The sequence below is a fragment of the Arthrobacter sp. FW306-06-A genome (genome assembly GCF_021870055.1).
In the GTDB taxonomy this organism is placed as follows: domain Bacteria; phylum Actinomycetota; class Actinomycetes; order Actinomycetales; family Micrococcaceae; genus Arthrobacter.
On the sequence record NZ_CP084554.1, the window covers coordinates 55966 to 112468 of the forward strand.

The window sequence follows — 56503 nt, forward strand, 5'->3', positions numbered from 1 at the left end:
GCGGATACCCAATACCTCCAGCGGGTCGACCTTCGTCTCCTCGACCACGCACCGGTGCATCCAAGCGTCACCAAGGTCAAACATGAACTGAAACTCAGATCCCGGCCCCAGCGTCCGGGCGACCTTGGCGGTCGCGATGTCGATAGCTGTGATGATCGGCCCACCGCCGGATCCGGCCATCTCAGCTCCCGTCTCTTGGTCCGTGATTACCCGGCCGTCGTTCAGGGTGAACATGGACAGGTGCGAGCGGTCCCAACGGGCGAAGGCATCGTTGATGGCGTTGGCGAGATCCAAGAAGGTGTGCGACTGTCCAACCGCGAAGACTCGCCCCGGCCAGGGCCACAGCTCCTCACCACGACCACCGAGCAGTTCCACCGTCACCGATAACCAGGTTCGCGCCATACCCTCAGGATGGCACGAACCGCGGCCGCGCCCTTCGTCGCGTTACTGCACGCCGGCGGGCGCCAGCATCCCGAATGAGGGCGGGCGGCTCCGCGAGGAAGAGGGCGCGGAAAGTGATTTTAGGCGAGCAGTGTAGAAGCACTGCTTCCAAGCGTGCAGTGGAGGGCAGTCCTTGCTAGTCGAAGATTCCTGCTTCGGGGGTTTTGTGGGGAAGGGCGGTTTTGCCCGGGGCGGGGGTTTTGTGTCCGTCGTAGGCGCATTTTTTGAAGGGGCCCTCCTTATCCATGAGGGTGCGCATGTGTGGGTCGGCGTGGTTCAGCCACCAGGTGCTGATGCCGAGGGCGGGTTCGAGGCGTAGGTGTTCCCAGGCGCGCCAGATGGCTTCCATCCGGATGAGGGCTTCGGGGTGTTTGTACCATTCCGGGCACCACGCGTAGGCTGCGCCCTCGTTGACTTCCCGGACGTAGGACTGGGCCAGGAGGTCAGCGAAGAATTCCACGGCGCTGGAGTACACCAGTTCCGGTTCGGGCTCAGCGTGGCTGTGCCCGCCGGTCGGGGGCTGATCCTCTTCGTCCCCGAAGGCGTCCGCGAAATCTTCACTCACGCCTTGTCTCCGTCCGTCCATGGATTGTGGGCGGCAACAGCCACAGGGGCACGGTCAGTTGTTTCCTTGGCTGCGAGGGAGTCTTTGACCTTTTGGGCGTGCGGTCCGTTCATCCAGGGGATCGTTTCGATCATGGTGGCCGGGGCACCGGAGGCGAGCAGGATGGCCCTGAATCGTGGCAGTGCTGTCAGGTCGGCAACGGATAGGATTTCGTCCTTGCTTTCTTGGCGGGAGGATGAGGATCCGTTTCTGCTGTGGCTGCGGGAGACGTTGATGTAGCTGTATTGGCCGATGAGGCGGGAGAGTTCGTCGAGGTAGCCGACTTCGGAGACGCCGCCGCCGTAGATTTTGACGTTGGATGCTGACCAGAGTTTCCGCATTCCTTCGAGGTTCCAGACTTCCACGCCCTGGGACCAGGACTGCAGGATGGTCATGAGGATGATGCCGCGTGAGCCGTAGTGGCTGTACTGGTCCGGCAGGGCTTTCCACCGGCAGACGTTCGCGGCTTCATCGAGGATACCCAGCAGCGGGGTTGCGAGGCGGCCGCCGGGTTGGGAGGTGGCGTACTTTTCGGCAGCTTCGACGACGGCGACGGTCAGGGCCGTGACGAGGGGGCCTGCGGTGCCGACGCCTTCGCGGGAGAGGCTGTAGAGCGTGCCTTTGCCGCGGACGAAGTCTTCGGGTACGAACTGCGGCCGGGGGTCGGTGTCGACGGTTGTGCCCGGTGTTGGGGTGACCCATTGGCTGACGTCCCGGTCAGTGAGGCAGGAAACCATTTGCCGGGCGGTGCCGTAGACCCCGGCCCGCTGCTTTTCCGGTTCCCTGATGTGGCCGATGACCATGTCAGCCAGCAGGTCAAAGCCGGCGGTACGGAGGATGTCAGCCGGTGCTTCGTCGTGCGGGCGGGTCAGCCAGGTGTACACCTGCGTGATCGGCGCGGCGCTGAGCGAGGCGGCGAGCAGGAGGGCCTTGAGCAGGTTTTGCCCGGCCGGGTCAAAGTAGGCATCCGGTTTTGTTCCGGGTTCCCGGGAACCGGCGGCGAAGTGGGAGGCCATGTTCCCTGCCGTGGCTTCGTTCTTCACATAGGACAGCGGGTTCCACCACCACGATGGTTCTTCCTCGGCAACGGCCTGCGGGTCAAAGACCCACACCTGCCCGGCCTCAGAGCGGATGGGGCGGGTGACATCGACGATGTCACGTTTGTTCGACGTGGCGATCACCGCGCCGGGCGCGTCCAGGATGGCGGGGACGGCATAGGAGGTGGTCTTCATCGTGCGGGGCCCGGCGATGAGGATCAGCATGTCCTCCCACGATGCCCAGAGCGGGCGCTTCCCGGCAACGCTGCGGCCAAGGCGGACACCGGTCGAATTTTCCACGCCAAGGCGCACGGCCGTGGCCGTGGCGCCCTTGGTCGAGAGGTGGTTCAGGTCCTTGCCCCGGCCCATGTACACCGCTGCCTTGTCCACCCTGGTGCGCTTGCTCGCGGTCCGGGACCGGACCACCAGCACCGTCACCACCAGTGCGATCAGGACACCGGCCAGCACGCACGCCACCACCGTGGACTGGTCCGGCCAGGGCACCCGGCCCTTGGCCAGCCCGGCGACCAGGTCAATCGGGTGCGCCGGCGGGGCGGCGAGGCCAGCCATCCACGACCCGAGGTGGGCGGCAACCCAGGTGCCGCCGCCGAAGATGGTAGCGGCCCCGATGGCGAGCCAAATCCCCAGGGCGTCACCGAAGCCTGTTCCCTTGCGGTTCGGGGCACTCACGCCGCACCTTCTTCCCGGAGTGGAGCTGCCGCATCCAGCAGGGTTTCTGCCGGTGTCTCTAGTCGCTTAGGTTCGATTTGCTGTTGTATGGCCGGAATTGGCGTTGAGGCTGGTGACATCGGTTGGAGGCTCTTGTGGGCCCGATTAGACGAACCGTCGACGAGAGTGACGGTTTGGGCGTAATGTCGACACATGCTCGCTCCTTCTAAAGTTGGTAGCTGATGGAACTGGTGGCGTTGCCGGGTGGTGGCGCCGCGGATCCGATGATTTGGAGTGCGCAGGCCTTCGAGGGCTTCGAGCAGGAGATCGTGGATCAGTACGCGCTGGCGATGGCAGCGGCTGGCTTGAGTGACTCGCATATCCGCAGTACCCGGGCGACGATCATTGAGTTCGCCCGGTCGGTAACCGGCCCGGTGTGGGCGGTGACTTGTCAGGATGCCGACCGGTTCCTTGCTGAGCAACGTCAGTTGGGTCGCAGTGTGAGCACCAGGGCCGGTAAAGCCGGGACTCTGGCGCTGTTCTACGAGTTCATGATCAGCCGGTACCAGGGCCGGATCCAGCGGGCGACTGGGGTGCTGGTCGAGCAGCCCATTGATGAGTTCAACCGCCAGTCGGGTGCGTCCTTGGGTAAGGTCCGGGTGCCGCCCTCGGATGCTGAGATCGAAAAGTTCTTCGCCGGGTGGCGGCATGCGATCCCCGAGTCCCGCAAGTACCTTCCCGCTGCGCGGGACTACTTCGCTGCCTCGTTGTGGCGTCGCTTGGGGTTGAGGATCAACGAGACGGTGATGCTGGACATCCGTGATTGGCGTCCGGACCTGGGCGGGTTCGGTAAGCTCCACGTCCGATTCGGTAAGGGCGCAAAGGGCCGTGGCCCCAGGCCGCGGCTGGTACCGGCGATCAACGGTGCAGCTGAACTGATCGACTGGTGGCTCAGAGATGTCCGGCACCAGTACGGGGAGGACTGGGCTGATCCGGACGCGCCCTTGCTCCCCTCGGAGCGGTTCGACCGGGAGCTGGGACGATGCGGCCGCGTAGGTGGCAATGCGCTGCGCCGCACCTTGGCGTTGCAGGTCGAGCAGCGGTTGCCAGCGTGGTCTGGACGGATGACACCCCACGTTTTGCGGCATTACTGTGCGTCCTCGCTGTACGGGGCTGGGATGGATATCAAAGCTCTTCAAGAGTTGCTCGGGCATCAATGGCTTGCCACTACCTCGCGGTATATTCACGTGCGCGGCGAGCATGTCGAGCTGGCTTGGAAGAACGCAAACGCGCGGGTCGAGTCCCGCTTCGCGATCACACAGAAGGAAGGATGAAGCCGTGCAGTGGAACCTGCGGATGAGAGCCGCTGAACGCGGGATCTGGAAGTCAGCGCAGATGCGTCGGATGCTCGCCGAGGCCGGGCTGGAGATCAGTGCCGGGAAGATGTCCTCGTGGTGGGCCGGGACGCCGGCGACGATGAAACTTGAAGACCTCGACGTGCTCTGCTCGGTACTCGAGTGCACACCCACTGACCTGATGAGCCCGGAGCCAGATAAGGTCGCCGCCCGCCGTCCACGGGGCACCGAGACCATCAACGGCGATGACACCGGCCACGGTGCAGTTGATGGCAATCTGTCGCCGGTTTCTTCGCCGAGTTTCGGCCGGGCAGCACCGGTCGTGTCGCCCAGATTCGGCAGGCCGCGGTCCGAGCCGCCGCTATAGGCGGCGCTGTTGTGAGTCCCGCCCCGGGCCCGGCGGCGCCGTTGCGACCGCCCCCGATGTGCCCTCTCTGCCAGATCAACCGGGCCGCCTGGGCGTATCCGCAGGTGGCATTCTGCTACAACTGCCTTCCCGGCGGCCCGTTCACCCCGCCGCCGTGCTCCAAGTGCGGCACCACAACGGGCTACTTCAGCCAGGGCCTGTGCGCCAGCTGCCATCCCGGCAGCCCGCAACACCCAAGCTCGTGCAAAGGCTGCCTGGCCTGGGGCGTCTACCGCCGCTATAACTGGACATGCTGGCCCTGCCGTTGGTGGCGCTCCCACTACCCAGAAGGAGTCTGCGACTTTTGCGGCCGCACCGCCCGAATCGGAGAGCGGCGGGCCTGTCGGCTGTGTCTGGAGCAGGCCCGAATGGTCCAGATACCCGGACAGGCCCTGGATCTGGCCGGCGCGAATAGGGACGGCCACCAGCTCTTCTTCGCGAACATGAGCTTCCACCGCCATGGAGCACCACCGTTGAGCCCGAAGCAACGCGCTCCATGGAAACTGCGGGACCAACAGAACCTGACAGGCACCGAACCCATCGCCGACTTCGGGGTGCAAATGGCGTTGTTCGATATGGCGCCCGACCGGCAGGTCCTCGCAGCGCGTGTCCGCCGCGAAGACAACGACCTGACGCGCTACTGCGCCGCCCTCGTCCGTGAACACGCCGCAAGGGCCGGCTGGAGCAAGCGGCAACGCAATGATGTGACCCGCTCGCTGCGGATACTGCAGGGCCTGCGGCCAACTCCGACCTCGAAGATCCGCGCCACGGACGTCCTCCAATTGCGCCAATACTCGGGCAACGTCCTCTCCACCATCGACGTGCTGGCTGCGGCCGGGCTCCTGATCGAGGACCGGCCGACCCGAGTGGAACGCTACTTCGTTGCCAAGACCAACACGCTGCCGCCGGTGATGAAGGACCAGCTTGAGGTGTGGCTGGAAGTCCTGACCAATGGCTCCCGTCAGGCGCCACGTCAGAAACCTCGTGACGCCAAAACCATCATCGTGCACATCCTGGGCATCGAACCCATCATCCATGCCTGGGCCGCGGCTGGCCTTCATTCTTTCGCGGAGGTCACCCGCGCCGACATCACAGCCGCGCTGGACGAAACCAAAGCCCGCCGCCACATCGCCGGGAACGGGCTCAAATCGCTTTTCACGACACTCAAAGGCCGACGGCTTATCTTCGCCAACCCGACCCGCGGGATGAAGGCGTCCCCGAAAGCGACCAACATTCCGCTGGCCCTGGATGCCGCGGTGATCCGTGGCGAGCTGAACTCCCCTAATCCGGTGGTCGCCCTCGCGGTTGCCTTGGTCGCCTTCCACGCCCTGACCGGCCAGCAAGTCCGTGAACTCCGACTGACCGACATTAGGGACGGGCACCTCGTAGTGGCTGACCGTCTCATCCCGCTGGCCGGACCCGTGCGCACCCGCCTGGCCGCCTGGCTCGATCACCGCAACCGCACCTGGCCCGGTACTGCCAACCCGCACCTGCTCATCAACCGGCGCACCGCACCCCGGCTCCTCCCCGTTAGCAGCCAGTTCCCCTGGTCCGGCTTGACGCTGCGGCCGCGAGTTCTGCGGGAGGACCGCATCCTGCACGAGATCCACGCTACCGGCGGGGACATCCGCCGCGTCTGTGACCTCTTCGGGCTCAGCGTTGAAGGCGCCGCCCGCTATCTCCACACCCTTGAGCACACCGACCTTACCGTCGAGAGCAAACGGGTTCCCCGAACCTAAGCACGCAGAAGGACTACAGTCTGCGACCATGCTCAAGTTCACCCCAAAAGCGTCAAAATTCACGCGAACTTCTCAGGGTCTGCATGCCAGCGTTTATTTGTGTCATTCAGCGAGGCTTCGATGGAGGTCAACCCGATGGTCACGGGGATACCTGGGCGGCCTCCGACCTTGATCAGGAACTTCCCCCGGCCCGGGGGTTCGACATCACCGCCGCGGGAATCCCACGCGGGCGGGTCCTGCCACGAGATGAGCTTCTGCTGTTCCTGCCGTGACAGCGGAATCGCAGCCGTCAGCAACGGCATCTCCGAAGCCGGAAGGCCTGCGCAAATGACCATGCCGGAACGTTCAACAAAGCCGCGGGCTTTCATCCTGTCTTCCTCGGCCGGGAGGGCCAGCAGGTCGGACATGGTGTGGGAGATCATGACCTGCCCGACCCCAACACTCCTGTTCAGCCGGGTGAGGGCGTCCACCCGGTCAACCATGCCCTTGCCGGAGCGCAGCGCCCGCCACAGCTCATCGAGGACGACGAAGTAGTTCCTGCGTGGTTCCAGTCCGGCGTCGGCGAGGGCGTTGGCGACGTTGACGGTCCCGAAGCCGTAGGACCAGCACGCCAGGAGGACCGCTGCCTGCAGGTCGGTTTCGGTTTCATCGATGCTGGAGACATCGAAGACCACGGCACGGTCCCGCCGCATGGGGTTAGTGGTCTGCCGGGAGAAGATTTCCCCGAGCTTCCCGCCACCGGTCAGGCCCAGCAGGGTCGCTTCCAGCGCGCGGGTTTCCTGCAGGTAGACGGTCATATCGCCGCGGTCCAAAGCGACCTGGCGCAGCTCGGCCGGGGCCGCGGTGATGACGTCGAGCAGGTCTTTCAGGACCGGAATGCCGTCGAACGTGTCATCGAGCACCCGCAGGGCCCGGTCAAGGATGGTCTGTTCCTGATCTGTCGGGGGTGAGTTCCGGCTGATCGTGATGAGGGAGACGACCATATTCAGCCGCCGGCCGTGGGCGTCGGCCCGGACACGGACGGCCGCGTCGTGGTGCCCTTGTTCCTCCAGCAGCTGGGCGACCTCGACGGCCTGGCCGGGATCGAGGATGTTCAGGTAGCCCCGTCCGCGGCCGAGCCGGATGACCTGACCGCCCAACGCCTCGACCGCGTCGACGTGCTCTGCCTTCAGGTCCCCCAGCACGAGGGGGTGCACGCCCTGACCGGAAAGGCCCAGGAGCATCCGTCGCACCAGCGTGGATTTGCCCAGGCCGGGTTTGCCGAGGATGAACGCAGACGGGTTGGAGATCAGGTGGGCGCGCTGGAACCAGCTGATCGGGTCGCAACAGACTGTCGCCTGGGTTTCTTCATGCCGGCCCAGCGGCACACCAATCATCGGCGACGACGTGCCGGAACTGAACGGCCACAATCCGCATACCTGCACCGTCGTGCCCCGGTACTCCCGCACCGCCGGAACCAGGGCAGCTGCTCCCCCACCACGGCCGCCCCAGCCGCGTGAGCCGGGGCCCCGGACACGGCCAGGACGCGAGGTCACCTCCTCGTCACCGGCGGAAGCCTTTTTCGCTGGGTTTACTGTTTTCACTTTTTTCGCTTGCAGGAACGTGAAGCGGGCCATTTAGAGGGCCTCCCTGATCTCGCTGGGCAGCAGGATGTGTCTGGGCAGCACCAGGCCCAGGGGCAAGGACGCGGCGAAAGCGGTGTCCTGCGAGCCGTAGGCGCGGCGAAGCAGGACCCGGGCAGTCCCGGAGGTCTGCTCGATCGCGGCCACCGCATCCGGAAGCCGGGCAACGTCGGTCACCGTGGCCGTGACGACCATGCCGAAGTTCACGAGCCCGGCACCCTGGGCTTCTTCCTGGGCAGTCTGCGCCGCCGACCGGGCATCAACCAGGGCACGGGCACTGGGACGGTTTCCGGAGGTGATCCGGACATTCGCATTGTTCTGGTCCCGCTCCACCACTGCCGCGGCACGGGCCGAATCCATCGGACGGTAGAGCAGGGACACGCGTTTGCGATCAACGTCCCCGTGCGGGGCCAACAGCCGGGACAAGACCGAAGAGTTCACCGAACCCCGCGGCGCACCCGTCATCGTCCAGGAGACAGAGAACGCGGAATCATGCCGGTACTCGTCCCAACCGGCCTGGGTTGCGGTAGGGCCCACCTCGCCCCAGGTCAGGGCGACCGGAGAACCGGCCGCATGGGCCTCATCGATAATCAGCGCCGCGGGCGGGTCATAGGCGATCCGGATGACCTCGCACAGTTCCTGCGCTGACATCGGCCGGGCGATCCCGGCACCGGTGGACTGCAACCGGGCACCCAGCCCAGGAATGCGCGAGGCGATGTCGCGGGCGACGTCCTCCGGCTCCCGCTTCCGGGACCCTGCACGAAGGGAAGCGTTGAAGGTCAACGACACCCAGGCCCGCACGGTCGCAGAACCTTCCGGGTAAGTCCGGATAACCTCCCGGAGGATGGCCTTGGCCGCCTCGGGGGCGTTCTCGTCAATGTTCATCTCGACTTCATTGCGCAACCGGTAGCCGGAGTCCGGGGCTGTCTCCACGGTCACTGCGGCGGCTTCCAGCCCTGCCTCATCGCCCAGTCCGGCGAGCCAACCGCCCCAGTTCGCCACCCAAGCATCGACCTGCTCGGGATCCACGAGCGAGGCGCCGTCGGGTTCGGTGGAGAAGATGACGGTGAAGTGGCTGGTGGTCGGCACGTGGAGCATGGCGAAGGGGCGGTTGTAGGAGTCGCTGAACTCATACAGGCGCGACTTCGCCGCCAACCCCGGAAGCTGATACATGCCCCACTCCGTCACCCCCAGCGGACCCGAGCGGTACAAGTTCGTGCCCGAGGAACGGGCGAGCCGGAAATTCATCCGGGTCGCGAAACGGTCCACCACGGACTGGCCGTGCTTGTCCTTGACGGTCAGCAGCAGGACCAGCACCCCGGCGACGGCCAGGACGCCCAGGCCCGCGAAGAGTCCCCAAATGGCAAAACTGATGATGCCCAGCAGCAGCCCGGCCATGACAATGCCGGTGCCGATAGCACCGAGGTCACCCAGGCCGGCGGACCTCGGGACCCGCCAGTTTCCGTAGGACGGTTCCTTGTATTCGGTGTTAATTGCTGCCACTGGGGCCCTCCCCCGTTGAATCCTGCGCTGTCTGTTGTGCGGCCGAAGAGACCCGTGAAGCTACCTGCGCGCCGACGGCGACAGCGACACCGGCCGGACCTGCAGCCTTCGCCGCCCCCGACCCGGCCCCGGTACCAGCTGTGCCGGCCCCCGCCCCTGCTGTCGCAGCCCCGGAGCTACCTGTGGTGCCCTTACCGGGCACTCCCCCGGCTCCGGACGCTCCGGCGGATCCCGGTGAAGGTTTAGCGTTGCCGCCGTTGGTCCCGCCGGGACCTTGGCTGCCGCCAGGAGACGCACCATTCTTGGACGGCTGGCTGGGCGGGATCGGAGACGCATTCCCGCGGCCGCTTCCGCTGCGGCCCAGCGATACAGCACCAGTGGCCATGGCCCCTGCAGCAGCAGCGGCTCCCCCTCCGGAGCCTGATGCGACCGCACCAACCATCGGGGTGACAAACCGCATCAAAGCCGGCAAGGCCAACAGGGCGACGATCATCAAGGCAAAGCCCGTGATGGAGCCAATCAAAGCGTTCGTGCCGGAAAATGAGCCCATGAGCTGAAATGCCACCGCGTACACGATCGCGGCCGCCGGTTTATAGAGAATGAACGCGATCGTCCAGCCAATAGCTTTCTGGAACCACTGCCTGCCCATCTCCGTATTGGTGAAAGCTGCTGTGGTGGGCAAAATGCCGGCAAGTATGACCAACATGCCGCTGCGGATGACCATAAGGACGATCTGGACCAGCGACGCGAGCAGGCCGACCAGGCCCAGGATGATCAGGATGAAAACCCCAATGCCGGGCTGATTCACCATCACCAAGAGACTCATGGCGTCCGCGAAGCCCTTGCCCTCCGTGGAGCGTTCGATGATGGCTGCTGAAAACTCATCAGCTGCGATCACCAGGATGGAGATCACTCCCAAGCCAAGACCCGCAACCAGAGTAAGGGTTAGGAGAGACCGGAGCAGGTCTTTCAAAGGTGCGCCCCGCTGCTCCCAAATCATCCGAGTACCGCCAAGAATGACGGAAAGAACGGCCAGGGTCAGCGTCCAGTAAGACAGTTGCGAATCAAGGAAGCCCACTACGGGGCTGGCCGTTACACCATCCTCCGTTGTGAGATTTGTGGTCGGCATACTTATCCAAAACGTGGAGAGCGTTGTTACCAATTGGCTCATTCCCTCCAAAATCGCCTTAGCGAGGCTTCCGATGGCGTCGTCTGCTATACCGGCGGCTACGTTTCCGGCTTCGCATCTCCAGTCCCCAAATCCGCACTCGGCCATGTCAGACCCCAGACCAAGGAATGAAACCGCTTAAGTCTCTGACTTGTGAAAAGTCATTGACCATTTCTCCGGAGTCAGCAACGGCCAATTTCCAGTCGCCGTCTATCCACTCCATCGGCAACACCGCATGTCCAAGGACTCCGTTAGAAGCCTCCATGGCCAGGTCAACGTTGGCCTTCTCGGGCGAGTAGCTTTTCAAGACAAAGCCTCGGAATTGAACGGAAGTCGCCGCACGATTGCTGGAACTGGATGCAGTGGCGGCGTCCTTCATAGCGGCGTCTCTGCCGGGGCCGGGAACCAGGAGCTTCTCTGTGACTTTGACTGTCAGTTCGGGGTTACCTGCAGACGTCATGGCTATTAGGTTTGCGGCAGCATAGAGGGCGCCCGTTGGGGACTGGGCATAGCAATAACGGAACCCGTCTTGCTCCTCTACCCCAGGGCCGTAACTCTGAGGCTCGTTTGGTGCAGCGATTTTTCCGACGAGTGCCCATTCCGTTTGAGGGGCGCGTCCCAACGCCGTCTCAGAGCTTGCTTTTAGCCCGCATACGCTTTCGCTTCCAGCCCTAGTGGGGTCGGAAGCAGAGCTGTTCACTGAGGGTGCCGACCCGGAGTGTGCGTCACCGTCCCCTTTCGGAATGAGGAAGAGGACGATGACGGCTGCTATCAGTGCGACCACGAGGGCGGCCGAAATGATGAATCCGGGTTTGGTGAATGGATTCTGTTCGGTGGTGTTCTGTGTGGATTCGCTCATGATGAACCTCCGAGGGTCGGGTTTAGACGAATGCGCGGACAATGCCGGAGGCGCCGGTGATGATGATGCAGCCGGCGAGGACCCAGCCGAGCTTGGCGATGGATTCGCCGCCTTCGCCGCGTCGGAGCTGGATGACCATGCCGATGCCGACGATGATCACGCCCAAAACGCCGAGGACCAGGCCGATGCCGGAGGCCCAGTTCAGTACGGTGAGCAGGCCCTGTGCCTGGGGAGGCACAACAGGGGTGGGGTTCGGGATGACGCTGGCGGGAAGAGCTACGATCAAGTTCATGGTGAGACCTTTCGAGGTATGGCGCTGTAGAGCTGTTGATTAATTAGTTGGTGAGGGCTGTGAGATCGGTGATCAAGCGTTGATACTCCCGGCCGAGTGTCCCGGTGTTGGTGTCCCCAAGCCGCCAGGATGCGACCCAGGGGAGCATCCAGAGCCGGGGGGCTCCCCCGCCGATGAGAGCTGCGAAGTCCCGCAGAGCTTTGGGTAGTTTTCCCGGTGCATCGGCCAGGACCGCGAGGCCCAGCAGGTTGACGTCTGGAGCTGCGCCGGAGGCCCATTGGATGAGAGCTCTTTGCGCTGCTTTCAGTCCGTGCATGTCTGAGCGGCAAACCAGCAGGACCGCCGGTTTGCTGAAGCCGTCTTCAAGGATGGGCCAGGCATGTTCTGTCGGGCGTGCGCCCTCCACGAGGTGGCTGAGCCGGGTTTCGCCCGCTCCTCCATGGACGCCGGTAACCCAGACCGTTGCCGTGCCAGTGACCGTGCGGCGGGCGAGGCGGTCAGCTGCGTCCGGTTCCACCATCCCCAGGACCGGGCCGTTGATGATCGCCGGCGGAGAAACGTATTCATCTGCAGTGGCCACTTCGGGCTCTGCCGTTTCTGGGCTGGTGATCCAGGGGTTCAGTTGCTGGTTCATCTGCATCCTCCTTTCAGGACTGGATTGTGTGGCGGTCAAGGGGGTAGTTAGAAGCCGGTGGCGACGGCGGCCGCGGCAGCCAGCCATGCCCGCTGGGTGGCGGGCTGGAGGGCTTCGTAGCGGATGGGGCCGTTGACCAGTGCCGGATCGTAGGGAATCCGGACGACGGCCCGGACAAATGGCTCGAAGCCGTCGGCGATCCGCTGGGCCTCGTCCTTGGCCCTCTTTAAGGCGTCTCCTGACATGGCGCGCTTGGCGTCTGTGGATTCGGAGACGATGACAACGGCGTTGCGGGCCAGTTCGGCGTCGTGGCCGCCACGGGATTCGAGGGTCTGCAGCGTCAGCCGGGCGGCTTCTGCGCGGTCCTCGATGGCCGTTACAGGCACGACGAGCTGGTTGGTGTGGTGGATCATCCGGCGCCAGTTCGCCGCCCGGGCGGTGTTGCCCGAGTCCATGACTACCAGCCGGTAGTACCTGGTGAGGACCTGGTGGGCGATGTCGACTTCCTCGGCCGTGACTTCGTGGTCGCCTTCTTCGTTCTCGTCCGAGCGCAGGACGTCGAACTTGTCCGCAGTCTGGTGGTGAACGAACTTGGCAATCTCGGCGGCGTTCGTTGACGGGGAGAGCAGTTCGGTCGAGGAATCGATCAGGTCCAGGACGCTGCGGTCATGGGCGCCCTTTTCCGTGCGCCAGCCCAAGGTGCCTTGGGATTCGTTGTTGTCCCACGCGACGGTAGCGGCCCCGCTGTAGCGGGCGAGTATGGCCGAGAGCATGACCACGGTGGGGGTCTTGTTCGCCCCGCCCTTGCGGTTGACCACGGCAATGGTCCGGGGACCGGGCCAGTGCTGGCTGACCGTGCGGATATCCTCGCGCTCGGAGAGTTCTTCGGCGGAGGGGTCCATCCGGAAGCCAAGGCGCGTGAGCGCACCCCGCCAGCCCTGTGTGGCCGGTTCCAGGACCGGGGCGCTGACCAGGAATGAGGTTTCCTTCAGACTGCGCCGGGTCGGTGCCTCCTGCGCTTCCGGGGTGGAGGTGGTTTCGGGTGTCAGGGTCATGGATGTTCCTGTCGCTAATGGGACGGTTCCCGGTACGTCACTGATCGGCTCGTCATTGATGGGCGCTGGGATGGGGGTTTCTGCAGCCGCAGGAGCGGGAGGTGCTGCGGCGGGGTCGGGAGCTTCTGCCACGCGGCGGCGTGAGGCCTTGGCCACGTAGCTGACCGACTCCTTAGTGCCGTCCGGGTTCACGATCAGCTCACCCTGGCCTTCCGGGTCATTGACCTGGACACGGACCGGACGGTTCAGTGTCTTGGCTTCCCTAACGACGAGGGACAAGGCGTTGTCGCGGAGTTGCTGCAGGGACTCCGCTGCTTTCACGTTCCGGGAGTTGCCGGCGACAACGACCTCGGCCGTGCCGTTGGCACGCACGATGGCGTTGATCTTCGGGAAAGCCGGGACATCTGTCTGATTCAGGACCATAGCGTTCTACCTTTCTGAAACGTGGAGGGTGGGGATCAGGAAGCCGGGGGCGTGAGCCAATTGACCTTCCACGGGGCTTCCTGGCCCGTGCGAAGCAGCTGCACCGTATAGGTCCCGGCGTCGGTCGGAACCGCCGCCATGACCCCGTAGCCGTTACCTTCATCGACGCTCAGCCTGGCCGGGCCGGTGACGCGGCTGGCGGGAATGTTAGCCGGGTCCACAGCCGAGTAATCAGCGGTCGCCTGTGGCGTTAACCATCGGGCAAGATCATTGGCCCACTGCTTTTCCTCCACACCAGGGCGGGCAAAATCCGCCATGGCCTTCTCAGCGACATCCACGGCCGCGTCCTTGCTGGCCTGATCCCAAGTAATGCCGATCGTGGCCGGAACCGTGCCCCCGGGAGCCTGCGGGCCGCTGCTGGCGCTCAGCGAAACCGGTGCGGAAGGCGTGGCGGTCGGTTCTGCCGGTGGTGGTGTGGTGTTCGCTGCCGGTGCGCACGCGGCGCAGAGCAGAGCCAGGGCGATGAGGGCCAGGGGCTTGTTCATTTCTTCTCCTCTTGGGTGGGCAGGTACAGGAACGCTGAAGGGATCTCGTTGCTGACGGTCCGGGTGTAGTAGTTGTGATCGTCCGGGGGCGGGTTGCCGTTGTAGCCCTCTTCGACGTAGGTCCCGTCGTCTTTGACTTCCTTGACCACGGCGACGTGACCGAATGTGGGGTCCGCTCCGCCGGTTCCCGGTGCGTACCAGACGACCGCCCCGACCCGAGGTGTGGCGCCGGTGGGCCAGCCTTTGGCGTCCCAGCCGGCCTTCCACGTCAGTGCCGAGCCCAAGGCCTGCCCGTCGGGGCGGAAGGTGCCGTTGAGGAACTTGAATGGTTCGCCGGTGGACCCCATTTGCTGGTTCACGCGCCACAGGGCGAAGTCCACGCATTCGCGGTAGAACATGCCCAGCGGGGATGCGGCGGCTGTGCTGGCTCCGACCTGCATCCAGGTGGGAGAGTCTTTCCAGGGGTAGTCATCCCCGGCACCGGACTGGCCCGGGATGGCGCAGTCGTTGCCTTCCAGGGTGAACTTCCCGTCCGAGAGTGCCTGGACGAGCTTGACGGCCTCGGGCCAGTACTTCTGGTAGTGGTACGGGTCGGCGTTGCGCTGGACCTTGTTGCCGGCGATGGTCGGTTCCAGCAGCTCCCAGCCCTCGACCTTCTGCAGGGCTTTGATGAAGTTCGTGGCGCTGGTGGTTGGGTCCATACGATCTGCATAGGAGCCCCACGCACCGTTGTCGCGCTGCTGGAACAACCCACGGGAGTCAGGGCCCGGTCCGTCGCCGTAGTCCAGAACGCGCAGGCCCGACTCCCCGAGGGACACCATGACGCTGATCATCTGTCCCTTCACGGACAGGTTCAGTGCGTTACCGGCACCCATGATCGCCGCGGCGTTTTTCAACTGCTCTTCGGTGTAACCCTCGACCTTGGTATCGCCGTCGATAGCAACGGAGACGGCCGGACCGCAGGTGGCGGCAGCAGGCTTCGCGGGGGCGAGCAGCAGGAGCATGGTGAAGATCAGGCCAAAGAAGAGACCGGGGATGGCAATGACTGCCACTACGCCAAGCGACTTGCGCTGCATTAGGACAGTCCCCCGTCCCGCTTGCGTACCCAGGACTCTTGGCACCGCAGGGCAACAACCCCGAAATAGAAGGCTTCAAGTTCTTGGGATGCACGCTCACGAAGCTCTCCGTGCATCGGCCACGGTGTGCCGAACGCCAACAAGTCGGTCACTGCCTGCACTCCCCCAAAAAAGACATCGTTTCCACAACTACCAGCCCGCGCGGACATTTCTCCACCGAGTGGACACAGCCCGCCATTCTCCACAAATTCAGAGCAAAACGCTTGTCAAAAGAGCTCTTTGAGACGGAACTAACTCCAAGACATCACTGGGCTCACTAGGTCGCCTGCCCCTTTCCTATTGCCAACGCGCACCTTCTAAAACTCCACTCTAGTGCATTTAATGCATTAGCTGTAGCTGGTAGTGCATTAAATGCACTAGCATGATCGGGAGGGCAGGTAAGACAAAATAGGAGGATGCCGCGCTATGTCAGTCCCAGCTCACCGATGCCAAAGAAGCTCGCGACGTTGACCGAAATCCTTGGCATTCCCCAGCTGCGGGCAGAAATCCTGCGCTTCCTCTCGCAACACCCGGACGGGGCAACGTCCGGTGAAATAGCGGCCGCTATCGGCACCCGCTACCAAACAGTTCAACGACACTTGGAACAGTTGGAAGAGTTGAAGGCGGTAAAAGCCAGTGTGAAACCGCCGCGCCAGGGCCATCATGTGGTCTTTAAGATCAAGCCCAACGTCTTGGCGGAAGCGGTCGAAAAAAACGCTTCCTACATACAAGGCTCATAAACGACACGCCGGGGTAACAGCGTCCCACTTAAGGCAATCGGATTGCTATTGGCTAGTGCTCAGTACCCCGAACTAGGAGGACCCATGGCACGGATGCATAAAGGCGATCGTCAGACCGTCACATCTAAGATTCCGCGGGCGGACGCCGAAAAGCTCAACAGGGTTGTTGAGATCACGTCCGAAAGCCGCTCCGAACTTCTTGCGCGGCTGCTGCATGACCACCTAAAGACCATTGATCTTGATGCCCTAGACGGCCAGGAGGCTTTGCCTATCGCAAAGGCCAGTTAAAAACTGAAGGCCCGCACTAAGGCGGGCCTTCAAAGCGTATGTAGTTCAGATCCGAAATCTTGGCGGACCACGATCTGAACTTTATCCAACACCCACCCAGTGGGTGGATCTTGTCGTACCCCCCGAGGAAGGAACTGGTCCTATCGTACCGCTTTTGGCATCCGCGTCAACGCACCCCAACAGCAGTGTCGACTGCCAAGTCGCGCCTGCTGACGCCTGGGTCCTTGCTCCACTTATCGCAGGCCATGCGTCATACCGTCTTGGCCGGTGGATAGGTGACCGTTTCCAGTACCCCCGACCCAAAGCTGTAGCCAACATCACTGCTGCGCTGCCGGCGCGTCCGGCAGCTGTTATGGTCCACGGGTCAGATGGCAGCGTTGCCACACTCTGCCTTGACCTGGACACGTCGAAAGCCGTCAAAGCAGTCGTTGACGCAGACGCAGAACGCCTGCGCACCATGCTCACCACCTGTGGTGTCGTCTTTGTGGAGGACTTCTCCCCCAGCGGCGGTCGGCACCTGTACATCCCGCTCCGGCAACGCCTAGATGCGGCCGAGGCGCGCGAACTTGTAGAAGCGTTGGCCCTGACAGCAGCGAGCCTGGATCCGAGCCCCCACCAGAACGTCACCGACGGATGTATCCGCGTCCCTGGCTCGGCTCACAAAACCGGTGGCCACCAGGTACTCATCACCCCCCTGTCCCAGGCATACGACGTCCTGCGGCGTAGAAACGCACCTGCAGCTATCGCTGCCCTCCGGACCGCGCTAGGTCCTGAACTGGCCCGCAACCGTGCCCTGAAATCGCATCAGGCCAACACTGCTGCCGCACAGCGCACAGCGGCCCACCATCTGCTGCGGCTGCATAGTGGCAGCGAGAACGCGCTGCGCCGAACCGCTCGCACCGGCAACTACGACACAACTCGCTACAAGAGCCCCTCTGAGGCCCGCATGGCCGTTCTCAACCACTTCAACGCCTGCGGCTGGACCCTCGCCCAGGTAGAGAACGAACTGAACGGCCAGTTCCCCGGCCTCGCCGCGCTCTACGGCACGCCTGCGAAGCAAAATCGACTTATCAAGCAGGAATGGGCCAACGCCGAAGCTTGGACAAAAACTGAACCCCGCAAAGGAAGGGGAAAAGATGCACTTATTAACAACACAAGCCCCACAAAACCCACAGGGGGGGCATCCAACCGCAGCACAGCTTCAATCCACCAACTCGTGAACGACCTGGAAAATGTGCTCTACGCGGTACTCGACCACAGACTCAAAGAACGCGGCCGCGAAGGGCTCAGCCTCCGCTTCCTCATCCGCGCGCTCCTCGCCTACATGAGGACGAAGGAAACCGATCTTCTGGACATTGGATGCCGCACTCTGGCTGCAGCTACGGGAAAGCACCACGTCACGATTGCGAGGCTCCTGCCAGCCTTGGTCCAAGCCTCAGATGGCATTCTCACCAAAGTCGCTGACGCCCGCCACAAAGCAGCAGATGTATACCTCATTCAGCTACCCGAGCAGTATCAACAACTAGCCCGTGAACTCAGCTGGCGAAAAGGTAAGATCCACTCCATTCGGCCCGTGTTCCGCGCCCTCGGCGACGCAGCAGCCCTTGTCTACGAGGCAATCGAACGCGGCCGCCACTCCCCCACTAGCGCAGAACTCATACGAAGCAGCGGAATCAGCCGCACGACCGTTGAGAAGGCCCTCATCGCAATGAAAGGGCTGGGCATGATCCACCGGGACGGCCGGCACTGGAAGATCACCGCTACAGCTAATCTTCGCGCCCTCGCGGAACGGCTGGGCGTAATGGAGGACTACCAAGCCCAGATAAGCCGCAACCGGCGGGAACGTGCTGCCTGGCATGCTTACTTGGATCGATTTTTAGACGGTCGAGTAAACGAAGGTGACCTTTACGATCCCGAGCGTGAAGAACATTGGATGCCACCCGATGACGCGGCGTTGTGGCTGGCGGCGTAGACGATACTCGGTAGATGTTGGGTTCGCCGGTTTCGCAAGTGAAAAAAGCATAGACAGGGAAGCCAGCTTTTCAAGTAAAACCACTGTTGCTGCCTACGTCCTGGGTCACGTTCTGGGCGGGAAATGACTACCCGGTAACAAGTCCCCGGTAGATGTTGGGCTCGCATGTCCACCAGGCGTGGGTTCGTCGGTTTTCCAAGTGAAGAAAGGATAGACAGGGAAGACGGGATGGCAACGAGGCCTGCTGGTTTCACCGGGTTTGCAGGGTTCGCCGGTTTCGCAAGTGAAAAAAGCATAGACAGGGAAGCCAGCTTTTCAAGTAAAACCACTGTTGCTGCCTACGTCCTGGGTCACGTTCTGGGCGGGAAATGACTACCCGGTAACAAGTCCCCGGTAGATGTTGGGCTCGCATGTCCACCAGGCGTGGGTTCGTCGGTTTTCCAAGTGAAGAAAGGATAGACAGGGAAGACGGGATGGCAACGAGGCCTGCTGGTTTCACCGGGTTTGCAGGGTTCGCCGGGTTTGCAGGGTTCACCGGGTTTGCAGGGTTCGCCGGTTTCGCAAGTAAAAAAAGCATAGACAGGGAAGCCAGCTTTTCAAGTAAAACCACTGTTGCTGCCTACGTCCTGGGTCACGTTCTGGGCGGGAAATGACTACCCGGTAACGAGTCCCCGGTAGATGTTGGGCTCGCATGTCCACCAGGCGTGGGTTCGTCGGTTTTCCAAGTGAAGAAAGGATAGACAGGGAAGACGGGATGGCAACGAGGCCTGCTGGTTTCACCGGGTTTGCAGGGTTCGCCGGTTTCACAAGTGAAAAAAGCATAGACATGGAATGCGGGTTGGCAAGTCGATTCCCCCACTGGTTTCACATGGTTCACAAGTGAAAAAAGTAAAGACACGGAAACCAGCTTCCCAAGTAGAGCCACTGTTGCTGGTTACGCTGGAATCACTGTGGAAGGGGAAGATATGAAACTCGATGTGGACCGCGGTGCCCTCAGCCGCGTGATTGCGGTAATAAACGGGAAGGGCGGGGTTTTTAAGACCAGCCTGGTTGCAAACGTTGGGGGACTTCTTGCCGAGGGCGGGTCACGAGTGCTCCTCGTGGACCTTGATCCCCAGGGAAACCTTGCCGAAGACCTTGGCTATGCCGATCAAGGCGATGGAGGTAGAAGCCTGGCAGCCTCGCTGTGCTTTGGGGGAGAACCAGATCTGCTCTTGAGCGTGCGTCCTAATTTGGACGTCATCGCCGGAGGTCCTCAACTTGATGATGCTGCCGCTTTCCTTGGAGCCAAGGCCCAGAAGGACCGTGACGCTGCACAGCTAGCTCTGGCTAAACTACTTGCCAGGGTGGCGGGGGAGTATGACCTTGTTCTGCTCGATTGTCCTCCAGGGAACGAGCCGTTGCAGGCCGCAGCTGTGGCTGCCGCACGGTACGCGTTGGTGCCGCTCAAGACCGACATGTCCAGTCGTAAGGGCGTCGCCGCAGTCGCAGCGCGCATGGACAGCGTTGTTGGACTCAACCCGGCATTGGATCTGTTGGGCGTCGTCCTGGTCGGGACCGGTACGAATTCTAAGCAGGTACACAAGGTCACCCGGGACCACCTCACAGCAGATTTTGGTACTGACGAAGTGCTGTTTCCGATGTCCATTCGGCATGCCGAGGCAACCGCCCAGGCGTGTCGGGAACGCGGATTGCTGGCCCACGAACTGGAACGTGAACTTAGCAAAGGACCGAAATGGTGGGAGGTCCTCCGCGGGGAAGCGAAAGCCGGGAATGCGGGGCCGAAGTCGGCTTCCAGCGTTGCCGAGGACCTTCATGCAGTTGCTATGGAAGTAACGCGGCGCATCGCTGTTGCAGAATCCCAGGAGGTCAACGCGTGAGCGCCGAAGCAACAACACCCGGCCGGCCCGCACTTGGCTTGCCTCCGAAACGCAATGCCGCACCCTCCACAGATGCCCCCCTGGCACGAATGCTCCCCGGACACCGACCCGATGCGCCAAAGAAGGAGGAACCCAAGGATTCCGAAACAGCCAACATGACGGTGAGTATCCCCGCTGCGCTCCGCAACCGGGCGAGGGCCGCGTACAAGGCGACCAGTTACGCCGAAGGAGACAACACCTGGAGCCATTTCGTGACCAAGGCCATCGAAGCAGAAACCGCGCGCCGCGAAGCTGAACACAACCAGGGCGAGATGTATCCATCCTGGGGAGAAAAACTTCCCGGCGGCCGACGTCTCAAAGACAGCTGAACAGCACCGCTAGGTCCGTAGATCGACATTGGGGTATTGCGGGCTGAAGGAAAAGCAGCGGGCAGGTTTATTCGTAGAACCTGGACAGGGGCTGGGGGGCATCAGTGACGCTGCCAGAGGTTCGTCATGGGGTGAACTGGGCGGACGTGTGGCAAAGCCGATCTGCTAGCTGCACCGCGACTTATCAGGCTCGCCCCGCCGGAGTGGAGACCACGCTGTCCTGCGCCAGGAAGCAGCTAGTTCTGGCCGCCGTCGATCACGCGCAGGGCAGGGGCGTCTTTCGGCCACGGATACAAGGTGTCGACCCGCTCAAATCCCAGGACGCCTTCAGGCTTTTCAAGGATGACAGAGTCCTGGTGGGAACCCGCAGCATGGGCAAGTGCCGCCAGCACAAGATCCAGCAACGCCCGGTCGAGCCCCGGTACAACGTCGGAGAGGGCAACCTGCTCATCGCCTCCAAGCGATGCCGCGATCATCAGGAATCGGCGCTCACCACCGGAAAGCCCGTCTATGTTCTCGGGGATGGCCTCGAAATCGACCCAGCTCCGGCCTTGCTCATCGCTGTGCATCCATGGCCAGCCCGCCTGGGCGAAGCGCCCGTTGAAAGCACGGAGAAGAAGTTCTGTGGCGGCTTCGCAGGGGAGGGAGCCTCGTGCCCATTCACGTAGCGCCTGAGGAGTGAACGTCATACGTGCATCATGTCACGGCTGACCCGGCCCGCGGCGTGGGCCGGCAGGTCTCCGAGCTTAGGTCCGGTCAGATCTACTGAATGCCCGCGCGATCGCCTGGATGGGGTAATTCCAGCAAGAATCAGAAGAATCCCCACAGCGGTCAGCTGCCCGATGAACATCAGGAGCGCCACGAGCAGCGTTCCACCATAGGTCAGGACAAAACTAAACGTGTCCGTGTCAAAGGGCATTAGCGGTCAACAAGTCAGGGGAGGGGGAGCGAGGTGGCAGGTGCCGGTACAAGGTGGTGCGTTTCAGCCCAGTCTTGGCGGTGATCTCCTTCATGGAGAAGCCCTTGTCTCGCAGCAGGGCGGCGTGTTCGAGCTTGTCGGCATCGATCACGGAAGGCCGTCCAGTGCGGCGCCCGTTGGCAGATGCCACTGCGCGGGCATGTGAGGCGCGTTCTGCTGCATAGGTTCGTTCCATCTCTGCGAAGAGTGCCAGCATGACAACGGCCAGTTGCGCCATGGGACTGTTCGGGTTCGAAGTGTCGATGGGCAGGGGATCAGCCAGCGTCCGGACACCGACGCCGCGTTCCTTGAGGTCGTGGACCAGGTTTAGGGTGTCCCGCACTGTCCGCCCCAGCCGGTCCAACGTGTGGACCACAAGCACGTCGCCGGCTCTGGCGTGACGTAACGCGTCCTGGAGCCCCGCGCGATCGGTGGTGGCCCCGGACTTCTTGTCCGAGAAGACCGTTTCAATGCCGGCGGCCGCCAAGGCGTCCAGTTGCCGGGCCAGATCTTGTTTCACCGTTGACACACGCGCATACCCAATCAACATGCCTAAAACCGTACCGAAAGTTGCCCCTGTGACGGGCCATTGTGGCGGGGGTTTTGGAACAACAAACGGGACAGTCAGATTAAGCGGCATCTAGACGATCCGGATCCGCGGGAGAGTGTCCCGCCAAGGTGTCCCAGTTCTAAGGAAATGAGACAGTGCCGCTTCTAACGCCGCGCGGAATTGCCGCAGTTCCATGGGCCTGCGGGTACTGCCGTTACCCAAGCCCTCGCGTCTGCCACAATCAGGGCATGATTTTGACGCAGGTGACTGTGGCGCGGCGATTCGAGCCGGACCGGTGTGCGAACTGTTTCGAGCCGCTGCCTGCATCCTACGAGCACAGGCCCTGGCTGTTCTGTTCTGTCCTGTGCAGGGAAACGGCAAACACGGTCCGTTACTGGCGGAAGACCTCCCGGAACGGGCAGTTCGAGGCTGACCCAGAGGTCCGCCAGGCCATTGGTATACGTCTCGCCCATATGCTGGCCGGCGGCTACAATGCCGATACCCGCCGGATCCCCGTCGACGTCCGCGCGCTGGTGATTGAACGTGACCGGGCCTGCGTGAAATGCGGCGGCCCTGGCGAGGAGATTGACCACATCAACGGCGACTCCAGCGATCCGGGAAACCTCCAGCTGCTTTGCAAGAACTGCCATCACGCGAAGACTGCCGAGCATCTGGTGCCTGCCAGTGATGAACAGTCCGACCGTATCTTCGCAATGCTCGTCGAAAGGGTTATCCCGGATATTCCTGCCCAACTTTGCGACGACGAACTTGCCTGGCAGGCCATCGAGCGTCAACTTCGAAGCGAAAGACTCGCGAGGGTCCGTCCAGCCAAAGCTCGGCGGAAGGATGAGCTGAACTCGATGGAGATGCTGCATCCGCGGATGGCACCGTCACCCTCTGCAGACTTCGACGAAGATGACGACGATGACCGCGACGAGCATTACTACGCCGGGTTCGGCGAGAACAGCCATTACGTCAAGGAGTGAACTCCTCGCGTTCAATGAATTTGCAGGTGCTTCGTCTACCATTTGGCTCCGCGCGTCTTGCGTGCGTGATTCACATGGTCACCGTGGCCTAGTATCCGTCAGCGATGGACTCCAGGAGCCACTGGCTGGAGAGCGGGTCACGCGCAGAGTGAAGGTCCGTAAGGCGGAGTTGGAAGTCAGGCCAACCGTCGAAGTAGTGAGTGCAGTGCCGTAGCAGCTGGCGGCGCGCTCCACTGACGTCGCCCGGGGCATGCTGCAAGGTCGGCGACTGTGGAGATTTAGAGGTACTGGGTGCAAGACGCGAGAGGAGGGTCGTCCTCCGGTACGGCGACACCGTCACCGGATGGAAGGCCCTAGTTCAGGTTCATGCCGAACTGCCGGGTCAGGAGCGCCCGCTTGAAATGGGCCTCGGCTGCGTCCACCTGCGCGGACGGAGCGCTCGGGGAGAAGACCTGCAGGATACTGAACTGGAAGTGCTGCCGGTGCCGGGCGTCGGCGGTGGCCAACTCCCGGAGTGCGACGTTACCGCCGTGGCCATTTCTGGCATACTCGCTCCAGCGGCCCAGGAAACGCTCCGCGCCGTCTGCCTTGCCCACATACAACCGGCCGGTGCTGGTGTCGGCAATGAGGTAGATACCCTGCACGGAGCTGAGGGCCGTCCGCCATTGGCCGTATCGGTCGTCGGTGATGACGGCCTGGAGCTCTTCAAAGCTCACAAGCAGTGAATCGAATCCTGGGAACGGCACGTGGGACGGATCGGATATCTCTACCACCGACATGGAGGTTGCCTGGTCGCCTGTCTTGGCCCAGTTCACCGCGTCCTTGGTCCACTCGATCACCAGGCGGTCCGCCAGGGCAGCAAACACCGGGGTGGGCTGCAGGTCAAAGAAGCGGCGATCTTGAGTGCGCTCTGCAAGCACTTCACCATGGTTCTCGTGCGCAATGATGAACCGAGCGCGCCGGCCGGTTGTGGCGAGGAAGTTCAGCCAGAACCGGGGTGGAGTTGCCGGGACCTTACTGTTTTGGATGCCTTGTTCTCGCACGTACGGCAGCAGGTTAGGTCCCATCGCATCTGCCCGGGTTCGCAGACCGTCGGGCTTAAGTGTGTGCCGGATGACCAGCAGCTCCTGCGGTGCCAACCCCGTGGTCTGGAAGAGATCTGCGAGGCTCAAGCCACCCGAGATGTCATTCATGCATTGCCTTCTGTCCTGCCGCCAACGGCCTCAAAATTTGGTCACTTCAAGCACTCAGGGCCTGGTCTTCCAGTTGCTGGAAGGTCCGCCCGTCCGCGGTCTTCCAGGTAATCCGTCCGTTGATGTTGCCGCCGAGGACGATGGCGCCAGCCGTGCTGGGGCTGCTGAACAGGTGGTCTTTGACGAAGACGTAGTCCTCGCCGCGCACCTCGGCAATGCCCTGTTCGACTAGAGCCACGCGGCGGCGCGCCAATGAGGCGGAGAGGGAGGGACGGGCTATTGCTTTACCGACAGAGCCGACAAGGACGAGTAGACCTTCTGTGGTCGGCCTGGCGCGGGCGTCGGTGCCACTTTCCCTGAAGAACAGGGTTTCAGCAGCGCTCCCTCGCCCAAGAGTGCCAGCCAGACTGATTTCGCGGACCGGCTCCAGGGCCGGGTAACCCAAAGTGGTTAGGAGAACGGAAATGGTTTCCAGATACTCCCGGCAGTCGGATTCGAGTGGCGGTGGAGTGTGCGGGTTTGATGCTTCGTTGCCATTGTGCAGCTCGTACCGCCCTGCCTGAGTGGCGTTCTGGATTGCCTGCCACTCCATGTAGCCAGTGTGCGTGTTCGTCCATGCGTTCGTCAGGGAAACGGCAACCAGGGCACGGTCCCAGAAATCCTTCTTGTCCGAGTGCTGCTTGAGCCTGTCACCAACGCTGCCGCTCTGGCCGATATAGCAAGATGGCAGCCCCGACGATGAAGATCCGAACAGGAAGTAGATAGCGACCTGCTTGGATTCTGGCATGTCCCGGAAGTCCCTCAAAAGCGGCCGCGGTACCTCGAAAACCCTCACCGTACGCGTGGTGATCTCGGCCATCCGTATGCCGGCCGGATCACCCTGGGGAAGGTAAATCTGGATGGTCTGGGGCAGCGGCGTTCTCGGAGACATACTCGAATCCTAATGAGGGGCAGCGAAAGGACCGACAGGTGGCACCGCCGGTGCGACACTCAAGCGATCACAGAAGCCACCAACTATCAGCAAAGTTCACGGGGGAATGTCCCCTTGATGGGTGTCCCGGTTTCAAGGAAGTGGGACACGTTTGTCCACGTACCTAACTCTTGGTCACGGTTCACTCGCTACACGTGGATAGCGGGCGGTCGGGGGCCTGCATTTCCGGACGAAACTGTTGAGGCCGCTGCTCGGCCGGTAATAGACCCGGTCATGGGCCTGCACCGCCTGTACGCGGTTGATGTAGAGGGCGTGTTCCTGTTGAACTCGTTCAGCAGCGGGGAGCTTCGAAGATCCCCAGTCAATCGCTACCAGTGCTCTTGGTCCAAGCGGCATTAGTACTGCCGCGGAGTCGTATAAAGGTAGCCGGTCCGTGGGTTGCATTCCTGGTCGGAATCCGAATGAAGGGGAGTCTCCTAGGACTAGTTCGACACCGTCATCACAGTAGTGGACGGTCACACGGCCACTCCCCAAATATGAGCAAGTCTTTTGGAAAATCTCTTCCACCCAGTTTTGGAACAACTCGCCCGAACCGTTCCCCAGTCTGATCTCCTCCAAGATTTCATCGGCGATGCTCTCCAAAATGTCAGGCGAGTCGAGGTGTAGACCGTGCTTGAGAAGTGCCAGATGTTTTAGCCTGTGCTGGTCCTCCCGCACAGCCTGTTCGATGTTCGCGAAGCTAATTTCGTGTATTTGCCGGGTTTGGATGCTACGACTGAAATGCAAAGCGACGCAGTCTGCGATCGCCCGTAGGTGTTCAGGGGCGAGGGCAGCGTGACCGGCATCAAGAGCAGTAAAAGCCGGCGTGAGGCGGCTTTCAACCGTTTGCCAGAGCTTCTCCGCTGCCCAGGGCTGATGACTGACGTAGTCCGGGACAAATCCAATTGATTTGGGCGAACTTTTCTTAATTGAGCCAGAGGCCAAGCTGTAGACGCCGACTTGCCGGGTGCCGGGGTCAGCGAAGCGCCTCAGTAGTACTTGCGAAATCACATGCTGTCGCTTGATGTGCTTTGTCACCATTCCCCTTCCGGCGGCAAAAATCCCGCACCCTGGTCAATTCATCGCGGGCGGTCCTTCCACAAATCTGGCTTATGCTCACTCCACTTTCCAGAACGGTCGAGGCGTTTCAATGCTTCTTGTCGAGCCAATCCAGGGCGTACAGCAATCCTCATCATTTCCGGCCACCCGTCGCCTTGATAGCCGGAACGACCAGGAACGAGGCGATATTTCTTTCGATGCACGCGCGCTCGGCTGTCCCGCCAAGAGAGGTAAACCAAGAATTCTTGCGGGGAAGTGACTTTGCATTGTCGAGTCTCGCCGGCCGGAATGGTGCCGAAGCTTTGCACTTTAAGGGTGAGGTGTGGCCCAGTAGCAAGCAGAGACACTTGTAGAGCGGTGTTTGGCCCTTCATTGTCCACGTCGATGACGGAGCCGTCCTGGGAGTATCTAAGGACCAGGTCGGCGCGGTCTCGACCGTCCTCCCGTTCAGCCGTCCTCTTTACGTTCCAAAGGGTTACGACCAAAGAAGCCGCAGCGACGAGAACGGCGACAACGGAGAGTACCTCAGCTAACTGCATGAAGCGAACCACCGGCTAACTGTCGGACGCCCTTTCGCTGACGTGGATTGCTCAGCTCCAGACAGCGACAACACGAAGCTCTGCATCGGCTGCGACATGCTGACCGCCGTGATCATTGGAGAGGACGCAGAGAGGCAAGCCCCCTGGCATCGCCGCTGGACAGTCTGTGCCTTCGGGGAAATCTCGGGGGGCAAAGTCGTCGCCAGTGCTGTAGTTCGTCATGGCCCAAGAGTATCGGCCGATTACTCAGTTGGGTGACCCTTGCAACGAGCGGGAAACGGGCTGGCGCCTACTGGTTGGACGGAGACAGCTCATTTTCCTTATGGTGCTGGGGGCCTGGTCTAGCTCTGCAGAACTCCGCAGGCTTCATGGTCGGGGATGTCGCCTTGTTTCATCTGCCTATGTTCGGCGAAATTCTTAGCCGTATGCTCGTTGTGAGCGGAGCAGCGACGGCCTATGAGTCGGGAAATAGCGTCGGTAAGGGCTTGAGTTTCGGCTGGAACTCCCGGCCTGACTTCGCCGGTTTCGTCGATGACTACATAGCCCCATTCAAAGAGGGCGTCGCAGCCGATGCTGCAGACCAGCATCGCTGCTGAGCGGAAGTCCCGGCGCTCCTGTTCACTGCATCTGCTCCGCGGTTTGATGTGCCCCGCTATCAGCAGACCGGAAGGCAATTCGGACCCGCAGAGAGAGCATGGGGCTACCGTGCGTCCGCGGAGGAGATGCTTTCTAAGATGACCTTGCTCTTTGCGGATCGAGCTCCAAGTCGAGCCGTCAGTTTCGTCAGCATCCCAATAGTCGGAGGATCGTCCTAACAGCCCGGAATCGTGAATGGGGAGCGTTATTTCCAGCTTGGAAAGGAGCGACTGCCCGTCAGCTTCCGTTAGTCGAGACAGGAACCCCAGATACATGCTAATAGGGGTGTTCAGTGGTCCGGGGCGGCCGACCTCGATCAACCCGGCAAGTTTCTTGTAGTGGAGACGGAGCCCTGTCTTTAGAGGTTCGACGCGGACCTGCCAACCTGCGTCGCCCTCATCTGGCCGTCGTTTGTACCCTGACGGCCGTTCGCATTCTTTGTAGCTCTCGATCACTTTGCTCACGGCCCGCAGGTAACCATTCGCATGATGGAACACGATGTCGCCGGGCTGCATCTCGAAGATGATGCTGCGCGTTTCCTTCAATGCCCTGTTTCCACCTCGAGGGCACGTCCAGAGAGCTTTTTGTTCCATTGCGACGTCAAAGTTGTCGCCCTGCATCGCATACCAAAATTTCACGCCTATCCCTTCGTTTTGGGCATTTCCTGCCAGCCCCCTGGAGAATGACTGTTGGCAGAATTTCCGTCCATTGAGTTACGTGTCGGCCGCCGTGCTAGGACGGGCCTGGGCAAGCTCCCTCAAATGTTCCTTTGAACGACCACCTGGCGTGTAGGCTGCTTCTGCTATTTCGTCTGGTGTCATCTGGTTGATCAAGGCTGTGGCTTGGGCTAGCACTCTGCCGGCGGCGGCGATATGGGGGGCTGGCGCTTCAGGAGGGAGGCGGCGTGAGAGATTATTCATCGGCAAACCGTATCTAGGGAAACTGACTTCTCAGTGCCGACGTCTGGCCCTGAGGTCGCTACAACTTCAGCTTAAACAATGTGTGCTCAATTTGATCAGCCCGTACAGGAGAGTCCGCTTCTGCCCGTTGTGTGGCCTCGGCGGCCCATTGATTCAGCAGTTGGCAGTAGGCTCCATAAATGGACGGTCCCCAGGAATCATTACGTGCATCGGGCCAGACATCCAGGCTTTTTAGCCGGCCAGCTACCACTCTGTCCAGAATTAGATGATTGGGCATAACCTTGGAACCTTGGGAGAAATACAGAAACTTTGTTCCGAACGCGGGTCCCAGCTGAGAAACCCGACCTGTCCCCCTTGGCGTTGTGAGGATGCTGTAGGCCTCCCGGGCGGGCTCACCTGCTTGAATGGCTGACCAGGCATTCTCCAGGAGTGCGGCGGTCTGCGTTGGGTCTTTGGCTAGCCCATCGAGCCGACGGTGCAACCACGACCCCGGTAGCCCTAAGCCCCATGCCAAGGAGTGGTACAGGAGCTGCATTGCCCTCGCCGGTGACGGGGTTTGTTGCCCCAGTGCGAACACTTCCTGACGGGAAATAGTGATTCGGCCGCCGCTTGCGAGCTTCCCTTCGGCAGGGACGAGACCTTTATCGCTGAGCACTTTCTGCCATCGGTCGCTGTTGACGTTGACTCTGTGATCCAGAACGACGGCTGGGGTGCTGAGGGCCTCATAAACGGGTTCCGGCAGTGGGCTGCTCAGAATGATCATGACGTGACTCTACATCCAGTGTTGGACCCTGCCTTGGCGGAACAACGGCCGGCAGACTTGGGCGGCGTCTCTAAGATTAAGGTCAGAGAGGGAAATCCCGCGCAATCGGTGACCAGTCCTTCACCATAGCGAAAGAGGCTCTTTGTAATGTGGCTGTGCCCCACGGGTCGGATACCTGCAGATAAGGCTGGCAAATGACGGGACACGTGAGCCGGCGGACAGGAGCAACATCCCTTCGGCTTTTGAAGCGACTTAAGGCCATGGGCCTAGAACTACCCGAAGGCACTTTTGTTGAACGAACCTATGTAACTCGTTCCATGCGCTTTGACGGCGCCTGGTCATGGCATCTGGTTGGGCCGGACGGTGTTGAGCTGGGCATCGGAAGCGATTACCCCATCACGTCCCTGCTCGGAGGCCGCCTGCTTGTCATCCGAGAGGATGCCCCCCGGAGCAGTGCGCGCATGCGTGTCTTATCAGAAGGCGTTTCCGCGCCACCCCGCGCAGAGGTCCGCTCCGAACCTATTTACAGCGAGGAGCACGTCGAACGACGGAGCGACTAATCCCCCCTGTCGGGGGCATGTGATCTTCTTGGTCTTGCTGGTGCAGACGATAGTCTTAGCTGGCATTTCCTATGCCTGGATGGAGTACCGTGGACAATTTTGATGATTTTGAGCTGCTATCGAAGGCAGAGCTGATTGAGCTGCTGGCCGAGCGGACAGATCCCGGAGTCAACATCACTTTTCCAGGAAAAGCGATAACACGGCAGCTCGCCCGAAAGGTCAGGCCCCGCGTCCAGCGCACTATCGCAAAATACTCCGCTGGCACCCCTGCTGAGCAGGCCCAGAATCTCGTTCTCGAAGGCGATAACCTCCATGGTCTCGCAACCTTGTACCGGGAACGTGGCCACGTGGATCTGATCCTTACAGACCCTCCCTACAACACGGGCAACGACTTCCGGTACAACGACAAGTGGGACGTGGATCCTAACGACGACGGCCTGGGAACCTTAGTTGGGGGCGATGACAAGGCTAAGCACACCAAGTGGATGAAGTTTATGTATCCGCGGCTGCAGATGATGCACGCGATGCTTAGCCAGACCGGTGTTCTCGCCATCTGCATCGATTTTCGAGAGCTCTTCCATTTAGGTCAGATGCTCGATGAAATATTCGTCGACAAGAACAGACTCGGGATCATCAACTGGCAGCGCACCTACAGTAAGCAGAATGATTCGGGCCAGTTGGCAACAGTAACTGAGTACGTGCTGGTTTACGCCAAAGACGCGAAGCTGGCGAAGACTGCCCTTCTCTATAAAGACAGAGACCAGGATCCTGCAAACAACCCGGATTCAGATCCCGAGCCCTGGACTGACAGCCCTGCGACAGCGTCAAATGCCAAGGCACATAAGAGCATGGTGTACGCCATTCAAAATCCTTTCACCGGAGAGCTTCTGTACCCTCCGCGCGGTTCCGCCTGGAGAAATGAGCAAGCCTGGATCATCCAGCAACTAGCAGGATGGGACGTAGATTTTGAGCTCAGGGACATCCAAGATGCTACGAAGCGTGCGCAACTTATCGGTGTAGATGAGTCCAAGGTGCCAGATGTTAAAGCCATCGTCGTTTCAGGTCCGCTTGAAGAAGCTGCGGTCAAGGCAACGGCTGTACGCGATTCCGGAGTCTGGCCAGAGTTCTACTTCCTACGCCAAGGGCTGGGGAAGCCACGTATCAAGAAGCACATAAAGAGGATGAAAAAAGGCGAAGTTTCATCCACCTTTTGGTCAACAGAAAGCCTGCTCTGGGAGACCGACACGTCCTGGCCTCATCAGGTGTCAGGCCACTCAGAACAGGGAGTCAAGGAACTGACGGCCGTCGTCGGCGAGGGCCATGAATTCAAGACGGTAAAACCGCTCAGGCTCTTCGAAAAGATCATTAAACTGTGGTGCCCGATCGATGGAACGGTTCTAGATCCGTTTGCAGGATCGGGGACCGCCGGGCATGCTGTCCTGAATTTGAACGACTCCACAGGCTCGGACCGCAGGTTCATCCTCATGGAACAGGGACGCCAGGACAAAGACGATTCCTACGCTCGGACCCTAACTGCTGAGCGCATCCGTCGTGTGGTTACCGGCGACTGGGCGAGCGGACCCAAGCCGCCAATTTCGGGCGGTTTTGCGTTTCGTCAATTGACTAAGCAGGTTGACGCCAAGGCGCTGCTGCAAATGGAGCGCGAGGAAATGGTTGACACTGTCGTGGCATCCTACTTCGACTCCTCAAGGCGGCGGGGCGCGTCCTTGGTCAGAATCAACGATCCGGCCTACGAATACCTAGTCGCAAGAAACTCAGATGGAGAGGGCTTTTTCCTTGTGTGGAAGGGGCCCGGGGAGAACACCGACCTCACGGAGGAGGTATATGAGGCCTGTGTAGAGGAAGGATTAAAGGCCGGGCTGCGGCCAAAATACCACGTCTATGGAAGGTTCAACCTATTCTCAACTGAGGGTGTGCACTTCTACCAGATTCCGGACCGGATACTGGCAGACTTCGGCCTAGATGTTCGAACTGAGTCATATGAGGATGCAACCACGTGATTAACCTATTTCCGTTCCAGGAAGAGGCGGCGGCTCGAGTAGCCGATAGATATCTTGACTACTTGGAGGACCCCCCGCAGACCGGGACGGTCAAGAGGCCACGAGCGGTTCCCTTTTTTCAAGCGCTGTCTGCCTTAACTGGAGCTGGAAAAACCGCGATTCTGGGACGCGCAGTGTCTCAGATGGCAGCTGCAGCGCCGCATGCGCCGATCGTTCTTTGGCTTTCTAAAGGTCGCGTTGTGGTTCGCCAGTCGTTGGCAAACTTATCAAAGGGCGGAAAGTACCATCACCTGCTGGACGAGATGGACGTTATTACCCTTGATCGATACACCGCAGCGAAGTCGGCGGAAGCTCCAGGCGCGCTTCTTTGTTTTGCGACCGTCGGGACCTTCAACCAGAAAGACAAAGAACTCAGCAGTCTAAACGTCTTCGCCACGGACTTCGATGACACTGAGACGTCAATCTGGGAGTCGCTGAAGGTCCGCCTGAATGCTGGGGGCAACAAGCGGCCGCTGTTCGTCGTGTACGACGAAGCGCATAATTTCTCAGACCAGCAGGCCAACCTGCTCATGGAGCTTCAGCCTGACGCCTTCCTGCTGGCTAGCGCGACGATGAAGCTTCCCAGCAGAATAGGGCGTGAACTGGACGACCTGCGACGCAATGGCTGGACGGAAGACCAGCTCATCACCTCCGTCGATGCCAAGGTTGTCGTCGAATCCGGCTTGGTCAAGCAGATGATTGATCTGGCGGGGTACAACGCCCCGATGGAGGAAACCATTTCCTCCATGCTGGATGACATGCGAAAAGCGGAGCAGGACGTAGCCAGTAGTGGGCTCCAGTTGGTGCCGAAAGCAATTTACGTCTGCAACACAAACGTCGTAGCCGACGATTCTTTCGCCATGGACGATCCGCGCCAGCCCTTTGCCCAGCGGCAAGCACCGCCGATTCTCATCTGGCGGTATCTAGTCGAACAGTGCGGAGTTGATCCGTCAAAGGTCGCCGTTTACGCATCACTCCGGACACATAAAGATCACCCGTTGCCGGAAGAGTTCGTCTTGTTCCAAGGCGGCGAGAATGACTACGAAGTGTTCACCGCCGGCAACTATCAGCACGTCATCTTCAACTTGGGCCTGCAAGAAGGTTGGGATGATCCAAGTGTCTACTTCGCCTATGTAGACAAGAGCATGGATTCCAACGTGCAAGTCACGCAGGTGATAGGTAGGGTCCTCCGCCAACCCAACGCGTCGAGAACAGCATATGAGCGGTTGAACCGCGCAAACTTCTATGTTCGCGTCGACCGAAACGAGACTTTTAACCAGGTCCTGAAGGAGGTTCAAACTCAGCTCGGGGCCGGTGGCGCTGGACTGAAGATCGTGGTCACCGAACCCGGTAAAGCGAAACCACGAGAGTATCCGGTCAAGCTGAAACTGGAAGTGCCCATGACTGGTCTGGATGGACGGACTGCTGTCCAGCCGGTAAATGACCTGATCGCGAAGTTTGGTGACTATCAGCAGGACACCATAAACGTTATAGGGAAGGGAAGCCGGCGAGTCGTACGTCAGGAAGTAGGGAATGCAAACTCTACAGAGAGCGACTGGGTGGACTTCGAGCAGTCTGCGAAGGTATCTGGGCGATGGATTTTCCATCGAGAAGTGCAGCGCAGGTTCCGTCAGACCCTTGCTGTCGTTGACCTTACGAATAGCAAGTTCAATGTGCTTGCTGGAATAGGTAGCCCTGTCTTTGGACAGTTTCGCGAACTGGCTGAGAAGGTCGTAGAGGCTTACATCCGAGAGGTTCGCCTGGTCCAGAGAACGCCCGATCCGTATGTTCCCCGTGAAATGCTGATGAGGGACGAGGAGATAGAACCATTCCAGAATGCGCTGCATGAGGGTTATTCAGGTCTGAACGGTTTAGAACTCACCGTGGCGCCGGCTATAGACAAGCTTGGCCTTCCGTGGATGCGTAATCCTTCTCTCACCGGCTATGGGATACCCCTCGTTTCCATCGGTCCCACCTCGAAGTTCTTCCCTGATTTTCTAATCTGGACTGATAAGCGCGTCCTTTGCATTGACACCAAAGGACCTCAGCTGATCCAAGAGACGGCGGGCAGGAAGTTGCTGAACATCAGGCCAAAACCTGGTGCTGAGCGGTCCCTTGATGTGCGCTTTGTTTCAGTTGGAAAGCTGAATGAAGCACTCCAACTCGTGGATCCGGATGCTGGATTTAGTCTCTGGGGACTGAACGACCAAGGGCAGATCCGTACCAGTCATTTTGAATCCGTGGGTCTATTGCTTGAGAGGCTAGTAGACGACGAGCTTAACGAATACTGACCGGCGTCCCGAGCCCAAGAGTTTCGGCGTCGGCCCCTGGCGCCGCGTCTCCGGGCGCCTCGCCAATTTGGACTAGCCTCAATTGTCAGTGATGGTCTCCAGCAGCCACTGCTCCGAGAGCGGATCCCTCCGCAGCTGGAAGGTCCGCAGCGCTGAGGTCGAAGCCCCGAGGCGGATTATCTACCCTTCAACTCTATTCCTGCAGGTCAGAATAGCGACGGCGGGGTAGTTACGTTTGGTACGTACACAGGGGTGCACCCTCGTGTATATCAACTCCTGGCGAGCAGTCCGTGGGGTTCTGTGCGGCAGATTACAGACCGGCGCATTGGCGGGGCTTAGTTTGATTCGATAGGTGTTGCCTGGTGCTTTCCATCTCAAGAGGAGCGGCGATGCGGGAACGTGAATAGCGAGGGCATGACGGGCTACCGGCGTGCTTGGGTACGTCTTATGGTGTTGGTTTTGTTTGTCGCAGCTGCTGTTGTGGCCGCACTACTGTTCCCGGTCCCGACGGTGGAGGACGTGCAGCAGTACTTCACCGGCACGCTATGGGCTCCGGCGGTGTTTATCTTTGGGTATGCTGCGCTGACGCTTTCGCCAGCGCCCAAGAACGTGCTGACGATCGGCGCGGGCATGGTCTTTGGCTTTGTCGGGGGAGTAGGTCTGGTGGTGGCGGCAGCGCTGCTGGGTGCATCGGCCGCGTTCTGGTTGGGTCGCTGGCTGGGTCGGGAGGCTGTGGAGAATTACGCAGGGGCCAGGGTAGGGAAGCTGGATGAGGTGTTGGGGCGGCGGGGGTTTGTTGCAGTGGTTGGTGTGCGGCTGGTTCCGGTGCTGCCGTTCACGGCGATCAATTACCTGGCCGGGGCAACGTCTGTTGGCTGGTGGCGTTATTTGCTGGGTACGGCGTTGGGCATCCTGCCCGGCACGGTCAGTTATGTGACGCTGGGGGCTTTCGGGCTGCGGTTTGGCTGGCAGGTACAGGCGGCGTTGGCCGTGCTTGGCCTGCTGACCCTTGCCGGGCTGGTCGTTGCTGTGCGGAAGCGCAGCAAAGGGGGCGGAACGTGTTTGACGCTGCACTGAGGGCACGGACGGGACCGGTGCTGGGCCGGATGGCCGCGGTCCTTGACCGGCGCTGGATTACACCGGATCGGCTGACCGGGCTGAACCTGTTGTTGGGCCTGGCCAGTGCCGGGCTTGCCGCGGCCCAGTGGTGGATTCCCGCGCTGGCTGCCTGGCTGCTGTGCCGGGCCGCTGACGGCCTGGACGGCCCCCTGGCTCGCCTCCGGCGGCGCCGGTCAGGGGAGGAAGATCCGGGCCGGGGCGGCTTTTGGGACATCAGCGCGGACTTCGTTGTGTATGGCGCCACGGTGGTCGGCGTGGGGATGGGTGCCACGGCGGCTTTCGGCGCCCCGTGGCTGCCCTTCCTGCTGGTCCTTTTCACCTACTACATCAATGGCGCGGTGTTTCTGGCCTTCTCCTCCATTGCGGAGAAGACCGGGCGCCGCATTGATGACGGACGGTCTCTGTCGTTTCTTGGTGGACTGGCAGAGGGAGCGGAGACCGTGGTGGTGCACAGCCTGTGGCTGGTCCTCCCGGACTTCGCCTGGGTTATTGCCGCCGTCTGGGCCCTGGTGGTGGGGGTCAGTGCCGGACATCGGATTGTGGCCGGTTACCGGGCTTTGAGTTGATCCGGCGGGCGTCAAGGGCCAGGCGCCGGAGTGTCGCCAGCGCCTTGATGGCGGTGCGGCGCAGCGGGGACCGGAGGCGTTCGCGGACATCGAGGACCGCGGCGTTCCAGACCCCGTCAGAGTATGTTGGGTAGGCGTGGGTGGCGCCGGCAATATCGGACGTGGTGAGTTTCTTGTGCACGGCCAGGGACAGTTCGGCCAGGGATTCCCCCGCCCGGGGACCCACGATGGTGCCGCCCATAACGCGGCCGCCGCGGCCCACCAGAAGCTCGGTGAAGCCCTCGGTCCTGTCCTCGGTGACGGCCCGGTCAAGGTGGGAATGCCGCACGGTCCGGGAGGTTACCGGTTGCCCGGACCCGCCGCTTGTCACGGCGGCGATCTCGGGCGAGGTGTAGGTGACGCGCGGGACGGCGGGGCTGATCCGGCGTCGGAGCCCCAAGACGGCGTTGGATGCTGCAACGCTGGCGTGGACGCCGGCAAGGTGGGTGAACTGCGGGTGGGTGGTGACATCTCCTGCCGCCCAGATCAGGGGATTGGTGGTCTGCATGTGTTCATTGGTGAGGACGTGCCCGTGGTCGTCGAGGTGGACGCCCACGTGTTCAAGGCCGATGCCGGTGGTGCGGGGGGTTCGTCCGGCTGCCAGGAGCACGGTGTCAGCGTCCACTGTGGGCCCGTCGTCCAGATGCAGCCTGTGCCCCTGAGCGGGGCTGGTGGCGTGGCTGATGCTGGAATTTTCCAAAATAGTCACGCCGTCTGCCTTGAGGCTCTCGCGGATGATGTCCACCGCTTCCGGCGTCTCCTTGGCCAGGATGCGGGAGCGGACGATCATGGTGACGTCGGCGCCGAGCCGGGCGAAGGCCTGGCCCAGTTCGCAGGCGATCGGGCCGCCGCCCAGGATGGCAAGCCTGCCGGGCAGGGCGGTGAGGTCCCACACCGTTTCGGATGTGACCGTCCGGGCGGGGTCCAGCCCGGTGAATCGGGGTTTGGCGGGTTCAGCGCCGGTGGCGATCAGGGCCTGCCGGAACCGGAGGACTTCCCCGTTCAGGACGGCCGTTCCCGGGCCGGTGAAGGACACGTGTCCGGAGAGGACTTCAACCCCGGCCTCCTCAAGGGCTTCGGGGGTGTCCGCGGGCTCGATGGCCCGGATGGCCGCGGCGATGCGTTCCCGGATCGCAGAGAAGTCGGGGTTCCCACCGCCAGCCGAGCGCCGGTTTCTTGCCTGCGCGGCCGCGGAGAGGAGCGTCTTGGAAGGGACGCAGCCGGTCCAGAGACAGTCCCCGCCGGTCCGTTCCTGTTCCACCAGGACAGTGCGGGCGCCGAAACCTGCTGCCGTCTTCGCGCTGATGATTCCTGCCGTCCCTCCGCCCAGGACGAGGAGGTCAATGATTCCGTCGGTGGGTGCCATGATGAAGTTCCTTACGGTTGATACCTGCCTGCTGCCACGCAGGATTCCGGGAGTCCGGCATGTTTTGCTGGTCCGGGGTGGGGCCTGGTTCAAGGGAGAGAGATATTCCTGACAAGTACACAGCATTCGCACCGTTTTACGACGCGCTTTCCGGCGAGTACCCGGTGTACCGGGCTGGACGGGACCGGGGAATTGAAGCGCTGGGGCCACGGCCGGGGGAGCAGGTCTTGGATTTGGGCTGCGGAACCGGTCTCAACTTTCCCCTGCTTCAGGAGCTGATAGGTCCTGCGGGAATGATCGTCGGGATCGACCGCAGCGCCCGGATGCTTGAACAGTGCCGCCGGCGCGCCGCCAGGGCTGGCTGGAGGAATGTCATCCTCATCGAGGCCGACGCCGTCCTCCTGCACCCGGCCGCGATCCGGACCGCCGTCGAGGAACAGGGCGGATCCCCGGAGTCCGATGCCGCGTTGGCTACCTATGCGCTGTCGCTGATGCCCGAGTGGCGGCGGGCCTGGGCGAACCTTAAGGCACTGGTACGGGCTGAGGCGCGGGTGTCGGTGGTGGACATGAAGGATCCGGAGGGGTGGGCCCGGCTGCTCACGCCCTTGGCGCGGGCGGCGTGTGCCCTGGGTGGTGCAGACATCGCTGCGCGCCCCTGGCAGGCTGTGGAAGAGGACTGCACCCAGGTCATCCGGTTTTCCGCCCGGGCAGGACATTTGCAGATCCGTGCAGGGGCTCTTCACAAAGACCCATTTTGGCCGCTTCCAGCGCCCGGCTCTGTGCGCGAGATTACTTAACACGGCAGACGCGCACCGTAGGGTTGCCGGTGTGCGCTCATTTGCGGCCTTTTTACGCCACCTTGAACTGGTGACCAGGCCGGTTCATCCGGAGAGCCGTGCCGCGCTGGACCGGCGGTGGACCGAGCTGCCCGGGCACGTCAAAACCCCTGCCCAGCTGCTGGGCAAGACCGCGGTGGGCTGCGAAGGAACCCACGGCGTCTTCCCCAAATGCAACTTGACCTGTACGCCGTGCTACCACTCAGCAGACGCGAACAAGGTAAGGATCGACGGCGGCCACACCGTCAACGCGGTGACCGAGCAGATGGCGCTCCTCCGCCGCCTGCGCGGACCCCGCGCGCACGCCCAGCTGATCGGCGGGGAAGTGAGCCTGCTCCCGGCCCAGGACCACGCTGCAGCGCTTCTTGCCATGCGCACAGCCGGGCGCGAACCGATGTCCATGACCCACGGGGACTTCGACTACCAGTACCTCCTCGACGTCGCCCTGGACAGGAACGGACAGCCACGGTTCCGGAAAGTATCGTTCGCCGCCCATTTTGACTCGCTCATGCGCGGACGCAGGGGAGTGCCCCGGCCACGGAGCGAGTCGGAGCTGGATCCGTACCGGGAGCGGTTCGCCGCCATGTTCACGGCTCTCCGGAAGGACCACGGCATCGGCTCCTACATCGCCCACAATATGACCGTAACCCCAGCGAACATCGACCAGGTCCCCGGTGTCACCGGCTCTGTTCTGGGGATGCCGTTCGACATGCTCTCCTTCCAGCCCGCCGCCTATATGGGCGATGACAGGAGATGGGGCAAGGACTTCGCCAACGTCACCATTGATGCAGTCTGGGACCGGATCGAGCAAGGTGCCGGGCAGCGGATTCCGTGGCAGGGCACCCAGTTCGGGGACACACGCTGCAACCGGACCGCCGTGATCCTGCGGGCCGGCGGGACTCTCGCGCCCCTGATTGACCCGGACGACCCGGACGATATTGAGGCCCGGGACCGGCTGCTGGCCGATTTTGGCGGCATGTACTTCGGCGGAACACCCCACTGGATTGTTGCCGCCAAGATCATCAGGGCCCTGCTCGCCCACCCGGGTGAGGTCCCCGTGGTCCTGCGCTTCGGGCAGCGCCTGGCCCGACGCGCCGGCGGCCTGCACCACATCTTCGCCGCCGCCCGCGCCAACCAACTTTCCTTCCGGACCTTCGTCGTGCACAACTTCATGGACGCGGCCGACGTCGCACCGGCCTGGGACCTGATGGAGAAGGGCGTGGTTAGTGAGGACCCGAAAACCCGGGAGGTGCAGGAACGGCTGGGCGCCTGCATGTACACGATGAGCCATCCCGACACCGGCCAGGTCGTTCCCGCGTGCGTGCAGCACTCAGTGCTTGACCCTGCCGAAAACGCCGGGCTGCGCAAACTCCTTCCACTGACCCCTCGCGGACACGGAGAGCCCCCCGTACACCCTTGACTTCCCCTGACTGGAAGGTTTTAGCGTGAATTTATAGGCAATCAATACCTGAGGAAAGGAGCTTGTCATGGCATTGCAGGAAGGCGAGGTTTACCGTTGCCCGGATCGGGACTGTGGCTGCGAAATTACCGTTACCAAGGGTGCGGCCCCTGGGCACGGGGGCGACAGCAATCCCAGATGCTGCTGTGGGCACGTCATGGAAAAGGCGGGCTGACACCTGATGCCCGGCCTCCCGATCAGGGCCGGGCTGCCCTTCCAGCCACCCCGTCTTAACCCGCCCCGTTATGTGTCCACGTTTACAGAGCAGCCCATTGCTCCAGGCCTATCTTTCGAACGTAAGCAGTTCCGCTTCAACGAAAGGCAGCACGACGATGTCCGCTACATCTCCGGTGGCACAGCAGCCACACGCCGTCCCGCACCACTTTGCCAGGCGCATCAGCGCAGGCGTCATCGGCGGTATCGCCGGTGGCTTGGTCTTCGGCGTGCTGATGGCCATGATGGGCATGCTTCCGATGATCGCCTCCATGATCGGTTCGAACTCGCCCCTGGTGGGCTTCGGAATCCACACGGTGATCTCCATCCTGATCGGGTTGGGCCTGACAGTGCCGTTCGCCTGGCTTCTGAAGACCTATAAGAGGGGAGCGCTGATCGGCATGGCCTACGGGGCGCTCTGGTGGGTTCTTGGCCCCCTGCTGATCATGCCCATGATGCTCGGCATGCCGCTCTTCATGGTGAACGCGACGGCCGGATGGTCTCTCATGGGCCACCTGATCTACGGAATCATCCTCGCCGTGGTCGCAGTCCGGGTCCTGAAGACCGCCGATGAGCGATAAATGGGAAGAGGGGCTGGAGGCCGCCGTCGGTGGCCCCCGGCCCTGGTCTCCGGGCCAACGGGAACCATACCCCCTCACCTCAGGGCCCGATGATCCGTTCACGTGCCTCAACGAGGTGGATCTCTTCGCGGACCTGAGCGCTGAGGAGATGCGCGCGATGGACATGATGGCGCCGGCCCGGATGTTCCGTCGCGGGGAACTTGTCTTTAGCCAGTCCCAGCCCGTCACCGCCCTGTTTATCCTCAAATCGGGCAGGATCCGGATTTTCCGTGTCACCGAGGACGGGAAGGCCCTCACCATGGCGATCCTCGAGCCGGGGGCCGTGTTCGGGGAAATGCTGCTCGTGGGCCAGCGCATGTATGACAACTACGCCGAGGCCATCGAGGACTCAGCCATTTGCCAGCTCGGCGTCGAGGACGTGGAGCGGTACCTGATCTCTGACCCCCGCATAGCCATCCGCATTTTCCGGCTGCTCGGGGAACAGGTAGCCCGGCTGGAGGAACGCCTCACAGACCTCGCGTTGCGGCCACTGTTGGCCCGCACCGCTTCTCTGTTGATCAGCCTCGACGCTGCCGCGCCGAGCGGCCGCTTCGGCCAAGGTAAAGCCATCCGCCTCACGCACGAACAGATCGCCGGTCTTCTCGGCGCAACCCGGGAAGCGACCAGCAAGGCGTTGGCAGACTTTGCAGGCAAAGGAATCATCCGCCAGGGCCGCGGCCGCATCACCATCCAGAACCCGAGAGCCCTCCGTTCGGCGGCAGTGAGCAGCGGCCTGTGACCTGCGGCCGCTCCATCACTCCCGCGCCTTCCGGTATCCGGGGACCTCCCACCCCGGAAGTGGACAGCCCTTATCGACCCGACACCACAGAAGACATTAAAGGAGCCACACATGCCCCGCATTCCCGCACACACCCTCGATACCGCTCCCCACGGGTCCAAAGACCTGGCCGCTACCATGGAAAAGCGGATGGGAAAGCTGCTGAACATACACGCCGGAATGGCTCATTCACCGGTTGTGATCGCAGCCTACAACGGCATCTCCCAGGCTATAGCCGCCCACGGAACCTTCGATGCACGGACCAAGGAAGCCATCGCCCTGGCCGTCGGCAACCAGAACGACTGCGACTACTGCCAGGGCGCGCACACGGTCTCGGCCCATAAAGCCGGGTTCAGCGAAGAACAAATCATCGCGATCCGTGCCGGTGAAGTGGACTTCGACCCCAAACTCGCCGCCATCACTGAGGTAGCACGCGAAGCGGCGGCCCGGACCGGGAACGTCTCCGAGCCCGTGTGGCAGGCAGCACTGGACGCCGGATGGACTGACGAAGAGCTCGCCGAGGCGTTCGCACACATCGCCGCGAACCTCTTCACGAACTACTTCAACCATTACGCTGGGACAGAGCTGGACGTTCCCGCTGCACCGCCGCTGAACTCCTAGCGCCACGCCGTTCCCACGGGTGTCCCCGCACGCTGCCGGGGTCCCCGGGGAACCGGCGGCGGTTGCTTCGTCCGGCCTCTTGCCGGCACCCTTTGCAGCTACAGCCCGGTCATCCAGGACCTACCCTCGAGGAAGACTTATGTGGAACTCTTTTATCCGGCCGGCCAGCATAATGACCGGTTTCCTGCTCGTTCTGAGCGTGTCCGCCTGCAGCTCACCATCAAACCCTCTGCAAGGCAAACCCGGGACAGGCGCGGCGACAGCCGCAGGCCCGCTGCTCGTGGGGTCAGCAAACTTTCCCGAAAGTGAGACACTCGCTGAGATCTACGCCGGTGCCCTCAATGCAGGAGGCGTCCCCGCCCAGACCAAACCGCAAATCGGATCCCGGGAGGTCTACGTCAGGGCCGTGCAGGACGGTTCAATCGACCTGGTCCCCGACTACAGCGGCAACCTGCTGCGGTACGTGGACAAGAGCGCCACGGCAACCAGCGCGGCGGACGTGATGAAAGAACTGCCGGGCAAGCTTCCGTCCGGGCTGGCTGTGCTCGAACCGGCCGCTGCTGAGGACAAAGACTCCATCGTCATCACAGCACAAACCGCCACCAAGTACGGGCTGAAAACCCTCGAGGACCTGGGGAAGGTTTGCGACCGGATTGCGCTGGGGATGCCGCCCGAGGCGCAGGAAAGGCCCCAGGGCTTGCCCGGACTTAAGGCGAACTACGGCTGCGTCCCGAAGGAGTTTGTCCCCTTCAACGACGGCGGCGGCCCCGTGACCCTCCGGGCGCTGCTGGATGACAAAATCCAGGCGGCGGACATCTTCAGCACGTCACCGCTCATTGCCGGCAACAACCTGATCGCCCTTGAAGATCCCAAGAACAACTTCGCGTCCCAGCAGGTTTTGCCTCTGATCCGCAGCGACCGGGCGGGCAGCAAAGCCAAGGACATCCTCAACAAAGTATCGCGGGTCCTCACCACGGACGACCTGGTGCAACTGAACAAAAAAGTCTCCGGGGATGCCAAACAAAGCCCGCGGGACGCGGCAGCGGCCTGGCTCAAGGAAAAGAACCTCGGCAGCAGCTGAGGTTCGGCGAACCAACCCACTGCAGGCGGGCGCTTAAGGCGCATCAGACACGTGAGTATCGGGCTGGGTCAGCGGCGAAGGTATCCCGGCAGCCTTCTGAGCAGAAGTAGTAGGTTCTGCCGTGGTGAACATGGGCTGCGCCCGGGCTGGCTGTATCGACGCTCATACCGCACACCGGGTCCGTCCCGGTGCCGCCCGCCAAACCGGTATCTTCTTGCGGTATGCGAGGGGACTCTTCGCCACGGTTCGCCTTCGGCTCCGAAGCACTGCTCTCCGGTGGCATGGGTTCGGCAGCCGACTGGTTGATGTATTTTCCGGGGTCGTTGACGAATTTTTCGTGGCACCGGTCGGAGCAGAAGTAATAGGTGCTTCCCGCGTGGGTATGGATGGCCGGGGCGTGTGCGCGTTCCACCTGCATCCCGCACACCGGGTCCTTGGCGTATTTCTCCATCCCGCCGAAGTGTTCCCTGTTCCGGTACAGCCAGTACACGACGGCGCCGACGGCGATGGCGGCGATGTTCAACCACGTGGTGTAGTTCCATTCAAAGGAGGTGCGGGCGATCTCTGTCGGGCGGTCCGGGGCGGGGATGCCCAGGGCACGGAACAGCAGGTCCACGATCAGCCCGGAAACGCTCATGACCGCCCAGAACGAGAAGAAGATCCGGGAGGCGATCCGGCGCCCGTAGAACTTGCCGTAAATGATGACCAGCGGCAGGGCGATGAGGTCCGCGAACACGAACGCGACGGTACCGCCGAAGCTCAGGCCGCCCTTGAACAGGGCCGCGGCCAGGGGAACGTTCCCGATCGAGCAGACGAAGCTAATGAACGCCACGAACGGGCCCACGATGACGTTTTCCAAATCCGTCCAGAACCCATGGCCGGAGAAGAACACGACGCTGTAGGCCGAAGCGGGCACGGCGACGGCCAGAATCCCGGCGACCAGGTAGCCGATGAGCAGCTCGCGGCGGAGCATGCTCACGTCCGAGACAGCGTAACCGGCCGCATCCGCCCACCCTGCCTTCGACCGTAGCCGCTGCCGCAGGCTCACCCCGTGCCGCTCAGCCTCGTCAGACTCCGCGGCATGGCCCTTGGCGGAAGCGCGGGCGTTGAGCCGTTCCCTGGCCTGGGCGAGTTCGGCGGCGGGGAAAACGCGTGGGGCGATCAGGACGAACAGGGCGATCATGATCGCCCCGCCCACAAATTCGGCCAGCGCGAACTGCCAGCCGATCAGCAGCCACAACACGATGCCGAGTTCAACTACCAGGTTCGTGGAGGCGACCATGAAGACCATCGCGGTAGTGAAGTCCGCGCCACGCTGGAACAGTGATTTCGCCAGGGCGGTGGCCGCGTAGGAACAGCTCGAAGACGCTGCACCGAGGAACCCGGTGCGCACCACGGTCCCGGCCCGGTGGTCACCCATGGCTTTCTGCATCTCGTGCCGGGACACGAACGCCTGCACGGCCCCGGACAACGTGAATCCGAAAATCAGGGCCCATAAGGTGGCCCAGAACATGAAAAATGCCTCCAGGACGCTCTGCCCCGCCGTCTGCAAAAGCGTCATCAGCGCGTTCCCTCTCGGTCCCTCACGCCCGAGGGGCCGGCCAATGCCGGACGAGTCCCTGAACAGCCAGGGCCAGGCTTGGCTCCTGGGCTCGCTGCGGCCGGTTTGCGGTCTTGCCAGCGCGCCAGGAGGTGCCCAAGTTCCCGAAGTGCGAACCCGATTCTGCCCGCAGCCCCGGCATCAGAGCCGGGCAAAGCCGGGATGTCCTTCCCTTCATCACGCTGCGGCAACGTCTTGTGCCTGCTCCTGATTACAGATTCTTCCCTCGTGGCCTCGACCCCTCCTGCCCGTGGCCTGGGCGGCGCGGTCCCTCTGACATCTACTGCCTTGGGCAATTGTTGTTCTTCACGCATGGGTTTTTCCTTCGACGTCAATGGTGGTCCGTTCGTCATAGAAGGCGATCAGGCCCGTGAGCTGGGTTGAGTCCGGGAGGGGATCTTCATAGCTCCAGGCGATATTTTCGCCCTTTGATCCTGCGCCAGTAAGTGACCAGTACGATGCCGTGCCCTTATAGGGACAGATGGTGCTGTGTGAGGAGCGTTCCAGGACCCCGAAGTTGACGTCCTCCCGCGGCAGGTAGGTCCGCACCGACAACATCGTCTCGTAGACAATCACCGGCCGGGCGCTCTCGGCCAGGACCGTTGTCCCGTAGGCCACCCTGACCCGGCGCGAGGAGGCACGTGCGTCGACCCGATGGAAGGGGTCCCGCGGATGGCCTTCGATCACCTGGTCTTCCTCCCGCCAGCGGTCAAAGGCGTCGAAATCCAGCAGGATATGACCGGCCAGGGCTGCGTCAGTGAGCCGGAACCCGGCTTCCGGCAGTTCCAGGTCCCCGCTCCTCAGGGGCAGTGCCTGGCCCTGGGCTGTGTGGGCGGCGAAATGCGAACGCTGCCCGGCCCGTGCCTTGTCATTGGAAGAGGGCTGGAGATCTGCGGCGATGTCCTCTTCCGGGACCGCGAAAACCGGGGTCAGCTTCCGCGGCTCAAAGACGAGAAAGGCATCCCGGGAATCCACGATGGGCCGGCCGCCGGCGTCCGCCCTGATCCTGCGCGGCGTTGGCTCATACCGCAGCTGGTGAGCCAGCGCCCGCATTTCCGAACTCAACCGAACAGCCACGTCGGGACTCAGTTTCCTTCGGCCAGGGCCGGGACCAGATCAGCAAGGGAGGACACGGTGTGATCCGGTCCCTGGAAATAGGCCGGGTACGGGCCGCCCGTCCTGTTGATCCAGGCGGTGGCCAGGCCCGCGCGGGCCGCGCCGTGAATGTCCCAGGGATGGACCGCGACCAGGAGCATCTCCTCCGGCCGGGTACCGCACACAGAGGCCGCGTACTCGTAGGAGGCCCTGCCGGGTTTCCAGGCCGGGGCGTCCTCCACCGAGAGCAGCAGCTCAACACTCTCCCGGATTCCGGCGTCGGTGAAGAGCTTCTCTGCCACCTGAGTGGTGCCGTTGGTCAGCGTGACGAGGCGGTATCCGGCACCGTGCAGGGCCGTGACGCCGGCGACGACATCAGGGTGCAGCGCGAGGCTGGAGAACCCGGCCATGACATGCTGCACCGCGGGCTCAATCTCCCGATTCAGGTCCATGCCGGTGAACAGGCCCCGTAGGGCTTCCGCGCCGATCCCGGCGAAGTTGCCGTTGTCTCCGGCGGCGGTGAGGGCAAAACCGTCCCGCAACAAGCTGGCGAACCACAGCTTCGCCACGTGTGCCGGCGCGCCCACGTCGAGGAACCGCTGGCCCATGGGGGACATGTCCGACAGGGTCTCGTTGACGTCAAAAACAATGAGCGAGGGTTTCATCCAGTTCTCCTTCAGTAGTACGTGCAAGGTGCGGTCGGTACCGGCCACGAGCTTCCGGACGGTACCGCCTGGTATCACCGGGGGATTCGCCGGGCCCAAAAGCATCTCTGACCTTTTCAGTCATCTGCTCAACCATGGCTGGGGTAACGACTGACGCGTCAGGATCAGCGGCACCACCGGAAGCCGGGGTGAAGAGGAGCCGCCCGGCGTACGGGGCGTCCCGGCCCATCACCTAGGCGGCGGCCGTCTGTGCGTAAAGCTGCTTGCGTCTTCGACGCTTCGTTTTCCTTCAATGATCTCCACCGAGGTTCAGTGTGAGGTTTGCAGGTACTCCGCGAATTCTTTTTCGAGGTATTGCTTGGGTCGGGCACCGATCACTGAGGATTTCAGTTCGCCGTGGTTGAACAGGTAGATGGCAGGGATGGAGGTGATGCCGTATTCCGCCGCGACTTGAGGATTTTCGTCGATGTTGACTTTCACGACGTCGACTGTTCCTGCGTGCTCGGCCGCGAGCTGGTCCAGGACGGGGGAGACCATCCTGCAGGGTCCGCACCAGTCGGCCCAGAAGTCCACGATGACTGGCTTGTCTGCTTGTAGGACCTCGTGTTCGAACGTGCCGTCGGTGACATTTTTTGCGCTGCTCATAGCGTTTCCTTTCGGTATTTGAGGCTGTCGAGGGCCGTTTGGAAGGCCTCACTGTAACTGGGGAACTGGGCGACCTGGTCGTGAAGGACGGCAATGGGTACTTTGGCGCGGATCGCGAGGGAAGCCTGGTGGATCCATTCCCCGGCCAAGGGCGACACCGCCCAGGCCCCGATAAGGATCCCCTCGTCGGTGTCGGTGAGGAGTCCGAGATTCCCGCGTGGTTCCTGCTCGTAGGTCCAGGGGCGGGTAAGTGATTTGGCCAGGTCCAGTTCGGCGAACGCTGTTGCTCGTCCCTGCTCGTCGGCCTGGGCCTGGGTGATCCCGGCGGCCGCGATTTCCGGGTCCCCGAAAACCACCCTGGGGATGCCCTCGTAGCTGGCCGGGCGTGGCCGGCCGAGGATGGCGTCTGCCACGATCCGGCCCTGGTACTTGGCCACGTGCGTGAAGGGCATGACGCCGGTGGCATCGCCAATCGCCCACACATTGTCTGCGGCCCTGCAATGCTCGTCGACCTGCACCGCGCCCCGGGCATCCAGAGCTACCCCTGCCGTTTCGAAGCCGAGGTCCTTGCTCCGTGGCCGGCGGCCGGTCGCGAAGATGACGACGTCGGTACTCACCGATGTGCCGTCGTCGAGCTCCAAAAAGCTGTCTGTTCCGTCCCGCCTGGCACGGACAGCCCGGACGCCGAGGCGCACCTTCACCGCGGCTTCTTGCAGGTAGAGCCGGGCCAGTTCACCAACCCGGGGTTCTTCGCGTTCCAGCAAGCCCGTGCCGCGGTGAACCAGGGTCACGTTGACGCCGAAGCGGGCCAGGAACGTGGCTGTTTCGACGCCCACCGCGCTGCCGCCAATCACCACCGCCCGCCCCGGCAGGGTAGTGGACGTGAACGTTTCCCGGTTGGTCCAGGTGGTCACGTCTTCTGCGCCTTCCAGGTCGGGGATGACCGCTTCGGAGCCGGTGGCGATGATGATGTGGTCGGCGGTGATTGTCCTGTCGCCGGCCTGCAGGGTGCCGGGACCGGTTATCCTCCCTTCGGCTTTGATGACCGTCGCGCCCTGACCCGTGTAGCCGTCAACCTGCGCTTTGTCGTCGAGGTGGCGGATCATGTAGTCCCGGTAATCACTGGCAGCAGCCCAATCCAGCTCAGCTCCCCTGACCCCGGCCGCCCGGGCCGCCGCAGTCCTCGCTTCCGGCGGCCGGAGCAGGGTTTTCGAAGGAACGCAGGCCCAGTAGGCGCATTCACCGCCAATCAGTTCGCGTTCGATCACGGCAACCTTTGTCCCAGCCTTCAGAAGCCGGCTGGCTGCCACTTCGCCCCCCGGGCCCATGCCCAGGACAGCAACATCGAAGTGTTCCTCCATCAGTTCCTGCCTTTCTCGTTGGTGTTGGCGTACCCCGGGTCCGTGGTCATGTTGCGCAGCAGGAGAGCCGGGAGATGTCGGTGGTGTAAGACTGGGCCGCGATCTTGATGCCTTCGGCCATGGTCAGGTAGGGGCTCCACAGATTGGCGACCTGTTCCACGGTCATCCCTGCTTCCAGGATGTAGACCCCTGCCGCGGCCAGATCGCCTGCTTCCTTGCCTACTGCGGTGAGGCCCAGGATCTTCCCAGTTTCGTTCTCGGCCACGAGCTTGATGAAGCCGCGAGTGTCCCGGTTCACCAGGGCCCGCGGAACATACTCCAGCGGCAGGACACGGCATTCACAGCTGACACCCGCGCCGTTGGCTTCCTTGTCGGTCAGTCCGACGGCGGCCATGGCCGGGCTGGTAAAGGCCACCCGGGGCAGGTGCCGGTAGTCGACTTTGCGGCCGGCGTCATTGAACGCGTTGTCCACAGCGAGAGCGCCGTGGGCGGACGCGACATAGACGAACTCCCGGTGCCCCGTCACATCGCCCGCCGCCCAGACCCTCGGGTTCGTGCTGGCCAGGGTGTTTTGCACCAGGATTTCGCCGCGGTCCCCGATCTTCACCCCCACCGTGTCCAGGTTCAGTCCATCGGTGACGGGGCGCCGTCCCGTGGCCATCAGCAGACGGGCTGCACGGAATTCGTGGCGGCTGCCGGCGACGTCAGCCACCGCCGTCACACCGCCCGTGCTCTCATCGGTCGCGACCGAGGCCAGAGTGGCGCGGCGAATGACCCGGATGCCCTCGTCGGTGAAGACGCTCATTAGTGCCAGTGAGACTTCGGGTTCCTCCGATGAGGCGAGCCGGGAGCGGACCAGCATGGTCACCTTGGATCCCAGCCGGGCGAACAGCTGGGCCTGCTCCAGGGCCACGAAACCGCCGCCGACCACCAGCAAGGACTCCGGGACCTCCTCCAGTTCCATCGCCGTCGTCGATGTCAGGTAGCCGGTGTCCTGCAGTCCCGGCACCGGGGGAGCCCAAGGCTCAGAACCCGTGGCCACCAGGTAGTGTGCCGCGGACACCGACTCTTGGCCGCCGCCGGCCGAGACAATGTCCAGTGCCGGGTCTTCAGGTGTGCCGGCAAAGGCCGCGGTTCCCTGGCGGAGCTCCCAGCCGTAGTCCTCAATCAGGTCGGCATACTTCTCCGAGCGCATCCCTTCCACCAAGGCACGCTTCCCGCCAATCAATGCCGACATGTCCACCGCGCCGGCACCCGAAGCGATCCCCGGAAACCTGCTTCCAGCGTCGAGGGCCACATGCCGGGTCTCGGCAGCGGCGAGCAGCGCCTTGGAAGGAACGCACCCGGTGTTCACACAGGTCCCACCGATGGTGGACCGCTCGACCATCAATACGCTCTTGCCCAAGTTGGTGGCACGGATGGCCGCGGCGAAGGCACCGCCACCTGAACCGATGATCGCCAGATCAAAGTCAAAACGCTGTACGGCAGACATGGAACCTCCATTGATGGCATTGACGACGAGCCCGCGACGGGCCTGGCTCCGTTTCGGACAGGTGCTTGCACTTCCTCCTCCCACCCTCCACCTTCCCCCGTGGGGGAAGGTCAAGAAGACCACCACGCTCCTGGGCACAGAAGATTCCAAGAGACGGGGAAACCTTCACCTAAACTGGAATGTAGAGATCGCCCGGGCCCTCAAAATTGTCGTGGCCCATGACGGAAAATGAGGACCACAATATGCGTATCGGTGAAGTTGCCAAAACCGTGGGGATGACGCCCAAGACCCTGCGGTTCTATGAAGAGCAGGGGCTGCTCCCGCCTGCGCCACGGGGCACCAACGGCTACCGTCACTACGACGCAGACAGCCTGGACCGGCTTGATTTCATTGGCCGGAGCAGGGCGGCGGGGCTGTCCGTGAACCAGATCCGCAGCATCCTGGCTGTTCGGGAACCCGGCAGCGCCCCCTGTGCCCATGTCCGGGATATTCTGGCCGGCCAGTTGGCCGAACTGGATTCGAGGATTGCGGAACTGACCGCACTGCGGGCAGGGGTCGCCGCCTCCTACCAGGCCGTAGCAGCCGGGGACCCGGCTGCGTGTGACCAATCCAGGATCTGCAGCTACCTCTGATCCCGGCTACCTCTGATCCCGGCCGCGTCATTCCTCGATCCGCACGCCCCGCCAGAAAGCAACACGGTCCTTGATCGGCGCAGCCCGCTTTTTCGGGTCACTGTAAAACCATGCCGCATCAACGTTGACCTGGCCGTCTACCTCCAGCGTGTGATAACTGGCCCGCCCCTTCCACGGGCAGACCGAATACATGTCGCTGTCCTTCAGGTAGAGCGGATTCACTGCCCCACGCGGGAAATAGTGATTGCCTTCAACCACGATAGTGTCTTCCGACTCGGCAATGACTTTCCCATTCCAGATTGCCCTGACCATGTCCTTACCTCTCACCGTTTCCTTAAAGCGGATGCACCGGACAATGCCCCCTACCAACACGGGCCAATGATGTTGCTCCGATGCGGCAACGATAGGCGGACCCGTGCGGCTCTTCTGCGATCTCGAACACACACCACATCGGGATCGGTGGTGAACTGTGCATCAGCAATTACTGTCCAACATCTTGCTGGCAGGCTAACGTGGTCCCCCAAACGCTGCGCAAGGCTCAAGGAGATGGTAATGACTGAATTGCAGTCCATGCGGGAGAGTGCCCAAGGGCGGTGGACCGAACAGGGGAACGGTGCCCCGGTCATCTTCCTTCACGGCATTCCCACTTCACCACGCCTCTGGCGCCACGTCATGCCTCTGGTCCAGGGCCGCTGCCTGGCATGGGAAATGCCCGGCTACGGCACAAGCATCCCTGACGGTGCCAACAAGGATCTCAGCCTTTCGGCCCAGACCGGATACCTTCTGGAATGGATAGGCTCCCTTGACCTTGGCCAGAAACCGGTCCTTGTTGGCCACGATCTGGGAGGGGGTGTCGCACAAATCGCGGCACTGCGGCAGCCGGATGCTTTCGCCGGCCTGTTGCTGACCAACTCTGTCTCCTACGACTCGTGGCCAATCCCCAGCGTGAAAATGATGCAGCGCCTCGCACCCGTCCTGGCACGACTTCCTGCGACGATGATCTATCCGACCATGGTGCAGCTCGTTCACCGCGGTCACGACAACCCTCAAAGGGCCCTTGAATCAATAGGGGAGCATTTGGCGCCCTATATTGCGCACGGTGCGGCTAAGGCACTGAATCGCCAGGTCGTTCCGCTCACCTCGCAGGACACGAAGGGCGTCTCCGGACGGCTCCATACACTGGGGCTTCCCGCCAGGGTGGTTTGGGGCGAAGCGGATCGATTCCAGAAGATCGAATTCGGTGAACGGCTCGCCGCGGAACTGGGCTGCGAACTTATCCGGATCCCTAACGGCAGACACTTCACACCGGAGGACCACCCCGAAACGATTGCTTCAGCCGTCAACTCTCTGCTGTCCGCAGCCTAGGATGTCTGGCTTCCGGGGCGGGAACCATGTCGTTGCATGGACTGCATGTGTGATGAGCGGAGCTCGAAACCATGACCGGGCGGAACGATGCTGGAGAAACCGGACGAACTGTCCGCGCATCGAAAGTCTGGAATGCGTCTGGTCCGGCTGACAACAAGTGTCGCGTCCGGAAGCTCTTCGCCGGACTCACCGGGAATTAGGAGCGGCTCCGTGCTGGGCGGTTTATTTCGGCCATTAGGGAACGGTTGACGCTGTGGGCTGCCTCCAGGTCCGAGGAAAGCCCTTCTACTTTCTGTTTCAGTTGCCGGAGCTCTTGGCTCGCGTCGCTGGCTTGCCGGGAAAGAATGGCGTTTTGGTCTATCAGTTCCTGGACCTTGACCGATTGGGAGTGGGCGTCCGTGCCGTCGATCTGGTCCCCAAGCAGTTCGGAGATGCGGAGCTGGTGCCGCTGTAGTTCATGGCGGAGCCGTTGGTTCTCCTTGCGCAGAAGGTCGCGTTCGACAAGGAGCGAGCCGGTGGCTGGGTTTGGTGTCCGTTCAGTGGTCGGTCCACCTAGGCTTGCCTGTGCTTTTCTTACGTGCGCGAGGAGGGGCGGTTGGCGGACCAGCCAGGGGCTGACGCCGGCACGGCGCGCAACATCTGCGACGGTGATAGGGGTGTTTGTCCCTGTCATCGCATCGATGGTGGCCAGGACTGCCTGCCTTTTGATTTTGCTGTCTTTCTTTCGTTGCTGCACCATTGCGGCCGTTTTCGAGCCTGAGTGGGTTCTCATTCCTCGTCCTCGACGGTGCGGGTTTTGATCTTGAGGCTTCCGACTGGGATGAAGGGTTTCTCGACGGCGGTCGGGACACTGGAACGGAGCCGGCGCAGTACGGCGGAGGCTTCCGCGAGGGACTCCCTTTCGCTGCCGGGCAATTCGGCCAGCCGTGTTTCTTGCGCAGTGATGAGGGCGGTGAACGCTTCGATCTCGTTCCGGGTGTCAGTGATGAGTGAGGGTCGAAGGTTCTGCGCGACCTGCCAGGCGAGGTCTTCTTTCATCCGTTCCAGATGCGCCTTGAGGTCTGGGAGATGGGAAGGGTCAGATCTGAAGAAAGTGCAGCCGCCGCATTGAAAACGTGCGGGGCATGCTTTGCCCGCTGCTTTGATGTTGGTCGGTTCGGTGCAGTTGCCGAACGGGACGGCGACCGCGGCCATGGAGTAAAGGTCTTCGGTAACGGGGGAGTGGGCGCCCAGAGCGTCGAAGGAGAGCCTTTTGACGGACTCGATGGCTTTGCGTTTTCGTGCGTTGGTCACTGTGTAGTACTGGGCAGTCGTGTCGGCGGACCGGTGGTCCATGAGGCGGCGGAGGGTTTCCTGTGGGACGCCTGCGTCGGCCAGTCGTTGGCAGTAGGAGTGGCGGAACGCATAGGCGAAAACACTGGTCTTGCAGAACGGCGTTCCTGCGCCGGGGCCGTTATTGGGGCCTGGCAGGTCTGGAAGATCGAGGTCGATCCAGTCCCGGAGCCGTTTGTTGAACCACGTTGTCTTGAGGTGTTTGTCACGGGCCCTGGGACGGAAGGTGGGAAAAAGCCAGTCCTGCTGCCCGGGCGGCATCGCGGTGATGTGTTGATCCCGGACAATAAACCAGGTCTCCAGGGCTTGGGCGGTTTCCGCCCAGATAGGCAGGCGCCTGCCCCTGCGTCTTCCTTTGTCGTTGTGCCAGAGCAGGGTGGCTTGGCCGGTCGTGTCGTAGCTGAGGCAGTCACGGCGGAGACCTGCGGTTTCGCTGGGTCGGCGTCCGGCGTCGCGCAAAAGGGTCAGGTAGCAGGTGAACGCTGCTTTGTAGACGGCGTTGGGGGCAGAGGCTGATGCGGGATTGGAGACTCGTGCGGTGGGTAGCTGCTCGAAGAGGTACTCGATCACGGGTTCGGGAACAGCCCGTCCGGTCTCATCGTCTTCGTCTGACCTCGGATTGTCTTCGAGGGGGATCTGCAGGTCGTAGTCCAGGGCGAAGGAGAGAGTGGTGTTTTCGAACAGGTCCGAGTTTTTCCGGGCGTAGTCGATCATGCCGGCAAGCGTTGATCCAAGGAGCCGTTTGTAGCTGTTGGGTAGGGGTTGCCCATCGAGCCGGGCAAGACCTGCCAGCGCCTGCGCCAGGACCTTGCCATGTTCTCGTGTGAGGTCGGACGCGTTTGTGGGTGAGGGGAGGTTCCGCGCCGCGCACTGGACGACAAAGTCCGTGCAGAGCCGTGCGACGTGAGTGATGAGGGTCGTCGCGGAAGTCTCCGTGGTGGATCGCTCCAAGATCCATAGCTTGGCCATTTGCCGGGCCCATTCCAGGGGTATTGGCCGGAAGTCCAGGGCTGCTAGGGAGCGGGCCGACCCGGATCTGTTGGATGACGTCGTCAGCAGACCGAATGGGATGAGGTCTGACCGGAGAAGATCGCCGCTGGTGGACCACGGGACGTAGCGTTCGAGTAATCTGGCCCGCACCACACGGAACATCGACCAGGCATTTACCGAGCGCATGACCTTGCTTTCGGACAGGGCCCGGGTGTCGGCGTTGAGGAAGGATTTCGTGGCCTGCGGGAAGTCCATGGCCGAACGGATGAGGGCCCGGGTCGTGACGATATTGATGGGGAAGCCAATACGGTCCTGGTGCTGAAGGGCCCACAGCAGTTCCGTGGCCAATCTCGGGTGCCGCTGGCGCAATGCAGCGAGGTTGAGTTCGCATCCGCCTGTTGTGGGGGAGGGGGCGTGGATTTCCCGGTAGCCGTCGGGTTCCAGCGAGACGACCGCTTCCCGTTCGAGGTGCAAAGTCAGCTCTCCCTGGGTGGCGATCAGCTTTGAATGGAGCCTGCAGAGTCCGATCCGGTTGGCGGGGTGCCGTTTGTAGCCGCACCATGGGACGGCGCAGTATTCCGGTGCCGTGACCGGTTTGGCTTCCTGGGCAGCCACCCAGGCTGCGATGTCTGGCACTGTCCTGACAGGGTGGTGGCCCAGGCATAAGGGAGGCAACCGGTCCTTTTTCTGGTGCCATCGTCGGGGGTTTCCGTCCGTGGCGGCCAGGAGGGGCACGCCCAGGCCTTTACTGCGGTTTGTGCAGTTTGTCACTGAGCACAGGATCGGGACGATGCGGGATACCCAGTTCGTTCCCTGTAGCTCGGCTGCCCGGTTGATCCAGTCCTCAGCGCTCATGGCGCCCATGCGTTTGGTGTGCCGGATGTAGCGTCCCGTGCAGATGTTGCACAGCCCGCTACGGCGGGTGAATGAGGGACGGGAGCATCCGGGGAAGCTGCAACCGTTGACGAGGGTCCCCAGATGGCCTGGGACTCCGGTGAAGATCCACGTCGTGCTGTCCCATTCGTTCGGGCGCCAATCGTCCCGGATTTCTTGGGCGAGCATGTCCTGGAACCGGGAGAGGTCCAACGACGGGTCGACCGGTTCCGTTCGTGCTGGGGCAGGAGCAACATCAGGCGTGGTCTGCCGTGCGCCGGTCATCGGTGCTGCTCCGAACCTGACCGGACACTTTCGATGGCGTCGCGAAGGTCTTGGTCGCTGGCATGCTCGTACACGTGCTGTGACGAGGGGCTGCGGTGCCCGAGTAGTGCCTGGACGTCCGGTCCCGGCACTCCGGCCCGTTTCCAGCGGGTCGCAGCGGTATGCCGTGTCATGTGCGGGTTGACCCGGAGGCCGGCGCGGCCTGAGGAGCGGTAGAAGATCTTGACGGCGTTGGAGTACTTCATTGCCTCTCCGGCGTGGGACCGGGAGTACAGGTTGACGAAAACCATGGGGCTTGAGTCCACGTCCAGGCGGTCGATGCGGTCCTCAGCGTAGAGGTGGTACAGGGTGCAGACCGTTTCAGTGACGGGGATGCTGCGGGGATTCGCGGACTTTGACAAGGCGGCGTTGGGGTTTTGGCGCCGACGGACATGGATGTGTGGGCCGGAGGTCGCGCAGCGGAGGCCGCGGGAGTCATGGAAGAGGTGCAGATCCTCGGTCCGCAGGCCCAGTGCTTCGCCGATTCGGAGGCCTGTTTCGAGCATCAGTGCCACCAGGAAGCGGTCACGCCGGTTGGCCATCGCTGACAGCAGCGAGTGGGCAGCGTGTTCGTCGAGAAGCTTGGGGGCTTCTTCGACTTCCTTGACCCGGACAGCCCTGGCCTTGGATACCTTGCCCGGCAGGAGCCTGTCACCGGAATAGCCGTAAGCGATTCGCGTCTCATAGAAGCCGGCGGCAGTCTTCTCACTGATCAGATCATTGCGGGCGGCCCACATGTAGAACTGGGTCAGGGCCGCGGCGTACTGATTTATCGTTTTCCCGCTGCGGTAACGGGGCTCGCGGTATTCCGTGTCCGATTCAGCGTTGGGCAACGGAGAGACAGCGAGTTCCCGGATGAATCGGGAAACGACGGGCACTCCGTCGGCCCAGTTCAGCCGGGCCGGACCGAGCCAGGTGAAATACGCGGCGAGGCGTTGCGCGTATGCCCTGAGGGTGTTCGTGGACCGGGAGGAACCAAAGAGGTAGTGAAGGTATGAGCTGGATTCAGGATGCAGTTCGTAGGTGCAAGTGTCCACAACTGCCCATGACGGGCCTCCGGCCTTGTGGATGACCCTGAACGCGATCCAATGTTGTGGAATCGAGGGGTTCGGGTGGTTGGTCGACGGAAACGGAATCGATGACTGAGCCATTCGGACGTACCTCGTCGGGGTAGATAATCCGTGCGTTCCGAGTCGACCCTAGTTCAGAACACACATCCCTGTGAACCCCA

The 56503-nt window shown here is 62.2% G+C and carries 52 protein-coding genes (1 of these 52 cut by a window edge); 22 read left to right on the forward strand and 30 right to left on the reverse strand.

What is annotated here, in order from left to right:
- From LFT49_RS22080 to LFT49_RS22090, 3 genes are all read right to left on the reverse strand, one after another.
- Window positions 1–402, reverse strand: partial view of a UPF0158 family protein gene (locus LFT49_RS22080; RefSeq protein WP_237430720.1) — the beginning only. 840 nt of this gene lie to the left of the window's left edge; only the first 402 of its 1242 coding nucleotides appear in the window; it begins with the start codon at window positions 400–402; the stop codon falls past the left edge of the window.
- 175 nt (window positions 403–577) lie between these two features.
- Window positions 578–1006: a DUF4913 domain-containing protein gene (locus tag LFT49_RS22085; protein ID WP_231728550.1), complete on the reverse strand. Its 429-nt coding sequence runs from the start codon at window positions 1004–1006 to the stop codon at window positions 578–580.
- On the reverse strand, window positions 1003–2772 hold the full coding sequence (locus LFT49_RS22090; RefSeq protein ID WP_237430721.1) for a type IV secretory system conjugative DNA transfer family protein: 1770 nt from the start codon (window positions 2770–2772) through the stop codon (window positions 1003–1005). The genes LFT49_RS22085 and LFT49_RS22090 overlap by 4 nt, the downstream gene beginning before the upstream one ends.
- A 221-nt stretch (window positions 2773–2993) precedes the next feature.
- On the opposite strand from LFT49_RS22090, the gene LFT49_RS22095 reads away from it, so the two are divergent.
- From LFT49_RS22095 to LFT49_RS22105, 3 genes are all read left to right on the forward strand, one after another.
- Window positions 2994–4085, forward strand: coding sequence for a tyrosine-type recombinase/integrase (locus tag LFT49_RS22095; protein ID WP_237430722.1), 1092 nt, complete (start codon window positions 2994–2996; stop codon window positions 4083–4085).
- Window positions 4086–4089: 4 nt separating this feature from the next.
- Complete coding sequence (locus LFT49_RS22100) at window positions 4090–4473, forward strand: helix-turn-helix domain-containing protein (RefSeq protein ID WP_237430723.1); 384 nt, start codon at window positions 4090–4092, stop codon at window positions 4471–4473.
- Window positions 4474–4880: 407 nt separating this feature from the next.
- Window positions 4881–6251: a hypothetical protein gene (locus tag LFT49_RS22105; RefSeq protein WP_237430724.1), complete on the forward strand. Its 1371-nt coding sequence runs from the start codon at window positions 4881–4883 to the stop codon at window positions 6249–6251.
- A 59-nt stretch (window positions 6252–6310) separates the two neighbouring features.
- Here the strand turns inward: LFT49_RS22105 and LFT49_RS22110 are convergent, their stop codons facing one another.
- Genes LFT49_RS22110 through LFT49_RS22150 form a run of 9 tightly spaced genes read right to left on the reverse strand, consistent with a single transcriptional unit; the run spans window position 6311 to window position 15428 of the window.
- The gene (locus LFT49_RS22110) at window positions 6311–7867 is read right to left on the reverse strand and encodes an ATP-binding protein (RefSeq protein ID WP_237430725.1); all 1557 of its coding nucleotides are present in this window, start codon (window positions 7865–7867) and stop codon (window positions 6311–6313) included.
- Complete coding sequence (locus LFT49_RS22115) at window positions 7868–9376, reverse strand: SCO6880 family protein (RefSeq protein ID WP_237430726.1); 1509 nt, start codon at window positions 9374–9376, stop codon at window positions 7868–7870.
- The gene (locus LFT49_RS22120) at window positions 9363–10652 is read right to left on the reverse strand and encodes a hypothetical protein (RefSeq protein WP_237430727.1); all 1290 of its coding nucleotides are present in this window, start codon (window positions 10650–10652) and stop codon (window positions 9363–9365) included. The genes LFT49_RS22115 and LFT49_RS22120 overlap by 14 nt, the downstream gene beginning before the upstream one ends.
- 1 nt (window position 10653) lies before the next feature.
- Entirely contained in the window at window positions 10654–11403 is a 750-nt protein-coding gene (locus tag LFT49_RS22125) for a hypothetical protein (protein ID WP_237430728.1), read from the reverse strand.
- A 22-nt stretch (window positions 11404–11425) separates the two neighbouring features.
- Complete coding sequence (locus tag LFT49_RS22130; RefSeq protein WP_237430729.1) at window positions 11426–11695, reverse strand: hypothetical protein; 270 nt, start codon at window positions 11693–11695, stop codon at window positions 11426–11428.
- Window positions 11696–11738: 43 nt separating this feature from the next.
- A complete protein-coding gene (locus tag LFT49_RS22135) occupies window positions 11739–12329 on the reverse strand; it encodes a DUF6668 family protein (RefSeq protein WP_237430730.1) in 591 nt (196 codons plus the stop codon).
- Between the two features lie 47 nt (window positions 12330–12376).
- Window positions 12377–13807, reverse strand: coding sequence for a chromosome partitioning protein ParA (locus LFT49_RS22140; protein ID WP_237430731.1), 1431 nt, complete (start codon window positions 13805–13807; stop codon window positions 12377–12379).
- Between the two features lie 35 nt (window positions 13808–13842).
- Window positions 13843–14352 (reverse strand): hypothetical protein, encoded by a 510-nt coding sequence (locus LFT49_RS22145; RefSeq protein ID WP_237430732.1) that lies wholly within the window; start codon window positions 14350–14352, stop codon window positions 13843–13845.
- A complete protein-coding gene (locus tag LFT49_RS22150) occupies window positions 14349–15428 on the reverse strand; it encodes a CHAP domain-containing protein (RefSeq protein WP_174180862.1) in 1080 nt (359 codons plus the stop codon). The genes LFT49_RS22145 and LFT49_RS22150 overlap by 4 nt, the downstream gene beginning before the upstream one ends.
- 455 nt (window positions 15429–15883) lie before the next feature.
- On the opposite strand from LFT49_RS22150, the gene LFT49_RS22155 reads away from it, so the two are divergent.
- From LFT49_RS22155 to LFT49_RS22180, 6 genes are all read left to right on the forward strand, one after another.
- A complete protein-coding gene (locus LFT49_RS22155; protein ID WP_139031143.1) occupies window positions 15884–16207 on the forward strand; it encodes a helix-turn-helix domain-containing protein in 324 nt (107 codons plus the stop codon).
- A gap of 84 nt (window positions 16208–16291) precedes the next feature.
- Window positions 16292–16495: a hypothetical protein gene (locus tag LFT49_RS22160; RefSeq protein WP_012311495.1), complete on the forward strand. Its 204-nt coding sequence runs from the start codon at window positions 16292–16294 to the stop codon at window positions 16493–16495.
- Between the two features lie 352 nt (window positions 16496–16847).
- Entirely contained in the window at window positions 16848–18467 is a 1620-nt protein-coding gene (locus LFT49_RS22165) for a hypothetical protein (protein WP_237430733.1), read from the forward strand.
- 410 nt (window positions 18468–18877) lie between these two features.
- A complete protein-coding gene (locus tag LFT49_RS22170) occupies window positions 18878–19120 on the forward strand; it encodes a hypothetical protein (protein WP_237430734.1) in 243 nt (80 codons plus the stop codon).
- 312 nt (window positions 19121–19432) lie between these two features.
- Window positions 19433–20347 (forward strand): ParA family protein, encoded by a 915-nt coding sequence (locus LFT49_RS22175; protein WP_012311493.1) that lies wholly within the window; start codon window positions 19433–19435, stop codon window positions 20345–20347.
- On the forward strand, window positions 20344–20715 hold the full coding sequence (locus LFT49_RS22180; protein ID WP_237430735.1) for a ParB family protein: 372 nt from the start codon (window positions 20344–20346) through the stop codon (window positions 20713–20715). The genes LFT49_RS22175 and LFT49_RS22180 overlap by 4 nt, the downstream gene beginning before the upstream one ends.
- A 236-nt stretch (window positions 20716–20951) precedes the next feature.
- Here LFT49_RS22180 and LFT49_RS22185 read toward each other — a convergent pair whose 3' ends face one another.
- Entirely contained in the window at window positions 20952–21404 is a 453-nt protein-coding gene (locus LFT49_RS22185; protein ID WP_174180860.1) for a hypothetical protein, read from the reverse strand.
- Window positions 21405–21623: 219 nt separating this feature from the next.
- Entirely contained in the window at window positions 21624–22223 is a 600-nt protein-coding gene (locus LFT49_RS22190; protein ID WP_237430736.1) for a recombinase family protein, read from the reverse strand.
- Window positions 22224–22471: 248 nt separating this feature from the next.
- Between LFT49_RS22190 and LFT49_RS22195 the strand changes: the two genes are divergently transcribed.
- Window positions 22472–23209 (forward strand): HNH endonuclease, encoded by a 738-nt coding sequence (locus LFT49_RS22195; RefSeq protein WP_237430737.1) that lies wholly within the window; start codon window positions 22472–22474, stop codon window positions 23207–23209.
- A 353-nt stretch (window positions 23210–23562) separates the two neighbouring features.
- Here LFT49_RS22195 and LFT49_RS22200 read toward each other — a convergent pair whose 3' ends face one another.
- The 5 genes from LFT49_RS22200 to LFT49_RS22215 all read right to left on the reverse strand — a co-directional run bounded on the left by LFT49_RS22200 (window position 23563) and on the right by LFT49_RS22215 (window position 29289).
- Complete coding sequence (locus LFT49_RS22200; RefSeq protein ID WP_237430738.1) at window positions 23563–24402, reverse strand: GIY-YIG nuclease family protein; 840 nt, start codon at window positions 24400–24402, stop codon at window positions 23563–23565.
- 46 nt (window positions 24403–24448) lie between these two features.
- Window positions 24449–25333, reverse strand: a complete 885-nt coding sequence (locus LFT49_RS22205; protein WP_237430739.1) for a GIY-YIG nuclease family protein — start codon at window positions 25331–25333, stop codon at window positions 24449–24451.
- A gap of 174 nt (window positions 25334–25507) precedes the next feature.
- Window positions 25508–26413, reverse strand: a complete 906-nt coding sequence (locus LFT49_RS22775; protein WP_442863744.1) for a DUF4238 domain-containing protein — start codon at window positions 26411–26413, stop codon at window positions 25508–25510.
- Window positions 26414–27311: 898 nt separating this feature from the next.
- Window positions 27312–28244, reverse strand: coding sequence for an HNH endonuclease signature motif containing protein (locus LFT49_RS22210; protein ID WP_237430740.1), 933 nt, complete (start codon window positions 28242–28244; stop codon window positions 27312–27314).
- Window positions 28245–28584: 340 nt separating this feature from the next.
- Window positions 28585–29289, reverse strand: coding sequence for an 8-oxoguanine DNA glycosylase OGG fold protein (locus LFT49_RS22215; protein ID WP_237430741.1), 705 nt, complete (start codon window positions 29287–29289; stop codon window positions 28585–28587).
- Between the two features lie 649 nt (window positions 29290–29938).
- Here LFT49_RS22215 and LFT49_RS22220 point away from each other — a divergent pair.
- From LFT49_RS22220 to LFT49_RS22235, 4 genes are all read left to right on the forward strand, one after another.
- Window positions 29939–31870 (forward strand): site-specific DNA-methyltransferase, encoded by a 1932-nt coding sequence (locus LFT49_RS22220; RefSeq protein ID WP_237430742.1) that lies wholly within the window; start codon window positions 29939–29941, stop codon window positions 31868–31870.
- A complete protein-coding gene (locus LFT49_RS22225) occupies window positions 31867–34200 on the forward strand; it encodes a DEAD/DEAH box helicase family protein (protein WP_237430743.1) in 2334 nt (777 codons plus the stop codon). Before LFT49_RS22220 ends, LFT49_RS22225 begins: the two co-directional genes overlap by 4 nt.
- Before the next feature lie 414 nt (window positions 34201–34614).
- A complete protein-coding gene (locus tag LFT49_RS22230) occupies window positions 34615–35277 on the forward strand; it encodes a TVP38/TMEM64 family protein (protein WP_237430744.1) in 663 nt (220 codons plus the stop codon).
- Entirely contained in the window at window positions 35259–35885 is a 627-nt protein-coding gene (locus LFT49_RS22235) for a CDP-alcohol phosphatidyltransferase family protein (RefSeq protein WP_306969904.1), read from the forward strand. Before LFT49_RS22230 ends, LFT49_RS22235 begins: the two co-directional genes overlap by 19 nt.
- On the opposite strand, the gene LFT49_RS22240 is transcribed toward LFT49_RS22235, so the two are convergent.
- Window positions 35839–37290, reverse strand: coding sequence for a dihydrolipoyl dehydrogenase family protein (locus tag LFT49_RS22240; RefSeq protein WP_237430745.1), 1452 nt, complete (start codon window positions 37288–37290; stop codon window positions 35839–35841). The genes LFT49_RS22235 and LFT49_RS22240 overlap by 47 nt on opposite strands.
- A gap of 59 nt (window positions 37291–37349) precedes the next feature.
- On the opposite strand from LFT49_RS22240, the gene LFT49_RS22245 reads away from it, so the two are divergent.
- From LFT49_RS22245 to LFT49_RS22270, 6 genes are all read left to right on the forward strand, one after another.
- On the forward strand, window positions 37350–38087 hold the full coding sequence (locus LFT49_RS22245; protein WP_237430746.1) for a class I SAM-dependent methyltransferase: 738 nt from the start codon (window positions 37350–37352) through the stop codon (window positions 38085–38087).
- Window positions 38088–38157: 70 nt separating this feature from the next.
- Entirely contained in the window at window positions 38158–39546 is a 1389-nt protein-coding gene (locus LFT49_RS22250) for a hypothetical protein (protein WP_237430747.1), read from the forward strand.
- A gap of 371 nt (window positions 39547–39917) precedes the next feature.
- The gene (locus LFT49_RS22255) at window positions 39918–40379 is read left to right on the forward strand and encodes a hypothetical protein (protein WP_237430748.1); all 462 of its coding nucleotides are present in this window, start codon (window positions 39918–39920) and stop codon (window positions 40377–40379) included.
- Entirely contained in the window at window positions 40369–41157 is a 789-nt protein-coding gene (locus tag LFT49_RS22260) for a Crp/Fnr family transcriptional regulator (protein ID WP_237430749.1), read from the forward strand. Before LFT49_RS22255 ends, LFT49_RS22260 begins: the two co-directional genes overlap by 11 nt.
- Before the next feature lie 111 nt (window positions 41158–41268).
- Window positions 41269–41817 carry a carboxymuconolactone decarboxylase family protein gene (locus LFT49_RS22265; RefSeq protein WP_237430750.1) on the forward strand — a complete coding sequence of 183 codons (549 nt, stop codon included), beginning with the start codon at window positions 41269–41271 and terminating at the stop codon, window positions 41815–41817.
- Between the two features lie 139 nt (window positions 41818–41956).
- Window positions 41957–42898 (forward strand): ABC transporter substrate-binding protein, encoded by a 942-nt coding sequence (locus LFT49_RS22270; RefSeq protein WP_373462177.1) that lies wholly within the window; start codon window positions 41957–41959, stop codon window positions 42896–42898.
- Between the two features lie 43 nt (window positions 42899–42941).
- Here the strand turns inward: LFT49_RS22270 and LFT49_RS22275 are convergent, their stop codons facing one another.
- The 6 genes from LFT49_RS22275 to merA form a co-directional block, all read right to left on the reverse strand.
- Window positions 42942–44459, reverse strand: a complete 1518-nt coding sequence (locus LFT49_RS22275; protein ID WP_237430752.1) for a permease — start codon at window positions 44457–44459, stop codon at window positions 42942–42944.
- Between the two features lie 345 nt (window positions 44460–44804).
- The gene (locus tag LFT49_RS22280) at window positions 44805–45551 is read right to left on the reverse strand and encodes a DUF427 domain-containing protein (RefSeq protein WP_237430753.1); all 747 of its coding nucleotides are present in this window, start codon (window positions 45549–45551) and stop codon (window positions 44805–44807) included.
- Between the two features lie 32 nt (window positions 45552–45583).
- Window positions 45584–46258 (reverse strand): haloacid dehalogenase type II, encoded by a 675-nt coding sequence (locus LFT49_RS22285; protein WP_237430754.1) that lies wholly within the window; start codon window positions 46256–46258, stop codon window positions 45584–45586.
- Window positions 46259–46567: 309 nt separating this feature from the next.
- Entirely contained in the window at window positions 46568–46903 is a 336-nt protein-coding gene (trxA, locus tag LFT49_RS22290; RefSeq protein WP_237430755.1) for a thioredoxin, read from the reverse strand.
- The gene (locus LFT49_RS22295) at window positions 46900–48264 is read right to left on the reverse strand and encodes a dihydrolipoyl dehydrogenase family protein (protein ID WP_237430756.1); all 1365 of its coding nucleotides are present in this window, start codon (window positions 48262–48264) and stop codon (window positions 46900–46902) included. Before LFT49_RS22295 ends, trxA begins: the two co-directional genes overlap by 4 nt.
- A gap of 46 nt (window positions 48265–48310) precedes the next feature.
- Window positions 48311–49756, reverse strand: a complete 1446-nt coding sequence (merA, locus tag LFT49_RS22300) for a mercury(II) reductase (RefSeq protein ID WP_237430757.1) — start codon at window positions 49754–49756, stop codon at window positions 48311–48313.
- A gap of 242 nt (window positions 49757–49998) precedes the next feature.
- Between merA and LFT49_RS22305 the strand changes: the two genes are divergently transcribed.
- Window positions 49999–50388: a heavy metal-responsive transcriptional regulator gene (locus tag LFT49_RS22305; protein ID WP_237430773.1), complete on the forward strand. Its 390-nt coding sequence runs from the start codon at window positions 49999–50001 to the stop codon at window positions 50386–50388.
- Between the two features lie 27 nt (window positions 50389–50415).
- On the opposite strand, the gene LFT49_RS22310 is transcribed toward LFT49_RS22305, so the two are convergent.
- Complete coding sequence (locus tag LFT49_RS22310; protein ID WP_237430758.1) at window positions 50416–50700, reverse strand: DUF427 domain-containing protein; 285 nt, start codon at window positions 50698–50700, stop codon at window positions 50416–50418.
- Window positions 50701–50940: 240 nt separating this feature from the next.
- Here LFT49_RS22310 and LFT49_RS22315 point away from each other — a divergent pair, with 240 nt between their 5' ends.
- The gene (locus tag LFT49_RS22315; protein ID WP_237430759.1) at window positions 50941–51753 is read left to right on the forward strand and encodes an alpha/beta fold hydrolase; all 813 of its coding nucleotides are present in this window, start codon (window positions 50941–50943) and stop codon (window positions 51751–51753) included.
- 196 nt (window positions 51754–51949) lie between these two features.
- On the opposite strand, the gene LFT49_RS22320 is transcribed toward LFT49_RS22315, so the two are convergent.
- The 3 genes from LFT49_RS22320 to LFT49_RS22330 are packed head-to-tail and all read right to left on the reverse strand — an operon-like array spanning window position 51950 to window position 56309.
- Window positions 51950–52525 (reverse strand): hypothetical protein, encoded by a 576-nt coding sequence (locus LFT49_RS22320; RefSeq protein WP_237430760.1) that lies wholly within the window; start codon window positions 52523–52525, stop codon window positions 51950–51952.
- Window positions 52522–55233 carry a tyrosine-type recombinase/integrase gene (locus LFT49_RS22325; RefSeq protein ID WP_237430761.1) on the reverse strand — a complete coding sequence of 904 codons (2712 nt, stop codon included), beginning with the start codon at window positions 55231–55233 and terminating at the stop codon, window positions 52522–52524. Before LFT49_RS22325 ends, LFT49_RS22320 begins: the two co-directional genes overlap by 4 nt.
- Window positions 55230–56309 (reverse strand): tyrosine-type recombinase/integrase, encoded by a 1080-nt coding sequence (locus tag LFT49_RS22330; RefSeq protein ID WP_237430762.1) that lies wholly within the window; start codon window positions 56307–56309, stop codon window positions 55230–55232. Before LFT49_RS22330 ends, LFT49_RS22325 begins: the two co-directional genes overlap by 4 nt.
- Window positions 56310–56503 lie beyond the last annotated feature (194 nt).

What these genes read in the sequence shown, in the direction of transcription:
- LFT49_RS22185 (WP_174180860.1), bottom strand. Translation starts at nt 21,404, where the DNA reads ATGACGTTCACTCCTCAGGCGCTACGTGAATGGGCACGAGGCTCCCTC.
- LFT49_RS22125 (WP_237430728.1), bottom strand. Translation starts at nt 11,403, where the DNA reads ATGAGCGAATCCACACAGAACACCACCGAACAGAATCCATTCACCAAA.
- LFT49_RS22315 (WP_237430759.1), top strand. Translation starts at nt 50,941, where the DNA reads ATGACTGAATTGCAGTCCATGCGGGAGAGTGCCCAAGGGCGGTGGACC.
- LFT49_RS22165 (WP_237430733.1), top strand. Translation starts at nt 16,848, where the DNA reads ATGGTCCACGGGTCAGATGGCAGCGTTGCCACACTCTGCCTTGACCTG.
- LFT49_RS22150 (WP_174180862.1), bottom strand. Translation starts at nt 15,428, where the DNA reads ATGCAGCGCAAGTCGCTTGGCGTAGTGGCAGTCATTGCCATCCCCGGT.
- LFT49_RS22195 (WP_237430737.1), top strand. Translation starts at nt 22,472, where the DNA reads ATGATTTTGACGCAGGTGACTGTGGCGCGGCGATTCGAGCCGGACCGG.
- LFT49_RS22230 (WP_237430744.1), top strand. Translation starts at nt 34,615, where the DNA reads ATGACGGGCTACCGGCGTGCTTGGGTACGTCTTATGGTGTTGGTTTTG.
- LFT49_RS22305 (WP_237430773.1), top strand. Translation starts at nt 49,999, where the DNA reads ATGCGTATCGGTGAAGTTGCCAAAACCGTGGGGATGACGCCCAAGACC.
- LFT49_RS22190 (WP_237430736.1), bottom strand. Translation starts at nt 22,223, where the DNA reads ATGTTGATTGGGTATGCGCGTGTGTCAACGGTGAAACAAGATCTGGCC.
- LFT49_RS22275 (WP_237430752.1), bottom strand. Translation starts at nt 44,459, where the DNA reads ATGACGCTTTTGCAGACGGCGGGGCAGAGCGTCCTGGAGGCATTTTTC.
- LFT49_RS22295 (WP_237430756.1), bottom strand. Translation starts at nt 48,264, where the DNA reads ATGGAGGAACACTTCGATGTTGCTGTCCTGGGCATGGGCCCGGGGGGC.
- LFT49_RS22145 (WP_237430732.1), bottom strand. Translation starts at nt 14,352, where the DNA reads ATGAACAAGCCCCTGGCCCTCATCGCCCTGGCTCTGCTCTGCGCCGCG.
- LFT49_RS22155 (WP_139031143.1), top strand. Translation starts at nt 15,884, where the DNA reads ATGCCGCGCTATGTCAGTCCCAGCTCACCGATGCCAAAGAAGCTCGCG.
- LFT49_RS22310 (WP_237430758.1), bottom strand. Translation starts at nt 50,700, where the DNA reads ATGGTCAGGGCAATCTGGAATGGGAAAGTCATTGCCGAGTCGGAAGAC.
- LFT49_RS22205 (WP_237430739.1), bottom strand. Translation starts at nt 25,333, where the DNA reads ATGTCTCCGAGAACGCCGCTGCCCCAGACCATCCAGATTTACCTTCCC.
- LFT49_RS22325 (WP_237430761.1), bottom strand. Translation starts at nt 55,233, where the DNA reads ATGACCGGCGCACGGCAGACCACGCCTGATGTTGCTCCTGCCCCAGCA.
- LFT49_RS22135 (WP_237430730.1), bottom strand. Translation starts at nt 12,329, where the DNA reads ATGAACCAGCAACTGAACCCCTGGATCACCAGCCCAGAAACGGCAGAG.
- LFT49_RS22265 (WP_237430750.1), top strand. Translation starts at nt 41,269, where the DNA reads ATGCCCCGCATTCCCGCACACACCCTCGATACCGCTCCCCACGGGTCC.
- LFT49_RS22095 (WP_237430722.1), top strand. Translation starts at nt 2,994, where the DNA reads ATGGAACTGGTGGCGTTGCCGGGTGGTGGCGCCGCGGATCCGATGATT.
- LFT49_RS22255 (WP_237430748.1), top strand. Translation starts at nt 39,918, where the DNA reads ATGTCCGCTACATCTCCGGTGGCACAGCAGCCACACGCCGTCCCGCAC.
- LFT49_RS22120 (WP_237430727.1), bottom strand. Translation starts at nt 10,652, where the DNA reads ATGGCCGAGTGCGGATTTGGGGACTGGAGATGCGAAGCCGGAAACGTA.
- LFT49_RS22175 (WP_012311493.1), top strand. Translation starts at nt 19,433, where the DNA reads ATGAAACTCGATGTGGACCGCGGTGCCCTCAGCCGCGTGATTGCGGTA.
- LFT49_RS22215 (WP_237430741.1), bottom strand. Translation starts at nt 29,289, where the DNA reads ATGATCATTCTGAGCAGCCCACTGCCGGAACCCGTTTATGAGGCCCTC.
- LFT49_RS22260 (WP_237430749.1), top strand. Translation starts at nt 40,369, where the DNA reads ATGAGCGATAAATGGGAAGAGGGGCTGGAGGCCGCCGTCGGTGGCCCC.
- LFT49_RS22160 (WP_012311495.1), top strand. Translation starts at nt 16,292, where the DNA reads ATGGCACGGATGCATAAAGGCGATCGTCAGACCGTCACATCTAAGATT.
- LFT49_RS22170 (WP_237430734.1), top strand. Translation starts at nt 18,878, where the DNA reads ATGTCCACCAGGCGTGGGTTCGTCGGTTTTCCAAGTGAAGAAAGGATA.
- LFT49_RS22320 (WP_237430760.1), bottom strand. Translation starts at nt 52,525, where the DNA reads ATGAGAACCCACTCAGGCTCGAAAACGGCCGCAATGGTGCAGCAACGA.
- LFT49_RS22140 (WP_237430731.1), bottom strand. Translation starts at nt 13,807, where the DNA reads ATGGTCCTGAATCAGACAGATGTCCCGGCTTTCCCGAAGATCAACGCC.
- LFT49_RS22130 (WP_237430729.1), bottom strand. Translation starts at nt 11,695, where the DNA reads ATGAACTTGATCGTAGCTCTTCCCGCCAGCGTCATCCCGAACCCCACC.
- LFT49_RS22245 (WP_237430746.1), top strand. Translation starts at nt 37,350, where the DNA reads ATGTTTTGCTGGTCCGGGGTGGGGCCTGGTTCAAGGGAGAGAGATATT.
- LFT49_RS22110 (WP_237430725.1), bottom strand. Translation starts at nt 7,867, where the DNA reads ATGGCCCGCTTCACGTTCCTGCAAGCGAAAAAAGTGAAAACAGTAAAC.
- LFT49_RS22775 (WP_442863744.1), bottom strand. Translation starts at nt 26,413, where the DNA reads ATGGTGACAAAGCACATCAAGCGACAGCATGTGATTTCGCAAGTACTA.
- LFT49_RS22105 (WP_237430724.1), top strand. Translation starts at nt 4,881, where the DNA reads ATGGTCCAGATACCCGGACAGGCCCTGGATCTGGCCGGCGCGAATAGG.
- LFT49_RS22240 (WP_237430745.1), bottom strand. Translation starts at nt 37,290, where the DNA reads ATGGCACCCACCGACGGAATCATTGACCTCCTCGTCCTGGGCGGAGGG.
- LFT49_RS22285 (WP_237430754.1), bottom strand. Translation starts at nt 46,258, where the DNA reads ATGAAACCCTCGCTCATTGTTTTTGACGTCAACGAGACCCTGTCGGAC.
- merA (WP_237430757.1), bottom strand. Translation starts at nt 49,756, where the DNA reads ATGTCTGCCGTACAGCGTTTTGACTTTGATCTGGCGATCATCGGTTCA.
- LFT49_RS22270 (WP_373462177.1), top strand. Translation starts at nt 41,957, where the DNA reads ATGTGGAACTCTTTTATCCGGCCGGCCAGCATAATGACCGGTTTCCTG.
- LFT49_RS22200 (WP_237430738.1), bottom strand. Translation starts at nt 24,402, where the DNA reads ATGAATGACATCTCGGGTGGCTTGAGCCTCGCAGATCTCTTCCAGACC.
- trxA (WP_237430755.1), bottom strand. Translation starts at nt 46,903, where the DNA reads ATGAGCAGCGCAAAAAATGTCACCGACGGCACGTTCGAACACGAGGTC.
- LFT49_RS22280 (WP_237430753.1), bottom strand. Translation starts at nt 45,551, where the DNA reads ATGCGGGCGCTGGCTCACCAGCTGCGGTATGAGCCAACGCCGCGCAGG.